Raw genomic sequence first — 57671 nt, 5'->3', positions numbered from 1 at the left:
CGACCGCCCGCGCCCGGCGCGACGCAACGGCGAAGGTGCGCAGGTCAAGTTCAAGCTCGACGCCGATGTCGTCGCAGCTCTCGATGCGGTGGGACGCCAGCACAACGTGACGATGTTCATGGTGCTGCATGCCGTGCTCACGGTGCTGCTGTCGCGCGTCACGGGCAGCAACGACATCCCGATCGGCACGCCCACGGCGGGCCGTGGTGACCGTGCGCTCGACCCGCTCGTCGGCATGTTCGTGAACACGCTGGTCCTGCGCACACAGGTCGACCCGGACCGGCCGTTCACCGAACTTCTCGGCGCGGTCAAGGCCGCTGACCTCGGTGCCTTCGCCAACGGCGACGTGCCGCTCGAGACCGTGGTCGAGGCGGTGCAGCCGGTTCGTTCGTCGTCGCACCAGCCGCTCTTCCAGGTCATGTTCGCGTTCCAGAACGTCGCCGAGGTGATCCTCGACGTCGAGGGTCTGCGGATCGAGCCCGAGCCCGTCGAACTGTCGGTCATCAAGTTCGACATCGACATCTCCCTCATGAAGGAGACGGACGAGCAGGGCCGGGCCCGGATGGACGCCTCGTTCGGCTACGCGACGGACATCTTCGACCGCTCGACGGCCGAGGAGATGGCCGCGGCGTTCCAGCGCATCGCCTACACCGTGGCCGCTGACCCGTCGATTCCGGTCGGCGCGATTCCGCTCGTGGACCCGGCCTCGCTGCAGGCACCCGTGCAGATCCCGCAGGAACTGTTCCCCGATCTGCTTCGCGGCGGCTCCATCCGGTCGGGCGACCGGTTCATCTCGCACCGTGAACTCGACGCCTGGTCCTCGCGACTGGCTCGCGAGCTCATCTCGTACGGCGCCGGCCCGGAGCAGTTCGTCGCCGTGTCGATCACGCGCTCGATCGAATCGGTCGTGTCGCTGTGGGCTGTGGTCAAGACCGGAGCGGGCTTCGTCCCGATCAACCCCGAGTTCCCGGCCGAACGAATCGCCTTCATCCTCAAGGACACTCGCGCCAAGATCGGCCTCACGACGAGCGCCTGGCGGCGTGCCCTGCCGGACACGCAGACCTGGCTCATGGTCGACAACCCGGCGACGGCGTCCCGTCGTTCCGGCGCACCGATCACCGACGCCGACCGAGTGCGGCCGCTGCGGCTCGACGACGTCGCCTACCTCATCTACACCTCGGGTTCGACCGGCCTTCCGAAGGCCGTCTCGGTCACGCATCGGGGTCTCTCCGAACTCACCGCTGAGGTCATCAAGACGCTGCAGATCACCCCGGATTCAGTGGTGCTTCATGCCCACTCGCCGAGCTTCGATGCGGCGATGCTGGAGATGCTGGGCACGTTCCACGCCGGCGCCTCGCTGGTGATCAACCCGCCGGACATCATCGGCGGCGAAGAAATGGAACGCATGCTGATCCGCAACCGGATCACGCACTACATGACGACGCCTGCGGTCCTCGCGACGCTCGACCCCGACCGTCTGCCGGATCTTCGCACCGCGGTCGTCGGTGGTGACGCGTGTCCGCCGGCGCTGGTTTCCCGTTGGGCGCCGCACGTCAACCTGATCAACAGCTATGGCCCGACCGAGGCCACGGTCATCACTGCGCAGACGGGCCCGATGGTGCCGGATCTTCCGGTGACCCTGGGCAAGCCCCTCCCGGGACTCCAGGTTCTGCTCCTCGACGAGCGTCTTCGCCCGGTCCCGACCGGAGTCCGCGGCGAGGTCTACATCGCCGGCCCTGGTGTGGCACGCGGGTACCACAACCGCCCCGACCTCACCTCGGACCGTTTCATCGCTAACCCGTACGGCGCGCCCGGCGACCGCATGTACCGGACCGGTGACCTCGCCTCGTTCAACCACGAGGGTGAACTGCGGTACTACGGACGCACCGACCGGCAGATGAAGATCCGCGGCCAGCGCATCGAGCCGGGTGAGATCGAAGCCTTCCTGTCGCAGCAGCCGTCTGTCGACCAGGCGGTCGTGTTGCCGCACCACGACCCGGCGACGGGCGCGCATCTGGTCGCCTACATCGTTCCGAAGCCGAACCAGAACGGCTACCTCGCAAAGGTGAAGGCGGCCGCTCAGGACACCCTGCCGCGTGCGATGGTTCCGGGCGCATATGTCGAGGTGTCCGAGTTCCCGATCACCCCGAACGGCAAGCTCGACACCAAGGCCCTGCCGGCTCCCGTCTTCACGACGAACCTGGACTTCTCCGAGCCGCAGACGCCGCTCGAAGTCGCATTGTCCACCGTGTTCGCGGACGTCCTCGGAATCGAACGAGTCGGGCTCGACGACGACTTCTTCACACTCGGCGGCACCTCGCTGCTGACGCTGACGCTGCGTGAAGAACTCGTCGCGAAGGCCGGGTTCCAGGTCTCCACGCGAGCGATTTTCGAAGCCTCGACGGTGCGTGCGCTGGCGCGGCACAAGTCGGTCCGGCGGGCCGGTGCGGTGGCGCCCGAGATGCTCGAAGCCGACTCCGTGCTGCCGAGCGACATCATCGGCGGGCACCTGCCACGTCCCCGCAAGGTGCGGAATGTGCTGCTCACCGGTGCGACCGGGTTCCTGGGTGCACACCTGCTGTCGGAATTGCTCAGCCGTCCGGGCACGGTCATCTGGTGCCTCGTCCGCGCCCCGCACGACGCGGCCGCGGCAGATCGGGTGCACGACGTCCTCAAGGCTCGTGGACTGTGGGAAGAGCGGTTCGCCCCGCGGATCGTCGCCATCGCCGCGGACCTCGGCAAGCCGAAGTTCGGACTGTCGGACAGCGACTACGAGCACCTCAGCTACGAGGTCGACCTCGTCTTCCACAACGGAGCGCGCGTCAACCACGTCGAGTCGTACGACACGCTGCGCGGTGTCAACGTCGCCGGCACGGTCGAGATTCTTCGGTTCGCGACGACCGCCAAGGTCAAGCCGGTCCACTACGTGTCGACCGCGTCGACCGTGATGCACAGCGGAGACACCGAGATCGCGGAGTCGACCACTCTGTCGTCCGCCGATGTGCCGCCTTCGGGTTACGTGTCAAGTAAGTGGGTTGCCGAGCAGCTGATCCTCGCGGCTGCGACCCGCGGCATTCACACCGCGATCTACCGTCCGACCCTCATCGTCGGTGACCGCGCGACCGGCTACACGAACACCTCGGATGCCTTCTGGGCGATGGTTCGTGCGGCAGCCGAACTCGGTGCCGCACCGGATTCCGGCGACGCCAAGGTGTCGATGCTGCCCGTGGACTACGTCGCGACGGCGATCATCGAGCTGGCCAGCCGCGGTCGTTCGGCGCGGTCCGGAACGGCATACCACCTGGTGAACTACGAGCCCGTGCTGGTCTCGTCGGTTCTCGAGGCGCTGCGCCGCAACGGGTACGACATCGAGTCCGCCGACGAGCAGGCTCTGCGAAGCCGCCTGCAGACGGAGGCAGTGGCCCGCAGCCGTCAGGGCGACGACAGTCTCACGGCAGCCGCGGTGCTCAGTGACGCAACCGACCACGACCCGGCGATCACGGCGACGCTGCTCGACACGAACGTGCGACGCACACTGGGCAATTCGTTGCTGCCGCCACGGATCGACGCGCGTGCACTCGACCGGTACATCGGCTACCTCAAGGAGATCGGCTTCCTGCCGGCACTCGAGGACGACGAGGCCGCGGCCGGCTAAGCCGCGGTCAGTTGGGCCGCGGTCAGTTAGGCCGCGGTCGGCACCTGGCTCGAGGTTCGGCGGAACAGCGCTGCGATCACGTCCCGGAAGCGGTCCGGGTTCGTCGTCAGCCAACTGTGGTTGCCGTCGACGAGCACGAACGGCGAGTCCTCCGCCGCGTCTCGTAGCGTCTGCATCGTCACCGTCGGGATAACGCTGTCGTGTCGACTCCACACCAGCGCGATCGGCAATCCGCGGCGGCGTAGTGCGCGAACCTCGGCGGTGAGATCGGCGTTTCGGGCGAGCCAGCCCGCGCGCCATACGGCACGCGGGTTGCGAGCGAAATTGGGGATGCCCTCGCGCAGGATCATCGGCAACGCGGTCCGGACGGTCCGCATCGGCATGACGTTCGACCGCAGGTGCAGACCCCAGTCCCACAGCGGCCGCTGCCCGATCCGGCACTCGGCGCCCCGACGGTCGTACCAGGTCGAACCGCCGATCGAATTCACGAGCACCACCCGCGAGACGAGGTCGGCGAACTCATATGCCAGGCGAATGGCCACGCCACCGCCCATCGAGTACCCGATGACGCTCACCTTGCCGGTTATGCCGACGCTCGTCGCAAACGCGGCCACCCAGTCGGCATAACCGCTGAGACTGAAGTCGGACGTCGGGAGTTCGGCGGATCCGAAGCCCGGCATCGACGGCGCGTAGACCCGGAATCCGGACGCTGCCAGCAACTCGAGTGCGGGGGTATAGAAGATGCCTCCAGCCAGTCCCCACCCATGCAGGAAAATCACCGTCTCCCCTGCGCCGCCGACCAGGTAACGAGCCGGACGACCGTCCACTTCTACTTCGCGCCACTGCATTTCAGGCAAAACCGGCGGAGTGTGCATCATCGAACCTCCTAGACATTTAGTTCAACGCCGGAGGTCGATCTGTAATTCCTGTCACACCCTCGATGTAGCGTCTGATTCATGGCTACCTGGCAGGAATTCCAACAGCAGGCACCCCACATCTCCGCGCTCTTCCGTCGGCGCCACACGGCGACCGGCAACCTGTGTTTCCTGGGCACCCTCATGAAGGACGGATCGCCGCGCATCAGCCCGATGGAACCGTGGATGTTCGAAGGGCAACTATGGCTTGTCGGCATGCCGGGCACGACGAAGTTCGCGGACCTCGCTCGCGACCCGCGATTCACGCTTCACACCGCGTCCGCGGACCCGAAGGTCACGGACGGCGACGCGAAGCTGTCCGGAACGATCCACCACGTGGACGATCCCGACCAACAGAAGCGCTGGTTGGAAGACATGTTCGAGCGAACCGGCCATGACTTCCGCGGTGAAGTTTTCGAACAGTTCCTCGCGGCCGACATCACGAGTGCGTCGTCCGTCGAGGTCGCCGACGACCACCTCGACATCACCGTCTGGAAGGAAGGTAAGCCGGAGTACGTCGTGCGCAAGCACTAATGTGTCGCGTACGCGCCGATATCGGCCGTTTCGCCACGTTCTTGCACACCTGCGGACAGCGAGTATTCGAATCCGACCTGGTATCCGTCGGGAATCTCCACCGGTGCGGACCCGGCAGCGCCAACGAGGATCGAGTCCGGCTTGGGCCGGAAGTCGCCTGCGACCACGTCGATGAATCCGGGGTCTCCGGTGAACGTGAGTTGCTGGGTCCACCCCTTGACCGATCCACCCTCGCGTTCGGACTCGTCACGCCATTGGACGATCGTCGTGGAGAACGCGTTCTTACCCAGGTTGTGGACTCCGCTCAGCCGGTCCAGGCTCACCTCGGTAGGTGGTTGGCCGGGCGTGGCGCTCGTCGCATAGAACACGTTGTTCCAGATCTCGGCCGTTTCGTCCCCGGTGCTGAGTTCGAAGATCGATCCGCTCCAGGCTTTGCTCTGGTCCATCCGGAACGCCACGGTGTTCGAATAGAAGTACAGGGTGCCCTTGCGATACGTCTCCACCGATCCGGAGTCACCGCCGTAGTGAATCGCGTACGAACCGTCTTCATTGCCCAGGGAGAAGAGGTTTCCGTACACCCAGGTCTGGTGATAGCTCGGCAGCTTCCCCACGACCGGGAATGAGTCCTGCGCCTCGACGAGGTCGAGCAGCCGCTGCCCGCCTTCGATCACGTTGTAGCGGACCACCGTCCCGGTAGACCGGTCCTTGAGACCTCCACCGAGCGAACCCGCACGGGTATTGCCGTAATGGTTGAACTGATAGACGGTGTCTTCTGCCTCGACGTACGACTGATGTTCGTGGTCCCGGTCGACGACGCTGTTGTTCGTGAACTCGTTTCCATCGACGAGAATGTGCCGCGACAGAACCTCCTCGGAATCGCCGGAAGCAACGAACAGGCCGTTCCCATTTCCGGTGATCACGCAGTTCCGGACAGTGATCCACTCACCGCGTTCAACGAAGATCCCGGCGGCGTTGTCGGGATACGAGGCCTGCGCACCCGAGAAGTCGCTAAAGGTGTTCCCCGGGTAGGCACCCGTGAGTTCCAGACCCGAGATGACGATGTACTGCGGCTTGGCACCCCATTCGCTGCCCTTTGGCGGCGACACCGTGATTAGACCACGATCCTGGGTCCGGCCATAAATGGACACCATGTCGGGACGCGTTGTGGCACCCGAGCCATCGATCACCGGGCGCTTTCCGGTTGCGTCCGGAATCCCGCAGACCGTGATAGGGGCGTCCTTCTTCCCCTTCCCAGCGATCAGGATCTTCTCCTTGTACGGGTCCGGCCGGGCGTAGATGTTGACGCGGTCGCCCGGGCCGAGATCGAGCCAGGGCACATCGCCGATCGCGGCGAGCGCCTTATCCGGTCCGACGTCGTAGGTCTTTCCCGTCGCCGGCGCCGCGCAGCTGCCATCCCAGACATCGGGAATATGTTGTTCGGCGACAGGGGAACTCGCTTTGGAGTCCGACGCTGCTGGTGTCGAGCCGCAGGCCACCGCAGTCGAAAGAGTCAGCGTCACCAAGGCCAGCCGCCCTACGCTCCCCACGACGTCCCCTCCACCGTGAAGTCACCGCGGGACGGATCTTTGAATGTCGGCGACCGGTTGATCTGGACATCCGGCCCGATCACGACGGCACCGTCCGCGCCGCCGATGATGCTGCTGTTCACGGTCCCGGGTTCCGCAGCGGGGGCCTCGGTACAGGTGTCGCATTGGTTCACGTCGCTGACGCCGCCGTTGGCCGCGATGATGCTAACGGTCAGGTCGAAGTGCGAGCCGCCTTCGGCGTACAGACCTGAACCGTGAACGTCGTCGCCGCAGCCGGAACCGGTGATTGTCAGGTTGCTCAGCGTTGCGATCGTGCCGAAATTGCCGCCTCCGTCGAGGTACAACCCCGCCCCTGCTTCGTGACAGACATTGGCGTAGAACAAGTCACCGACAACGGTTCCCTCCACGGAATCGTCGAGGAACAGACCGCTGCCCTTACTCGGCGCCTCGTTACTGACCCAACGATTGCCTTCGAATCGCGCCTTCGGGCGCGTCGCGGACGCCTCGCCATAGAAGATTCCGCCGCCGCCCCAGCCGTAACCCGCCTGGTCTCCGATGGTGTTCGAGCGGATCAGATTGGCTCGCACGACCATTCCGTCGCCCGTCAGATAGAGACCACCGCCGTGATCGCTGCGGGCATGGTTGTTCTCGACAAGGTTCCGCTCGAGGACCGCGCGCGGGCCTTGAACGGCGATGCCCGCGCCCCGAAGCGACGCGTTGTTCCGCACGATGTTGTCGGCGATGGTCAGCGAGGTGTTGTCGCCCGCAGAGATTCCGCCGCCGAAGGTGTGGCAATCGCAGGTGTTGAAATCAGCGCCGTCGTCGTTGCCCTCGATGAGATTGCGCGAAATGGTGACTGATCCTGAATGCGAGACCCAGATGCCGGAGCCATGACCGACGCCCCACTCATCGCGGTGCGCCTTTCCTCCGGTGATCGTGAAGCCGTCGATGGTGGTGTCGCCGGCCTCGGAGAAGCGCATCACCGAGTCGCGACCGCCGGCATCGATCACAGTTTCTTGATCAGCCGGATTCCGGGTCGTGAAGTCGCTGGAGAATCCACCTAGGAGGGTCAGCCCGCGACCTTCGACGACTACCGTTTCGGAGTACCGCCCGGCGGCCACCTGAACGGTGTCGCCGTTCTGGGCGGCGCTGATCGCAGCACCGATCGTCGAGTATGAGCCCTCACCGCCGACGCATCGGATCGTCCCACCGCACGGTTTCGGATCAAACCCGCCGCTGCGGTCGGGTGACCAGTCGAAGCCGGGAAGCTTGGCGCGAGAATCGGCGCTGCCCGGGCCGGTAGTGGTCGCCCTTCCCGGAAGCCCCGCCGAACATCCCGTCAGCAATATGCCGACCGCGATCACCGCAATCGGCCCGCGCGAGACGAGCGGGTAGAGCACGTTTACAGCCTAGGAACGTGCTCTACCCGAAATGTCGCTATTGAACAGATTGCCGCTTAGACCGTCACGACGTCGAGCTTGCCGTCGGCGTGCTGCGCGCGAATGACCTTCTTGTCGAACTTTCCCACGCTGGTCTTGGGCACCTCGGTGATGAAGGTCCAGTACTCCGGCAGCTGCCAGTGGGCGACCTTGCCGGTGAGCGATGCCTTGAGCGTCGCGGCGTCGGCCGCGGCACCTTCCCGCAGCACGACGGCAACCAGCGGCCGCTCGTCCCATTTCGGATCCGGGATGCCGATCACCGCAGCTTCGAGCACAGCGGGGTGCGCCATGACCGCGTTCTCGAGGTCGACCGACGAGATCCACTCGCCACCCGACTTGATGACGTCCTTCGAGCGGTCGACGAGGGTGAGATAGCCGTCCGGCGTGATCTTTCCGACGTCACCCGTGCGGAGCCAGCCATCGTGGAACTTCTCCGGATCGATGACTCCACCCTGCGGCGAGTAGTACGAACCAGTGATCCACTGACCCTTGACTTCGAGCTCGCCGAGGGATTCGCCGTCATTCGGGACGACCGCTCCGGTGTCGTCGACGAGGCGCGCCTGCACACCCACCGGGAATCGACCCTGGGTGTAGCGGTACTTCCACTCCTCGTCGCCGCTGACGCCGGCGGGCGCGTGGGCCACGCAGCCCAGCGGAGAGGTCTCGGTCATGCCCCAGGCATGCAGGATCCGGACGCCGTGCTTCTCCTGGAAGGCGTGCATCATCGCCGGCGGGACCGCGGAGCCACCGACCACGACTTCGCGCAGGTGAGAGATGTCCTGCGGGCTCGCTGCAAGTGCGGAAAGAACACCGATCCAGATGGTCGGGACGGCAGCAGCGAAGGTGGGCTTTTCCGCGGCCATGGCTTCGAGCAGCGGGCCCGGCTGGAGGAAGCGGTCGGGCATGAGGAGCGAGGCACCGGCCATCATCGCGGCATACGGGATGCCCCACGCGTTGGCGTGGAACATCGGCACGATCGCGAGGATGTTGTCGCGCCCGGAGATCTCCATGCCCGACGGCGTACACACCTGCATCGAGTGCAGAATGCTCGAACGGTGTGAGTAGACAACACCTTTCGGGTCGCCAGTGGTGCCGGACGTGTAGCACATCGCGGCGGCACTGCGCTCGTCGACGACCGGGAAGTCGAAGGTGTCGGACTGCGCGGCGAGAAGGTCGTTGTAGCCGTGAACCGTCACGCCGTCCGGCGCGGTGACGCTCGCCGGGTCGCCATTGGCGACGATGACGTGCTTGATCGAGGGCAGCGTCGGCAGGTACTGGTTGAACATCGGCACGAGCGTGCCGTCCACGATGACCACCCGGTCATCGGCATGGGCGACGACGAACTCGACCTGCGCCGGGAACAAACGAATGTTCAGCGCGTGCAGAACCGAACCCATGGCCGGGATCGCCGCGTAGGCGACCATGTGCTCGTTGTTGTTCCACATGAAGGTGGCGACGCGGTCGCCCTCCTGGACGCCGAGCGACTGCAGCGCGTTCGCCAACTGCGCGGCCTGCGTGCCCATTTCGCCGTAGGACATGGTCCGCACGCCGGTTCCGGTCCAGGTCGCCACGACCGCCTTCGAGTGGAACGTCGAGGCGTACTTCAGCAGCGTTGCCAGTGATAGCTGCTCGTCCTGCATCGTGCTGAGCATGTGGGAGGTCCTTCCCTGGTGGGGTCCTTACGTCACGCGTCGCGCGCGAACACGGTTGAAAGCTAGCACCGGATTCGGACACCAACATGAGAACGACTCGCGAATAAGACACCGCCGAAGTCGTCGCCTCCGGTCTCGATGCATACCATCGCCTCATGACCTGGGCCCGACTGCTCTTCATCACTCTGCTGGCCGCGACGCTCGGTCTGGCCACCGCGTGCTCCAAGCCCGATCTGCCGCCGGCCGCCGGACTGTTGAAGCAGAGCGCCGAAGCCACGGCAGCGGTCAACAGCACTCACCTCGTGATCAAGGTCAACGGCGATCCCGAAGGTGTCAAGGTACGGAACGTCGACGGCGACGTGGATCGTGCCGGCAACGCCCGCGGATCTCTCAAGGTGAGTCTCAGTGGCACGGTCATCGAGGGCGACTTCGTGATCGTCAAAGGGCAGGCGTACTTCCGCGGACCGACCGGCAAGTTCACCGAGTACACGACGGAGCGGACCAAGGAACTCTACGACGCCACCGCCATCCTCGATCCCAACCGCGGCCTCGCCCACCTCCTGACGGTCGCGACCGACACCGAATCCCAGGACATCGACAGCATCGACGGGCAGGACGCCTACAAGATCACCGGCAAGCTCACGAAGGAGCAGGTCACACCGCTCGTACCTGGTCTCAAGAAGGATCTGGATGTCGTCTTCTGGGTGCCGGTTAACGGCCCCCGGCATGTTCTTCGAGTCTGGTTCTCCACCCCCGACGCCGATCCGGTTCCGACGGTTGAAGTGAAGGTGTCGGACTTCGACAAGCAGTTCACCGTCGAGAAGCCGGCCCTGGGGTGAGGGCTCCCGCGAGGATCCTGAAGCATCGCGGCTGGGCGGTCGGATCGGCCGCGCTGTGCGTGATGATCGGGGCGCTCGACACCTACGTCGTCGTCAGCATCTTCGGCGACATCATGCGCGACGTCGGGATCGCGGCGAACCGGCTCGAACAGGCGACGCCGATCGTCACGGGGTACCTGCTGGGGTACATCGCGGCGATGCCACTGCTCGGGCAGGCATCGGACCGATTCGGCCGCAAGCCTCTTCTGCAATCCTGCCTGGCGCTGTTCATCGTCGGATCCGTGGTCACGGCGATGGCCACCGACATCACGACGATCACCACCGGCCGCGTCATTCAGGGCGTCGCCAGCGGCGCCCTGCTGCCCGTGACGATGGCTCTGGCGGCCGACCTGTGGGCCGAGAGAGGTCGCGCCACCGTTCTCGGTGCGGTGGGCGCCGCGCAAGAGCTCGGCAGCGTCTTCGGCCCGCCGTACGGTGTCGTCGTCGCCGGCTCGACCGTGTGGGCTTCGGCGTTCGCGATCACCGGCTGGCGTGGGGTGTTCTGGCTGAATGTCCCGCTGGCCTTGCTGTCGATGCTCGCGGTGTGGATCGGTGTGCCGAAGCGCGACAAGGGCATTCAGGACCACGTTCGCGTCGATGTGATCGGCGGCGTGCTGCTTGGTGTGGCGCTGGGGTGCATCGTCGTCGGGCTGAGCAACCCGAACCCGCGCGAATCGCTGCTCGCGCCGTGGGGAGTTCCCACCTTGGTCGCGGGGATCGCCGTATTGGGCGTGCTCGTGTGGTGGGAGCGCCGCAGCACGGTCACGTTGATGGACCCGACCGGCGTCGAGTTCCGGCCGTTCTCGGCCGCGCTCGTCGCCAGCTTGGCCGCTGGTGCCGCGCTCATGGTGACGCTCGTCGACGTCGAACTCGTTGCGCAGGGCGTGCTGCACCTCAACAAAACGGAGAGCGTCTTCGTCCTGCTTCGATTCCTCGTCGCGCTACCCATCGGTGCACTCGTCGGCGGCTGGCTTGCGCATCGCTGCGGCGAACGCCTTGTCGCCGCCGTCGGATTGCTCCTGACGGCGGCGGCGTTCGTATTGATGTCGCGTTGGCCGACAGATATCGAGGGAGCACACCGCTCACTTCACGGTTTGTCCCTGCCGGTCATGGACACTGACCTGGTCCTCGCGGGCGCGGGGCTGGGACTCGTGATCGCTCCCCTGTCCGCTTGCGTGCTGCGGGTCGTGCCGTCGACACAACACGGCATTGCCGCGGCCGCAGTGGTCGTGGCCCGCATGACAGGGATGTTGGTCGGGGTCGCTGCGCTGTCCGCATTCGGGCTTTACCGGTTCCATCGATTGACGGAAAACCTCAACACGCCGATCTCGATTGGCTTCGACAACGACGCCGACTACGAAGCGGCGTTATCGGTTTACGAGCGGGCCGTCACTGATGCGCTCATGACGAGCTACCGGGAGAATTTCACGATCGCCGCGGGAATCTGCCTGGTGGGCGCTACGGCCGCGCTCTTCATTGGGCGACGGAAGCCAGCCGACCCATTCGCTTCTGATAGGTGACCGCGTCGATTTCGCCGGCCATACGCTCGCGGATCAGGATGTCCTCGGCGGTCTGCAGGTTCTCTTTGTCCTGCTCCGTGGCGACGCAGCGGTTGCGCATCGCGGGGTGTGAAAGCTTGGCAACGGTACGGAAGACGTCGTCGCGGCGAGCCTTTTCGCGTCGCTTGATGACGTACGTGGCAGCAAGAGTCGATGCCGGAACGCCGACCATCGCCAGTGTCGTGATGTAGATCAGATCCATTTCTGGGCCCACCTTCTGGTTGCGTGTACCAGGCCCACCTGCGACCCCAACTCTCGCCGCTTGTGTACCCGGTGCCTAGCGCTTCGCATCTCGAAGACTCGGCCGAAGACCTATACAAATGACAACAGAGTGATCTCGATTTGTAATCCACCCGTGACGCAGGTCATACTTGTCGGTTGCTCAGCTGCCGCGGGGTTGCGAAGGCCGTTATCGGGCCGATATCTGCAGGTCACGGACTAGATCAGTGATCTCTGCGAATCCCCAAGGTGAACAAGTCGCGAACGCGCAGTGTGGTGGAGAGCACACTGCCCAATCGGCTCGAAGTCAGATATCTTGGTCCGTTTACGGTTGCAAGACGTGCGCCAGGGCGCCCAGGGCGGCCCCGCGGGCGCCGGCCATATCGAGGTCTGGAACCGTCGCCACGACTGCGGTCTTGGCCTGTTCCGTGCGCAACGTGGTGTTCGCGCGGACGGTGTCGATGAACCAGTTGCGGAAGTCGGGCTTCGTCTCGACGACACCGCCGCCGATGAAGTAGGCCGTCGGATCGGTGAAGTTCGCCGCGATCGTGAACAGTCGGCCGATCGCCTTCGCTTGCTGCTCGAAGATCTTGAGCGACATCTCGTCGCCCTCCTCGGCGAGAGTACGAACCTGCTTCGCGCGGTCCTTGGCGCCACTGACGCCGTGCAGCGGGTGGTCCGGATAGCGCGTCAGCCAGTACGGCAGCAGGTTGATCTGAATGCCCGTCAGGGACGCGATACTCTCCGCGTCCGACTCGAACCCACAATTACAGCGTGGGATCGGCTGACCCTCCTCCAGAATGTCGTGCGCAGGCACGAAGACGTGTCCAAGCTCGCCGGCCATGCCGTTGCGGCCCTTGATGATCCGCCCAGACTCCACGATGCCGCCACCGAGGCCAGTGCCGATGATCGCCGACACCGACGAGTTCTCATAACCCGTGGACCCGAAGTGCTCGCGATGCGCATACAGGGCCGCAGCGTTCGCGTCGTTGTTGTAGACGACCGGGCGCCCGATGCGCTTCTCGAGGGCAGTGCGGATGTCGAATCCGCGCCACTCGGGGGTGGAGAAGTTGGTCGAACCCATGGAGGAGATGACGCCTTCGGCACTGGCGGGGCCGGGAGTGTCCAGGCCGACAGCGCGGACGTCATCAAACGAAACGCCGGTGAGTTCGAGGACGTTGTCCAGGCATTGAGCGAGCGCATCAACCGCGGCTTCCGGTCCATCGAGCACATTGCTCGGCGACTCGACCATCCGATCGACGAGAAAGTTGCCATCCGGATCGAGAACTGTCCCGTTGTCCTTCGTGCCGCCATTGTCCAGCCCGACAACGAACCATGAGCTTGCCACGATCAGCTCCTCTACGCAGTGTCCGCCTTGGATTCTTGCGCGAGGCCGTCTTCGGTGACCGTCAGTTCACTGAATCGCTGCGCGAAATTAGCCGGCGGCAACAAGAGCCAGGCGGTGCATCCCACGGTGGTAAGCGGTCGAATCGATGTCGCCGGACATCCGGGCACGCAGGAGTCGGTTCTCAGCGGTCGCCAGGGCGTCGAAGTCGGGTGCCGTCAGCTCGACTTGCTGAAAGCACGCCGGGTGTGACAACTTAGCTACGCGCCGAATCTGACGCTGCTCGTGCCTACGCCGTATGAACGCGGCAATCGCCGCCGGCACAGGTACGGCGAGAACGGCGATTGCGCTCAGTGCAACTAGCTCCACTGCGCCCTCAACTCCAAAGGTGCCATCGGTGCGATGGCAGTTGTCAGCTTCCCGCACAGATGTTGGCTGAGTTCCAGCTATCGCTCAGAACGCCGCCTCCGGCGGGTGCGGTTCTCACCGCTTGACTCTCAATGATGCCAACAACGAAACGCGTGCGTTTCAGTTTCACCTCACGACTCGCCGGGATGTTTTGGTGAGCTGCGTGTCATTGCCCGCCACGCCGGATCAATCGGCCCCGTGTACGGCTTGTCCGGTTTGCCGGTCGTTTGGCAGCCTGCATACAGCTGGCTCTTAATTTGACGGTCCAAGATCACAGCGTCCCGCAGTATTCGTCCTGATCGAGGTGGTAAATGACCGACAATTCTGACGCTCAGACCGAAAAGCTGCAGCCACCACCGCCTCCGCCGGCGTCGCCATCGGTCGCCGAAATGCCCACGCCGTCGAAGTGGCACCGGTTCCGCAATGACCCCGTCAAGGTGCTGATCGCCGCCGCCTCGATCGGGCTGTTCGGCTTCGGCGCCCTTGCCTTCACGGCCGGGTATTGGGTCGGGCACGCGGACCGTGGCGACCGTGGAGTTATCCAGCGTTTCGAAGGACCCGGTATGCGGGGTCCTATGCAATTCCGGCACCAGTTCGTCAACCCGCCGGGTGAGCCGCAGAGTCCGGCTGCCACGACCACTCCTAGCCCCACCAGTTCCGCGACCTCCTGACGAGTAGGCCGGGGGCAATGTCTCCGATTTCGGGGCTTGTACGAAAGTGGTCTTTCGTACAGACCGTCGGGCGGGAGACTCTTACTTCGGAATCGATCGACACCCCACTTCCGCCGAGTCGATAGGCTGCTTGAGCAATCGAACTCGGCGGGAGTGGCATGGGTAAAGACGAATCGGCGCAACCGCTCTACGAGCTGTGGCGCCGCCAACGTCGCTTCCGGGCACGCTTCGTGTTCGCGACGATCATGTCGACGATCAACAAGGTCGCCGACGTCATGCCGGAACTGCTCATCGGCGCGGCAGTCGACGTCGTCGTGCGCGGTGACGCCTCGTTCATGGCGGGTCTGCTGCACATCGAATCGCGATACGCCCAGATCGGTTGGCTGGCCGTCTTCAACTGCGTGGTGTGGATCATCGAATCGGTATCCCAGTACATCGCCGATGTCGCCTGGCGTGGGCTCGCGCAGGGAATCGAACACGAACTTCGCCTCGAGGCTTACGACCACGTGCAGCGTCTGGACGTCAGTTGGCACGAATCCCGGCCACAGGGCACCACGTTGGCAACGCTCAATGACGACGTCAACCAACTGGAGCGCTTCCTCGACGTCGGCGCTCCCGCGATCCTGCAGGTCACGCTCAACGTTCTTCTCGTGGGCACCGTCTTCGCATTGACGTCGTGGGAGTTGACGGTCATCGCCTTCCTCCCGATTCCGATCATCATTTCGGGTTCGCTGCTCTTCCAGAAGCGTCTGGCACCGCTCTATGCGCGCGTCCGGGAGGCGGTCGCCGATCTGTCGGGAGTGCTGTCCGCCAATCTCGCCGGGATCGCGACGATCAAGGCCTTCACCGCCGAGAAACGCGAGCGGCAGCGCATCGAGTCCTTCTCGTCGTCCTACCGGCAGGCGAACCTCGACGCCATCCGATCCTCTGCGGCCTTCGTCCCGCTCGTCCGCATGGCCATCCTCGCCGGATTCACCGCGACGCTGCTCATCGGCGGTTTCCAGGCGCTCCACGGCGAGTTGGAAGTCGGTCTGTACTCCGTGCTGGTGTTCATGACCCAGCGGCTGCTGTGGCCCCTGACGTCAGTGGCCGAGGTCCTGGACCTCTACCAGCGCGGAAAGGCATCGACCGCGCGAATCTTGAAGCTGCTCGACGAACCCGTCACGGTGTCGGCCGGGACGGACCGTCTCAGTGTCCCGGTTCGGGGCCACCTCGAGTTGCGCGGAGTTCGTGCCGGATACCGCGATGCCCCCGATGTTCTGCACGGAGTCGACATCGAAGTGCCGGCCGGCGAAACCCACGCGATCGTCGGGCCGACCGGAGCGGGCAAGTCGTCGATTCTGCGGCTCGTCCTGCGCTTTGATGATCCGCGCTCGGGAGCCGTCCTTCTCGACGGCCGCGACGTTCGTGACCTCGACTGGGACTCACTCCGCGGATCGATGGGGTATGTCTCGCAGGACGTCTACCTCTTTGCCGGCACGATCTTCGAGAACATCGCCTACGGGCGCGAGGACGCATCACGCGACGAGGTGCGGGCTGCGGCGGTCGCAGCCCACGCAATCGAGTTCATCGACAAGCTGGCGGACGGTTTCGACACCGTCGTCGGCGAGCGGGGCGTGACGCTCTCGGGTGGCCAGCGACAGCGCTTGGCACTCGCGCGGGCGTTGCTTCGGGATCCCGCGATCCTCGTTCTCGACGAGGCGACGAGCGCGGTCGACAACGAAACCGAGGCCGCGATCCAGAAGTCGCTGCGGGAGGCGACGCGGAACCGGACGGCGATCGTCGTGGCGCACCGATTGTCGACGGTTCGGCACGCGCATCGCATCTGGGTCCTCGACTCCGGACGGGTCATCGAGGCCGGCAATCACGACGAACTCGTCGCTGCCGACGGACCGTACGCGGCGTTGTGGCGCGTACAAACGGGAGAAGCGTCCGCGAGCGTCATCTGACCCTCGCGGACGCCTCGTCCGTTGTCTAGCTGCCGGTTCCGGTGCCCAGGATCGACGACAGGATCCCTTGCAGAATCGTGAAGATCCCGGACAGACCTGTCGGCGTGGTCGTCGTGCCGGTTCCGGTCGACGCCGGCGTCGCGCCGGTGACCGTGAGAACGGCCGTCTTCGTCAGGCCGTCCTTGTCCTCTGGATTGTCGAAACAGTGCAGAGTCGTGTCGTACTTGCCCGGCTGCAGGTCGTCGATCTTCAGCGTCTGCTTCAAGACGCCTCCCCCGGACTGCGCAGTCTTGTAGGCCGTTTTCGTCGTCGAGGTCGCCGACTGCGACTTCACGTCGAGCTTGCACAAGACCGTCGATCCGCTGACCGATGACGTCGCGTCGACCGAGGCCGATACCGACGTGCCCTCCGTCTTGAACGCGACCGTTCCGCTCACCGCTGCCGATGCTGTACCAGCACCGAAAGCCGTAGCCAGTGCGGCCGCACCAATCATCGACGCGACCACGCGATTGCCCAGACGAGCTGTCCGGAACTCCACCGTCTTTACCTCCCCCTACCTGGAAAATTGCTTGATTTGAACGCTATGCGGCCTCGTCTACCGCGAAATGTGCAGCACCGCTGGCTCTTTCAACCGTTACGAGGGCGAGGCCCAGGTGTGACGTGCAAACGAAGAAGCGTCCGCGAGCGTCTGGTGACGCGCGCGGACGCTTCTCCTGGAGTTACTAGATCTTGTTGATGATCGTGGTCAGGAACTGCTTGACCGTCGACATGATTCCGGCGATTCCGGTCGGCGTCGTCGCTTTCGAGGTCGTGGCCGCAGCCGCAGGCTTTGCCCCGGCAATCTCCACGACATCCGTCTTGGTCAGGCTGTACTGGTCACCGTTACTGTCTGCGCAGTTCACCTTGACGTCGTACTTGCCAGGCTGCAGGTTGTCGATCCGAAGGCTCTCGCTGAGCACTCCCGAATCCCCCGACTTGTCCGTGCGGGACGTCGTCTTCGGCGTCGAACCTGCCGCCTGAGACTTCGCGTCGAGCTTGCACGTGACGTTCTCGCCGCTGCCGAAGTTCGAGACGGCATCGATCGCGGCCACGATCGACTTGCCCTCGGCCTTGAAGATGACTCCGCCGTCGACCGCAGCCGACGCAGAACCTGCACCGAAAGTCGCGGCCAGAGCAGCAGCACCGATCGCCGATGCCATCACTCGATTACCCAGATGAGCCGTGCGGAGCTCCACCGTCTTACCTCCCCGATGCGCGGCATTGTTGCCTCGAATGCAAGGTAGGTCGTGGCCAGCCCGGCGAAATACGTGGCACGAGCCCCGATTTCAACCGTTACGGGGGTGACGCCCGCGCGTGATCGCGGCCTACTCGTCGTCGCGAACGACCGGAACGAGGTCGGCCGTGCACCACTTGCATTTCGTCGCGTCGACGGCGACGAACTCTTTGCAGTACTCGCACTCGACCGTGCCCTGAGCTTTGAAGTTGCCCATCTTGTAGCGGATCAGAATTCGAACCAAAGCAAACAGCACGACCGCCAACAACAGGAAGCTGACGAGGTCGGTCAGGAAGGCGCCGTACTTGATCTCTGCGCCGTTGACCGTCAGGGAGAGATTCGAGAAATCCGGCTTTCCGAACAGCGCCGCGACGAACTGCATGATGACGTTGCTCGCCAGCGACTCGACGAGGGCCGCGAACGCGGTTCCGATGATGAATCCCAGCGCAAGGTCGAACATGTTTCCACCCAGCGCGAACGACTTGAAGTCTTTCCAGAACGTACGCATTGCCCCATTTCCCATCTTCGGTGACGAATTTTGGCGCGTATCATCGCACGTCAATCGCGAAAACGATCTCGGGCGAGCGTGTTTCGCGGAGTAACGTCTCCAATGTCCGAAAATCGGGACTCACCGCGGGACTGCTCATGGCTCTTCACCTCGTCCGGGAGCGGTCGACGCTCCGCGCTCTGCTCGTCGGCGTACTCGCCACGGTCTTGGTGTTCGCAACGGCGTGCAGCACGGACAAGTCCACCGAGCCGGAAGCACCGCCGAGCCAACACGTCATCAAGCGCCTTGATCCCGCCCTCGCTGCCAAGCTCGATGCCGCGATCGCGGACACGATCAAGAAGGCCAATATTCCCGGTGCGATCGTCGGGATCACCGGCCCGGACGGTACGTATGTTCACACCGCGGGTGTGGCGGACAAGGCCACCGGAGCGCCCATGAAGGCCGACTTCTACGGCCGGATCGGAAGCGTCACCAAGACCTTCACGGTCACCGGGATTCTCCAGCTCGTCGGCGACGGAAAGATCGGGCTCGACGACCCGATCTCGAAGTACATCTCCGGAGTTCCCGAGGGCGACAAGGTGACGATCCGCATGTTGGCGCGCATGCAGAGCGGACTACCCGATTACAGCGAGAACGACGAGTTCATCAAGCTGTTCCTGTCCGACCACAACCATGTGTTCACACCCCAACAACTGCTCGATTTCGCCTGGACCTCCCCCATGCAGTTCGCGCCCGGGACGAACTGGAAATACACCAACGTCAACCTGATCCTGCTCGGCATGGTCCTCGAGAAGGTCAGCGGACAGAAGATCCAGGACTACATCGGCGAGCACATCCTCAAGCCGCTCGGGTTGAAGCACACGATCTTCCCGACAAATGCCGACTTCCCGGACCCGCATGCGCAGGGCTACACCGTTCAGGACGAGAGCGGCAACGAGACGATCTCCACCAATTGGAACCCGTCGTGGGGCTGGGCCGCCGGTGCAATGATCTCCAACCTCGACGACCTCGAGATCTGGGCGCCGGCACTCGCGAAGGGCACGTTGCTCAAGCCGGAGGTTCAAGCGCAGCGCATGCAGATGGTGAGTGCGCTTCACCTGCCCGCACCCGACGGGTATGGACTGGGAATCTTCAACGTCGGCGGGTGGATCGGGCACAACGGTTCGCTGCCCGGATACGAGACTGTCGTGACCTATCTGCCCGAGAAGGACATCACGATGATCATGCTCATCAACACCGACGAGCAGTATGGAGAGCTCGAACCGAGCACGGCCCTCGCGCAGGCTGTCACGCAGGTGCTGACCCCGGATCACGTCTACAACCTGGCGGCGGCGGCGCAGAACTGAGGCGCGGAAAAATCGGAGGCGCTCGAAAGGGTGCGGCTGATAGCGTCTCGCCCCATGGACATCGAGGCCGACAGAAGCTGACCCACGCCTTCGACCGAAAGCCACCTTTTCGATGTCTACCAAGCCCGTCATCACGTTTCGCGATCTCACCTTCGAATGGCCGGACGGGACGATCGCACTCTCCCAGGTCAACGGCACCATCAACCCCGGTCGGACCGGGCTCATCGGTCGCAACGGCGCCGGAAAGTCCACCCTCCTTCGGCTGATCTCCGGTGAGTTGCAGCCGACGGCCGGCCACGTCGATGTCAGCGGTGAAGTCGGCTATCTGCCGCAGACGTTGACCCTGCGACCCGACGCGACCATCGCCGAACTACTCGGTATCGACCCCATCCTGGCCGCGCTGAAGGCCATCGAATCCGGCGACGTCGACCCTCGCCACTTCGAGCTGGTCCACGACAACTGGGACATCGAGTCACGGGCCGACGAGGCGCTGCATCGCATCGGATTCTCTGCCGCAGACCTCGGTCGCCGGGTTGTCGAGGTCTCCGGAGGCGAGAGCATGCTCATCGCGATCACCGGACTCCGTATCCGCCGAACGCCGATCACGCTGCTCGACGAGCCGACCAACAACCTCGACCTAGCGACCCGTGCTCGGTTGGCCGAGTCCGTCGACCACTGGCCGGGCGCGCTTGTCGTCGTCAGCCACGACCTCGAACTTCTCGAGCACATGGATAACACCACCGAGCTCTACGGCGGCTCACTCACCACTTTCGGTGGCCCCTACAGCGCGTGGCGCGAGTACCAAGAACAGGAGCAACGGGCAGCCGTACAAGCCGCCCGATCGGCGCAGCAAGCGCTCAAGACGGAAAAGCGTCAGCGCATCGAGGCGGAGACCAAGCTCGCGCGGCGGGAACGGACAGCGAGGAAGGCACAGCGCGACGGCGGCATTCCCAAGGTCCTCGCCGGCAATCTCGCCAACTGGGCGCAGGTGTCGGCGGGATCATTGCGGTCCACCCTCGACGACAAAGTTCAGAACGCCCAGGCAGCGGTCGACGCCGCGGACGCGAACGTCCGGGAGGAGGAGCACATCCGTCTTGACCTGCCTGATCCGGACGTCCCTGCCGGACGCCGTCTCGCAAAATTCAGCGACGAAGACCTCACCATCGTGATTCAGGGTCCCGAGCGGGTTGCTCTCATCGGCGCAAATGGATCCGGAAAGTCGACGTTGGTGGAGCAGCTCGTCCATGGTTCCCCGGCGACGAACGGGCACCCGCGCGGCCGTCTGCTCACCGAGCACATCGGCTACCTCCCGCAGCGTCTGGATGGACTCGCCGATGAAGCCAGCGCAATCGAGAACGTGCAAGCGGTCGCCCCAGGTATCCCCGTCGGCACGATCCGCAACCAACTCGCCCGGCTTCTGATTCGAGGTGACAGTGTCGATCGGCCGGTGCACACACTGTCCGGCGGCGAGCGGTTTCGCGTCGCGCTGGCCCGCCTCCTCTTGGCGGACCCGCCAGCTCAGCTCCTGGTCCTCGACGAGCCGACGAACAACCTCGATATCGAGAGCGTCGAACAGCTCGCCGAGGCTCTCGATTCCTACCGTGGCGCCTTGCTCATCGTGAGCCACGACGTCTCATTCCTCGAGCGGGTACGCGTCGACACGGTCGTCGAACTCGATGGACACGGCCGAATGCGGCAGCGCCCGGGTTTGAGCAGTTGACTCAGCCGGCGAAAACGTCCTCCACGTATCGATCCGACTGCACCAATCCGACCATCCAGTCGCGAGCGGCCGCTTCATCGGCGCCGGTCCGCGCTCGATAGATGTCCAAGAATGCCTGCCGAACGCCCGGAGCCATCCGAGCACCGTCGCCGCACACGTAGACGTACGCGTTCTTCTCCGGGTCTCCGATCAGATTCCACACGTCGTCTGCGTCGGCGGCAATCCGGTCCTGGACGAAACGAATACCGCCCGGCGCCGTGTGCGAGAACGCCGGACGCATGTCGACGATCCCTTCCTCGACGCCTCTCTCGAATTGCTTGCGGAAGATGTAGTCGACGTCCGGGTCATTGACTCCGAAGAAGCACATCGCCTGCGTGTACGTGTCGCCCGCCATCTTGGCGGCGAACCGATCCATGAGGAAGCCGCAGAACGGAGCAACGCCGGTCCCCGCGCTCACGAGGATGACATTTCGCGCCGGATCACTGCCGGACCGGAATGCCTCCCGTGCCCGGTCGACCCGGGCCCGAATCTGCGTTCCCGGTGCGATCTCGGCGAGGTGGTTGGACGCCACGCCCTTGTACATCCCACGACCGGATCTCGCGGGCGCCTGCAAGACACTGACGATCAGGGCGACGATCTGCGGCGACAGTCGTGACGACGACGAGATCGAGTAATGCCGCGGCGTCATGGGGTCGAGCAGTTCGAGAAGATCCGGTCCGCGGAGCGTGCATGCGGGGAACTCGACCAGACACTCGAGCGGGCTGATCGCCGACGGTGTTGAACTGTCGGCCAGTTCCTCGAGACGCTGTCGCTCCGGCGGACATGGGTTGGACGCCGCAAGTCGGCGCAGCTGAGTGGGCGTCGCGGCTTTGCGAAGCTCTACAAAGTGTGTGAGCAGCTCGCGAGCGGTCACTTCCCGGTTCACCGCAATCAATCGGCGGGAGCTGCGCCGCGGGTTGATCGACAGGCGCATGTCCGGGTCGATTCCGCCCGCCTCGAGGATGAGATTGACCAGCTCCGGAGGGTTGTCGGCGAGAACCGTCAGGTGATCGCCCGTCTGGTATTCGACGCCCTCCGGAAGCGCGATCCGGATGTGCCGCTTGCCTGGTCCCAAATCGTTCGGCGCGACCAGCTCGTTGTTTTCGAGCACTGTCATGGGTTGGACTTCGAACCTCGCATCGATCTCGTCGGTGATCGAACCGCTGATCTTCCGCACCTCGTACAGCGACTCTTCCGGCGCCGCCGCCTTCGGTGCACTGTTCGGATCTCCGAATCGCTGTACCAACGCTGCCCGCAGGGCGACTGAGAATTCGTCGATTGTCCCCGCGAAGTCACCGGCGACGTCGGCGGCGGTCCTGGGCAGCAGCCGCTCGGCGCCCATCTCGGCCAGGCGCGCGTCGATACGTTTCGGCACGGCTTGGTACGTCTCGGACCAGTTCCGGTCGCCGACACCCAAGACGGCGTAGAGCGGTGTCCCCTCCAGCGTGGCGTCGGTCGAGCCCAGCCAGTTGTAGAAGTTGCGAGCATCGTCGGTGGGCTGGCCGTTGTACGACGACGCAACGATGACCGTAACGTCGGCGGCGGGGAGAGCCGCGACGGCGTCATCAAGCGGTGCGACGGTGGCCGTGCAACCCCAATCGGCCGCGTCTTCGACGAGGTGTTTCGCCAATGCTTGGCACGTGCCGAGGTTCGAACCGTGCAGTACCGCGAGGGTGGTACCGGCCTTGACCATGCCAAGCGCGCTAGCGGCCGGCGGCGCGGCGGTAGCAGTAGGTGCCACGCTCGGGGCAGCCTGGTGGCGTTCCGCAGGCGTACGACGGATGAGATCGAGCTTGAAACCGTTGGGTTTGCGCTCGGTGGGAGTCGCGTAATTCAGAACGTAGTGGCCTGAGTCGACGAGCCGGTACCGATGAACAATCCGTGCGATCGTCATCGTCGCCTCGTGCAGCGCGAACTGGCGTCCGATGCAGGCCCGCGGGCCGGTACCAAAGGGCCGGAAGAGACCCTCCGGTCGGGCCGCGACATTCTCAGGCAAGAATCGGTCCGGATCGAACTGTTCGACGTTGTCTCCCCACTCGGGCTGGCGGTGCAACCCACCGGTCAGGACCGTGAAGGACTCGCCCTGGTGGATCGGGTACCTGCCGCCGATGACGGTGTCCTCGAGGGCCATCCGGTCAAAGAACGGAACCGGCGGGGACAACCTCAGGGTTTCGTCGATGCATTGCCGGAGGTACGTCAGTTTGCCCATGTCGTCGTAGGACGGCAGGTAGTCATCCTCGGTCCCGAAAACGCTATCGACCTCAGCCTGAACCCGGTGGAGCACGTACGGATTCTTGACAAGGCTGTACAGCGTGGTCGGCATGAGGATCGACGTCGTGATCTGGCCGGCCACCAAGAACGTGAACGACTCGTTCCGGATCGTCTGAATGTCGAGCGCCATCTGGCCGTCGGGACCGGGCGCGATCATCAGGTTCATCAGGTCGTCGAGATCGCCGGGTTGCGGATTCTGATGACGGACGACCATTTGGTCGACGAAGGCGAAGAGCTTGGCGCGCGCAGCTTCGTAGGTCTCCGGGTTGCCGAGCGGTGGCATGTTAAGGCTTGCGATGAGGAAGGCCATGGGGATTTCGGAGAACCCGGGCTGGCTGAAGGAATCGAACCGCGCACCGAACCCGGCGAGTGCTACCGAGTCCATCGCCAACTTCGTCAGGTCCAAGGACACATCGACCGGGTGATTTCCGATGGCGGCGTCCCAGTGCCTGGTCATCTCCACATTGATGTCGAGCAGCGCCGGGTGATAGCTACGCAGTCCGTTGTAACTGAACCCGGAGATCAGGACGTCGTGTGCCTTCTGCCAGTTCGGTTCGCCACGGAATGCGGTGAACAAACCGTCGCCCGCGAGTGGGCGTACCCGCATGAGTCGGCTGGTCACTTCCTTGTTGAAGCGGGACTCGTCGCACAGTTCGTTGACCATCTCGCGCGAGCACACCATAACCATGCGATTGCCGTTGACATCGGCTTGGAAGATCGGACCATACCGTTCGGCGAGGAGGTCCAGGGGCATTGCGTACGGTCGTCCTGCGAGCTCCGTGAACATCGGCAGATCCCCACTCACCATGGGGATGTCGTCGAGCTGCGGAGGGGCAGACACCTTGAGGAGCGTGTCCATATTTCGCACCCTAAACCCGCCATCGCGGCTCGGGGCGACAACCGGCATTTCCAGCTCTGATCTGCACAAATGGGCAAAATTCAATAGAAAATGCAACTACCGGCCGAAGGCGTTGAGGAACCGGTCGCGAAAGGACTCCATGGGCCACACCGGAGCGTCCGCGCTCGGCCGCAGTCCGGGCTGCCAGCCCCACCCGGCGGTCCGGTCCAACACCGCCCGGTCGCGGGTAACGATGGTGATCGGGACGTCCAAGCCCTTGTCGTCGCCGATCAGGTAGGTGGGCGGCTGGTGGTCGCCGAGGAAGATGAGCACCAGATTGTCGTCGCCGTAGGTCTGCACATAGGAGACGAGGGTGGACAACGAGTACGCGATGGTGCGGCGGTAGCCGTCGCGCATTCGAGGACCGTCGAGCATGACCACCTGCGCGGAGTCCGCCTGCCCGGCATCGGGTTGGTCGAAGACCGACCCGTCGCCGATGTCATTCCAGTCGCGCAGGTTGGGGATCTCGTGCCACGGCCAGTGGCTCGACACCAGTGGAATCTCCGCCATCAGCGGCCCTCGCCCGGCGCGCTCGCGTTCGGTGTGTTGGAAGAAGGAAAGCGTGTACTGGTCTGGTGTCTGGAAGCCGAAGTACGTCCGGGATCGGGTGCCCAGTCCGTCCTCGTACAGCTGGTCGAAGCGGTAGAAAGATTCGGCCGACCACGGGCCGCGGGTGGACGGCTGGACCGCGACGGTTCGCCAGCCGGCGCCGTGGAACCCGCTGGTGAGCGTGAGTCGGTCGCTTCCGACGAGCTTGTCGAAGCTGTACTGGTTTGCCACCCGCAACCCGGACTGCAGCGTCGCGTGGGCCAGCCAGCTGTCGCCGCCGGACGTGGGCGAGGTGAGGAAGGCGCTCCGCGAGGCGAACCCGGCCTCGTCGAGCTGGCGGGTTCCCTCGTCGAGAACCGGGTCGACCGTCGGCGCGAACTCCGGGTCCTCGAGCGCGATGCGCCCATAGCTTTCGACGTAAACGAGAACAACATCCTTGCCATGCAGCGCGGCAAGCAACCCCACGCCCGACGGGTCGCGGGACGCGGCCATCTGGGCGTCGAAGCTTCGCTGGTTCTCGAGGCTCGTCCACACCTGCCGGCTGGCTTGGTAGGCAAGCGTCGCGACGCCCCGGGACGCGACCGGCGCTGAGAGCACGAAGCACACGAGCCAGACGACGGCCAGGGCCCCGACGGCGCGACCCGTGGTGCGCCGGTGGTCAGTCGCAACGCGCGCGAGCCGCACGACGGACAACGTCAAGACCACGACGAGAGCGACGGCCAGGAGGACGGCTCCGGTTGCGACGGCCAGGGTGCCGAGCTCGCCGATCGACGCCTTGAGCAGGGACACGCCGTGCCCGAGTTGAGGCCAGTCGAAGACCGGGTCGAACGGCTTGCCCAGGACAGCAAGGAAGCCCATCTGCAAAATCCGCAGCAAAGTCAGGAGGCCAAGCAGCGCGCCGACGACGAGAGCGGTGATCCGGCGAGGCCGCGCCGGAAGCACGAGCAAGAGAGCTGCGCCAAGTAGCCCTTCCACGGGAATCCGCAGCAGGGAAAGAGGGGTGACCTGCCGAATCGCGGGTGGCGCGACGAGTGCGAGGTACACCAATAGGGCGGCGAGGCCGGTGACGACCCACCCGAGTACTCGATTGCGGCCGGCCACGGGGCCACACCTCACCACGAATCGATCCAAACACAATTCGGCTCACCGTGAACCGCACTCCGTTTGGCTCCTACTGCGTCGGGGACCTGTGTGTCGCGACGCGGCGCTGTATGAACTTTGCGAGATCTCTACTGGCGGTGTCCATCGCGATCGCGAGGATGCGCCGCTGGAGGAAGCCCGGTAGCGGAATCTTCAGTGCCAGTTCGAGATCGAAAACGACGTGCGTACCCGAAGCCGTCGGTGTCAGTCGGTACGACCCGACTTGTTTTGCCTGTTGCGAGCTTTCGACGAGCGACCAGTGCATGGCGCGGTCGCCGTCCCACTGGTAGCGCGTCTTCTGATTGTCCGTGACGCCGACGACACTGACCTGTGCGCGGACGAGATCGGGCAGGCCGTCCGCGTGGCGCGTAAGGACAGACGCCGACTTGTGTGGACTCGACCACGACGGCAAGTCTTCGATGTCAGCAAGCGCGTCGATTATCGCGGCCGGCGTTGCCTTGATATCAAATTCACGAGTTCCTTTGACGGCCATGATGTTTCACCGCCACGCAAAATCGAGCGAGAATTCAATGACGACTGCGACCATTTTGAGGCCCCTTACATCCAAAACCTGGGCTCAGCATCGCAAGTCGGCCGCCGTCGTCTCTGGAGTCCGTAGGCACCGGTAGATGGGTCTTTGTTCCTACTTTTGGCACAATCCGCCAAACGCACTAGCGGCTTTCGAGGTCCGCCTTCAACCGAGCCAGAGTCGTAGCGATGTTTCGTCGCTGAAAGTCAGCAAAAGTACGGGAACCAGTGAGAATCGGATCTGCGGCCGCGGCCAGGAGGTCCGGCCACGGGCGTTCGTCATGCCAGGTTTCAGTGACTCGCGTGCCGCCCTCGACCGCCTCAAATCGGTACTCCCAGGACGCGATACCAGGCCGCCTCCCCGGATGCCGAAGCCACGGCAGTCCGAGGCCCAGCCCTTCGGTCCGGAATATGAATACGCTGCCCGGCTCCGCCGTAGTGACTCTCGCTCGGCCGACCCACCTGAGGATTGGGCCGCGCTTGTTGGAGCCGTCGAACGTATCGCCGACGACAAGGGACTTCGTCGCGACCTTCGCGCCCGTGTTCTCGGGGCTCCAGCGTCCCATCTGTGCGACGTCGGAAACGGCTCGGTAGGCCGTCATAGGATCGACGCCGTTGACGACGACCGAATCCGAAACGGTCAAATCACGCATTGGCTCATCATATGCGCACCAAATACTTGAAGTATTCGACGACCGGCGATCGTCAACCCAGACTCATGAGCGTTATGCCGCATCAACGCGCTCACGGTAGCTTCGGAACTGTGCCGAACCTCGAACTCACCTTCACCGAGAGCGAGATGGAACTACTTCGCACCGCTGCAAATGCTTCGGGACAGTCGCTCGAGGCTTTCGTTCATGATGCCGTGCTTAGGAGCGCGAACGACAACGGCTTCCGCGCCCGCGTTGAAGCGACGTCACGGCTCGTTGCGGAAAAGTCTGGCGAACTCAACCGCCGATTGCGGTAGGTACGAAAAAGGCGGCCCTCACTGGGAGGAACCGCCTTTGACCTGCACTTACTTTGTCGGGCTGACAGGATTTGAACCTGCGACCACTTGACCCCCAGCTACTCGGACGCCCTGCCGCTACATGCCATCAGGTGCCGTGAGCTGCAACGGCGTGCCGATCGCGAAGCCCAGATTGCCGTCTACTGCCGCCCTGTGCCGTGCTCTGCCGCTGATCGCCCTAGTTCATTTCCTAGTTCTTCGGACCAGACGACTGCACGTATCAGGTACGGGCAAAGCTCAAACCAAGCGAAGGTACGGCCAAGCCTTCATTGCGGAGTGGTTCCCACTGAGTACCTCGCTCGCGTTCTAGGCTCCAAAGCAACCCAGAGGAGTGCAAGTGACATTCGGCCTGCCAAGTGGCGACGCCCCAGCAACGCTGTTTCACTACACGACGGCGGCAGGCTTGCTCGGAATTCTCACTCCTAGGCGATTCGGCTCGACAACCGAAACGCAGCTTGCACGCGCTGGGAAGTCCTCTCGGGGAAAGTCATTCTCTCTGTTCGCGACGGACGCTCGATACCTGAACGACTCAAGCGAAATCGTGTTTGCCGCGGAGGCACTCGCAGATGCAATTGAGGAGATCGCAACACCGGATGACCGGCGTGGCATCCCGACGCTTGTGAGTTTGCTTCGTGAGAGAGTTTTCTCCACTTGGAGTGCCGCCAGTCATCGGCCCAAGAACCGATCGACGTACGTCACGTGCTTCTGCGAGAAGGGTGACCTTCTCAGTCAGTGGCGTGGGTACGGGAGCAACGGTGGCGGCTACTCCATCGAGTTTGAGACGACCGCCTTACGCTCCCTGTTTGGAGTGGTGTCTTCCAAAGATCAAGAAGCCGCCAAACTGTCGTCACTTCATCGGGTGTCGTACGGCATCGACAAGGCGGCAATTGCAAAAGGAGCGTCGGAAATCCTCGCAGATCAGAGAGCTTCGCCGATGACGGACTGTGTCTCCTTTCTTGCACAGTTCAAGAGCGAGGCATTTCGTGAGGAGCAGGAGTGGCGGGTAATCGCCAATGGCTTTGGTGGCATCCTCAAGCGCGAGTTCAGATCCGGTGCACAGGACACCATCATTCCGTATGTGACCCTTCATCACCGGCCGTCGAGCACGACGGAGGGGCGCGAGCTGCAGCCCGCCGCGATCAGATCAGTCACCGTCGGCCCGGGCCAGCACCAAACACTGCGCGTCGATGCCGTCCGCGAACTGCTGGATTATCGCGGTTTCGTCAACGCAGAGGTCAAAGTTTCCCGAACAACGTATCGCGGCTGATCGCCTGCAATTCTGGCTGGATTGTGCCGACACTTTGCCTCGCGACTAAGAAGGTGCCTCGGGCTCGGTCAGCGCAGCAGGTGTCGGCACCCGGCCAGGCCCCAAGTTTCGTCGCCGACTCAACACGCCCGAGCGCGGGAGCGCCCACCCCTCTTGGAAATGTTTCAGTTCCGCCATACCGCGCCAATCCAACACATAGGCGGGCCGCGCCTAAACCTAGGATCGCTAGCGAAGCTTGGAGGCGTGCGAATGACAGTGCTCGATTGGGTCCACGAGTTGACCACATCGCCGGTGTCCGGTGCTGTCATCGCGCTGGGCGGTGTCTATCTCACGAGACGGACTACCAAGTCCGAGGGTGCGGCGAATCGAGCAGACAAACGGACGGACCAGTTGCGCGAGGAGGTAGCGGGCATCCTCGCCGAGCGACCGAAGATGCTCGATTCGCGGCAAAGGCTGTACAGCGCCCAGGTGGCCAGTCGGTTGTACAGCGAAGGCAAGCTGACGGCGCCCGAGGTGCCCACGCCCGTCCTGGCCGTCCGTGACGCGCACATAGAACTGTGCGACGAGGTGCGGCACAAGGTCATCCGGGCAAAGTTGCTCACGCGCGACCCGGCCATCGAAGCGGCACTGGAGCAGATCGACGAAGCCGCCCAAGGGTGGGGCAAGGTGATTGGCGCGGCGTCCACCGACGCCAAGGGGTTCGATCGCTATACGGAGCTTCAGAATGCCGTTGGAAATGCCTTCGACGCACTGGAATCTTCTACCCGCGCAGTCACGACCGCCGATGGCAAGGGTTCGGCCAAGCGGTAAGACCGATGGCTGTCAGCCTTCGAACGCTTCCTCGTCGATCGTCTTCAGCTCGAACGTCTCGCGGACCTGAACCCCGACGTTGTAGCGGATGAGCAGCCGGCCCAACTCCACTCCGTCGATCAGCTTCAACCGCAGCGGAACACCCTCTGCGTAGGCTCGGGCACCCTGCGAGAAAGTCGCGGTGGTGACGAATACTCCCCGGCTGGTCTGTGCGCCTTGGAGGGCACCGACAAACGCCTGCATCTCGGGCCGCATAACCGACTTGTCTTTTGCGTAGCGTTTGGCCTGAACGCCGACGAGATCAAGCCCGAGTGCGTCCTGACGAACCAGTCCGTCCAAGCCGCCATCTCCCGGCTTGCCAGTGTGCTCCATCAACGCCTCGCGGCCCCCGTATCCCATCGCCCGAAGCAACTTCAGCGACAACGTTTCGAGGAACGTTGGTGATTGGGCCAGGATGCGGTCTAGCAATTCTTCGGCGAGCGAGTCGTAGGAGTCCTCGACAATCGCCCCGATCGACTCACTCGGGGACAACTCCTGCGATACGACGACTACCGGGTCCTTTGGATTCTTGCTGTTCTTGCGAGTGGTAAACGCGATGTACTCGGGAAACTCGATGAGGACAGTCGTATCGACCCGTGCCGGGTGGGTGGCGAGCACCTTCTGTCCACGTTCAGTCAGCTTGTACCTGGCTCGCTGCGGCCGTTCGAGAAGCCCGGCCTGAGCCATATGGGTGACTGCCCACGCCACGCGGTTGTCGTAGGTCGATTGTTTGCCGCTGGGCAGCATCTCCAGCCGGTCGGTGTCAGTGACTCCCAGTGCAGCCGCTACAGTTTCGCGAACCTCGGATAGTGATCGGGCTTCATCGCTGTCAAGTGCAGCCAAGACCGGGCGCATGAGTGTTTGGAAGTCGGGAACCGCCACGGATCAGACCCTAGCGGCGCTATACCTCGGATTAGTCCTGCTTCAGCTATCCGTTAGCTTTCCGCTGTCAAACGGAACAAATGGGCAGGCGAACGGCCCGGACATTAGGAAACCCGATGGTCCCCCCAGAAAATCCGATGGTCTTTTGCCTGCGGCGGACAGGGACGCTCCCGTCGAGTACCCCTGTCCACCGCCGGCAGCCCGGTCCTATCCGTTGAACCACCCCGGCCCGGATTCCCTTGTAAATGGAAGCCGAAGGTGGCGGGCCGGACTACCAGCGGTGAGGCGGAGCGGTTAGTACAACTCCGAGGGTTAATCCGAGTACCCGCGCCGCCTCACCACGTTCATTTTTGCAGGTCAGCCACACTCACGGCTGACCGCCAAACCCCTGTTCCGGGTCGTAATACAGTTCGGGGCCATGCGGTCGCCAGCCCAAGTGGATCGCAAGCTGATACACAGCCAACGCGTCGGCACCCTTGCGGGCTTTCCACATACCGCCCACCGACTTGTGGGCCGGCTCGAACAGTCGCCCAATCTTCCGGTTCTCACTGGTCATCGCCGCTACACCAATACCGCGGTAAGCGGGCCGGGCGCGGGCTCGCGAGGTGCCGGCGCGCGGCCCCATCGGCGGACCCACTCGGGCGGCACCACATGCGGTACGAACGCCGTGGCCCACGCGGCCAGGTGGTCGCGGTCGTCTGCGGACAGGAATCCCCACCGCTCGAGGTAACCCGACGCAGGCACCCGCGGATCGGCCTTGCACAGCTCGCGGAAGGACACGAGAACGTCGGAGACCGCGAACCCCTCGCGGGGAGCGAGTGAGAAGGTGCCGGGTCCGAAGACGCTCGCGACCCGACGCCACTCGCCAAGGGTGCCCGGCTCCCCGCAGCCTTCGTCGGTGCAGGCCGAGCACAGCGGGAACCCGTCGATCAGCGGCCCGGTTCCCCACTCGAGCACCGCACCGATTCCGCATTCCGCGCAGGCGAGCCCGCAGGGGTGGGCGCACGCGGCCGGCGGATCGTCGGGCAGGAAGGTCGCGAGCATGTCGATACGAATGCCGGCAAGGCCGCCGATATGAGCCCACGGGGCAACGGGAACCATCCCGTTCGCGCGGAAGAACCGGCCCGGGTCGGCCAGGTAGAGCGGGCGGAGGACCGCGGCGAACCAGGTGATCGTCTCGTCATCGAACCGGGCCGCGAATTCGGGGCTGAACAGGGCGGAGAAGGTGTCTCGGGTCGCCGGCCACGTCAAGGGGTGGCAGTCGGCGCTGGTGGCGAACCGTCGCCCGTATACCGGGAAGGGCTCACCCGATCGGGACAGGACCGGCTGGTCCCGGGGATCGGCGATCACCAGCGAGGGGCCGGAAGGGTCGGCGGGTCCGCCACAGTAGGGGCAGGCGGGTGAAGTTGGGGAATCCATACCCACATTCTGGTACTTACGTACCAAATAGGGGCAAAAGAAACCTGGCAGGGCTCACAGGTGCGTCCGTCGATCAGACGGTTAATCCAAGCGATGGCGCTACGCAGATATCAAGCAGCTCAGAAACGGTCGAGGCTTTGTAAACCACGCCCAAGTCGATCATCTCCTCGGCAGCAATGCCGGGAATATGCAGCGCCTGAATTACCGGCGCACCCCGGTGGTAGACGGCTGCGACCACGCCGAGGAACACGAGGGTTGGCGATGTGTTCACAGCGAAGTTCCCGTGCTTGTCCGGCGCGGCTGACGGGAGGTAAAGGAAAACTGGACTACCGCTCGACCCCGGAAAGACCGACGCATCAATAAGGAACGTCGGCTTCCCCTCATAGTCCACATTGAGTGCCGAGGCGCTGTGGCCGCGGCGAACGATTGGCAGCTTCGAATGCGAGTCGTACAAACCATTCGGATACCCAACGAAGATCACAGGCTCTATAGGCTCAAAGTCTTCGAGCCGTTGGGGTGTCGCGGCGATCGCGCTGGGGACGGCGCGGAAGAAGACCGGGGTTCCGCGCTGCACCAGTGCATCCACGATCTTGCCGATCCGCATCGCGGCGACGTCGATGTCCGGATCAGGGTGGCCGGTGAAGGCCGTCGAGGGTACGTCAACGCTGACACCGACACCGAGGGCCGGTCCGCCGGCATCACCACCGACAAAGTGCAGGGTTACCTCGTCCGCACCTTCGATGACGTGCTTGTTGGTGACGACGGCGAGGCGTCTGTCCCCTCCCGGCATCTCCTTCGCGTACACGAAGCCTGTTCCGCTGCCGGTGTCGCCGTTGGGGTAGGTCGTCGTGATGCGGATCGTCGTGAACAGCAGCTGCTCGATGACGGTGTTCACCTGCATGGAGGGCACGCTCCTGGTTGCGCTGTGGATGCTGACGAGCCTAGCGGGCGGCGCGCTGGGCGAAACTGGAGGCATGGGAGCGAAGCCCGGCAGGCCGCCGTCATGGGGAACTCGCGGACCGGCGCATGATTTGGAAGACGCCACCACAAGCGAACTGACCGAGGAAATAGAGCACGGATTCCGTGTGTCGCTGCAATGCGATGCAACGTGCAAGGCCACGGGCAGGCAATGCGGGAACCCGGCGCGGCCCTGGACCACGGTCTGCCGAGTGCACGGCGGGAAGAATCCGAGGGTCATTGCCAAGGCGAATGAGGTCCGGCAAGCGGCGTACTTGCGGTGGCGCAGGATGACCGAACAGCAGCGGATCGACTCGCCGCCGCTGTTCCCGCTGCCGGACCCTGATCGCCGGCTACGGCGAGGGCGGAGAAACCCGTACACGGTCCGGCGCGAGCGTGAAGCCGAGAGAACGGCGATGATCGCGGGGGCGGTCGCATACAACCAGATCAGACCCTCGAGGTTTCGGATCGGTGAGCTGCCCACCGATGCGGGCATGGGGTGGCCTCCCATGCGGTAGCGATCGTGTGGGTGTGTATCCCATTGAAGTGGGGTCTAAAAGGTTCTCGACCAGCGCGTTTTCGATAAAAATTCAACCCCTCGCGTGAACTTGACACTGAGAAGATCACCGAGAGGGCCGGGCGAAAATGGCCTCCGGGTTGCCGGCGATCTCGGAAATTTCCGGCCTCCTGGCCCCCGCCCCCACCTCGAGTGCCCCTAACCGGCTTTGAGGGCTTCAAGCGCCGATAGAGCGGCGAAAATGGCCGCCTTGGGCATGGCACAGATGTAGGCGTTGCACCCGCAGCATCGGGCGATCGCGGGTCCGTTGGTCCACCGCAGGTAGACAGTCGGGTTGGGGCCGCAATTCTTGCAAGGGCGGTCGCCTGGCAGCGGACACGGAACGTCGATTTCGTGGATGACAGCGGCGTACTCGCGGCCCGTGCTGTGGCATTGCGGGCAACCGCCGCACGGGGGCTTGTCGCAGGCGCGGCCAGTGCCGGCGCACGCGCGGCATTCGATCGTCTCGAACATGGTTTCCTCACTCACTTTCTTCGCCCCTTCAAGATCAAAAATGGGTCGATTTTCACTGTGCGTATTTGTCCGACCAAACAACTTTTGGACTCCGGTCGGACCTCTCCAGAATGATCTTGGTCGGATATCTCCTCCGACCAACTTTTATGGCCGATGACCTGTGGTTTTCTAGTGGTTTGGACGGTCTTCGGAGCCCAGAGGGAAGACACGGCGTGTCGAAAATCCCGGGCGTGTCGAAAGTCGTCGGACGAGTTATCCGACCAAGATCGTTTTTCGGGTTTTCCGAGCCACTCCGACCAAGATCAAATTCACGGTCATTCGGAGGTCTCCGGGTCTACCAAGGCCATCGCTTTGCGCGGGGTGTCGCGGCGCGAAATCGCCTGATCCCATCGCCGGATTTTGCCTTCGGCTTCGAGTTCGGTCAGAGCGTCATAGAAGGTCGATTTTGTGAATCCCGAGGCTTCGGCTTCCTTCTGCACGTCGGACACGAACAGCACCTTCGTTTTGGCGTGAGTCCGAACCGCTCGGGCGTGCCCGATGATGAGCGACCGGCAAGATTCCTTCTTGCCACCACCTCGAGGTCTACCCCCGGCCCCGGCTGCGTTGATGTTCGTGCCCGTGACCGATCCCCATCGCGGGGCGACACCTTCGATCGGAGTCCCGTCGTCGTCATGGGCCACGACTTCGGAGAACATCGTGTACCGATGGCCTTCGAGCGCCGTCCGGCTGAGACTGTTCTTGATCTGGCCGAACAGAAACACCCGGTCGATACTCTGTTCGTCCTCTTGCGGTTCCTCGGTGCAGAGCAGCACCGAACGGGGCAGCGCGTGAGTCGCGGTCGCGCCCATGACGCGCGTGAGGTTATCGACGTTCTTGTAGTCCTTGTTTTGGTGGACGATCCCCACGATGGCAACGCCTGCGTCCGCTGCAATGGTTGCCAGCGGTTCGAGGGCTTCGCGTACTTCTTCCTTGTCGGTGCTCAACCCCTTCGCCACGGTCGATAGGAGCGGATCGAGGATCACCATTCCTACTTCTGGATGCTGGCGAAGCAATGCCCGAACCAACCCCGCGTGCTGGGGAAACTTGAGTGCCCCCAGCTTGCCGGCTTCCGTGGTGATCGCCACCGTATGGACTCGACTCATGTCCGCGCCGCACAGGATCATGCGTGGGGTGATCGTCTCGGCTATGTCCTCTTCGGTGCTGACGATGATGACACCGCGCGGTGTGCCTTCCCACATGCCCGGCAGCTCACCAACTGTCAGCTTCGCCGCGGCCCACTGCATGACCGATGACTTGCCGTAGCTGGACTTGCCGACCATGAGGGTTAGGTGTCGAGCTGGGATGAGCCGAGCAGACTTCCCGGCCAATTGAGCTAGCCCGTCGCGCGGAACGTCCCAGACCCACCGCGTGGCCTTCGGCGTCACATCGCAGGAAACCAGGGTGATCCGGTCGCCGGTCTCGGGGTCGATCAGCTCGTCATGGGTGCTCGGTTCTGGCTTCCCCAACCGCCGAACCTTCTCCCGAAGCTGTTCGAGCACGCCGGGGTCTTCGGCGAACCACTCTGCGACCTGCGTGTTCTCCTCACCGCTGATGAAATCGTTGATGTCGCTCGCTACTTCGCCGGCGCTCTGCCCAACGGTCCATGCGTAGAGATCGGCGAACGAGTATGAGCCCTCGTCTAGGTACTCATCGGCAGTGGTGAACAGGTGGATCGCGCCGGGCCGGTCGAAGTAGGCACAGGCTGAATACTCCGATGATCGACCAGGGCGACCGAAGAGATGACCCTTGGCATTCTCGTCACAGTCCTCCCAGTCGGGGGGTAGGACCTCTAGCCACAGGTCCGGTCGTTCAGTCGCGCACCGATTCAGCTCGGTCAGCGGCTTACCCGGGTTCTTCCACCCTGGGGGCTCTCCCGCGGGCCGATCGTCATCGCTCCCGCGCACCTTTTTCGGCCCCTTGACGCGCTCCACCAGGTGCGCCGGCAGCTCTGCGATCTCGGTATCCGGCCCCGGCATCCATTCGTAGCGATCCCCGCTCGGGTGGATCGAGGGCGGCACGACGACATAGCCGCCGCGCTTCTTGATGTCGATGCCCTTGCAGCCGCCCACGCGGCCCACTGCTGGTCCGGCGTGGTGATACCAAATATGAGCACCACCCCCGCCCGTCTTGGCCATGAGCGTGTCTGTCAGTTGCCCGAGGTCCGCAGCATTGCCACCGTTGCGGGGGTCAACGTCGAGCACGATCACACCCTCTGGCGGGCGAATCCCGATGTTCGCGTCCGGGTTCCCTGTCCACCAGGTGGTGACAACCTCGAGGTCCGCGCTCGCGTCGTGGAACCCGTTGGCTGTCGCCGGCGTCTTGGAGCACCAGCACTTCTTAGGCCACACCAAGCACCGATCCCCGCCGCATGGCGGGTTCAACGGAAAGACCTCAAACCCGGCTCTGGCCAATTCGAGCGCAGCGCATCCCAGTTCGCTCAGAAAATGGCCTCCACCAGCGGGTTCGCCGCCTTCGGATGGCTCTGCAGTAGGGGTGTCGGGCATAATGGGAGCTGATCTCCTCACAAGGTCGTATGGAACCCCCGGTGCCCTTTGGGCGGGCGTTAAGCCGGGGGTTTCGCCTTGTCTGCGCATCTAGGGGTTCTAGAAGGCTGTGAGGGGCGCTGAGGAGATCAGGGGCGTATGTCAGCGCAGACAGGCAGGTTTAGGGCTAGCGGCGATAGCTCGACGCCACAAGGGCGTCTAGGTCGCGTCGGTCGATCCTGGTCACCCGAGGTGATACCTGCATCGCCGGCAGGCGGCCCGAATGAATCCACGCATGGACCGTGGTCGGGTTCACCCGTAGTTCCTCGGCTGCCTCTTGTGGAGTCAGCCAGTCGGTCTTACTCATGCTGTCCATCCTACCCCTTGCATTCGTCGTATTCGATTGTGCCGCAAAATCTTTGGTTGACAGCTGTATAGGGACTGGCCTCGCTTACCGGCCCGATAACATTGCCCCAGCTCTACCCTCGCGGTCGTGACGCTCGGCCCACCCGAAGAAGCCGGCCAGGTCGTCGGCGTCCGTCTCGCTCATGAACAGGTCGATCCGCTCAATCCCGGCCCGCCGCCAGGCGACCGGCACCGCGAACACAGAGTGGCCGGCGGTTCTCTGGCGTTCCATCTCTGCGGTAACCTCCGCCTCGCGCTTGCCGTAGACCAACGCGATTTCTCGAGGTGTCATGCGTTCGCGGTAAGGCGAATCGGTCTTGACCGGCACATTGCGCGGCGGCATAGGCAGACTGTTGGCTTGTCGGCGTCCCATCACGATCGCTCCCGCCGGGTTTCCACGTTATAGGTCGGTTTCATGCCGTCTTATCCCCTTGTCCACTTGACACCCGATCAAGTGCCACGCTTCTGACCTGCGGTTCTATACCCCGAACTAGGAGAAAACTAGGGCCACGACGGAGCTGCAACGGGGCCGGGATCACGCTCCCGCTAGTCGCTACAGGGCCGCGACGATCGAGATCGACAACGCGGCGACCATCGTGGCGATAATGATCGGCCAGGACCACTCGGCGATGGTCATGACAACGATGACGATTGAGATCGACCACACGGAAACGACGATCACCACGGTTCCGATCCGATCGAGCTAGTTTCATCGCCGACCTGTCCGAGGTCGCCGCATCGCCGCCCGCCCCTCTGAGCAACTTTCGTGATCCGTCATACTGCGTTTCCACTGTCACGACGCGCCCGTCAGGTGCTTCGCCAAGTCGGCACCGAGGACGTACTGTCGCGTCCCATCCCCACCGAATACACGGACCGGGAACCGGCCGTCCTTGATCTGTCGATACGCGGTCCGGTCGGCCATACGGAGCACTCGCGCAGCCTCGGGCACCCGCAACTTCGCCGGCAAGTTCTCTAGGTCGGCGGCCGTCAGAGCCGCCATTTCATCGTCCATAACGCCAATGATCGCCGCATCGCGTCGCATTGCGCCACATGCTGACTGTCGCATAGTATTGCAACGTGCGACACCTATTGATCGAGAGTGTTCGGTACGACGTCCCCGAAGACCTCCTAGAGGCGATGCAGGACAATCCGACCGAGCCCCCGGAACGACAAGACCTATCCGGCACCTTCGCCGCGAGCTTCCGGTTCCACGGCTGGCACACCGTCCGGTTCTCCTTCACCTTGGGACCGGGCACCGAACCCCATGCAACCAGCGTGGAGGTCATCGCCCGGCCCGGCGAGTGGGTCTCCGCAGAAGACCTCCGCGCGCTATCCCTGCCACGGTTGCTCGAACGGGCCGTATCGGACATGACCGGCCAGATTGCCGCCCATGCCGACCCTGCGGTCCCGCGACGCCATGACGTGACCCGCGGCCTACTCGAACAGGTCGCCGCAATCTTCGACGAGGCCGGCGGGAACCGGTCGCAAACCCGAGACCTCATCGAACAACGACTGAGCCGAAGTCGAAGTCAGGCTTACAGGCTTATCGCCCGCGCCGAACAGGCCGGGTACATCACCACCACAACAGAGGGAGAAACCGACAAGTGAGGAAAGTTGCCAACAACCCCGGCATCTACCGGAAATGCACGAAGACGTGCCCGGAGAAGGGATGCAAGGTCCATTCGGGCTATGTCGTGTACATCGACATGGGAGCCAACGCGGACGGCAAGCGCATCCAGTACACCAAGGCACCCTTCAAGACCCTGCAAGACGCCAAGGACCACCGGGTCGAAGTCCTTCTCAAGCACGGCATGGGGGCATTCGTCTACGACCGCAAACGGACTGTTGCGGAGTACTTGGACGAGTGGTTGCCCACGCTCGCGGCGACCGGACGCCGGCCGGCGACGGTGGCGAACTACACCACGTTGGCGAAGACCTACCTTCGCCCGTACCTCGGTCACCTCAAGCTGACCGAGCTGGAAGCCGGCCACGTCCGCAAGGCATACGCCGATATCCGGGCCGCGAAACCGAAGCTCTCCCCAACGACCATCAAGCGGGTAAACGCGGTTCTCTGCGCTGCTCTGACACAGGCGATGGAGGACAAGCTGGTCGAACGCAACGTGGCCCAGAAACTCCGCCTGGCCAGTGCCGACAACCCGAAGATCATTCCGTGGACCCCGGCGGAGTTTGCCGCCTTCATGGACCCGATCAAGGCGAAGCGGCTCTATCCGCTGCTCTACGTCGCCGGTATCCACGGTCTTCGCCGGGGTGAGCTGTGCGGCCTGCGTTGGTCGGACGTGAATCTCGAGGACGGTTACCTCAAGGTCAATCAGCAGGCTGTGCAGGTGGGCCGCGAGATCGTCGTGGGTCCGCCGAAGACGGACGCGGGTGCCGGTCGCATCGTCGATCTGGACGCCGACACGGTGACCCTCTTGAAGCGGCACCGTATCGCCCAGCGGGCTGACCGGATGGCACATGGATCGGCCTGGCAGGACTCCGATAACCGCGTCTTCACTGCCGAAGCTGGGGCACCGTGGCAGCCGGAGCGGGTGTCGAAGACCTTCTCCCGGTACGTCAGGGCTTCGAACGTGCCGACCCTGCATTTCCACGGACTGCGCCATTTCTCGGCGTCGATTCAGCTAGAGGCAGGGGTTCCTCTGGAAGTCATCAGCAAAAGGCACGGTCACTCGAGCGTTGCGATCACCGCGGATGTATACGGTCACCTGTCCCGCAACCTCGGTGCGGAGTCGGCAGAGAAGACCGCGGCCCTACTGCGGAAGGTCGCCGGGGAGTCGTCCCTAGTTCTTTCCTAGTTTTCGTGCCCCAAAACGGAGTTCGGCCCCGGGATGTTGGAACCATCCCGGGGCCGAATTCTGTTGTCACTCTTTGGTTTTCACCAAGTTGACCATGGTCGGGCTGACAGGATTTGAACCTGCGACCACTTGACCCCCAGTCAAGTGCGCTACCAAGCTGCGCCACAGCCCGCCGCATCCGCGCGGGATGCGTGACGAATCTACCGCACCCCCGGGCGGATGTGCCAATCCCCCGACTGCGAGTGTCGGGTCCCAAACCGAGACGGGTATGCGATGCCGACGAAACAGTGGATTATCCGTTTTCCGTTAGGCTTTAACCTCGTGACCAACGCTGCCATCTCTTCGAAGGTGAAGCTTGGCGCATTGCTCTCGGTCACGGCGGTTGCTCTCACCACGCACGCCTCGGCACAGCAAATGGATCCGCACGCTCCGGGCACGGTCACCGAGATCACCGGACTTCCACTCGGTCGCATCGTCGGCAGCACCGTCACCGCTCGAATTTCGTATTGGTCGACCGGCCCCGATGGCCCGATGCTCAGCTCGAGTGCGCTTTTCGTGCCCGCTGGCCAGCCCCCGCGCGGCGGGTGGCCTATCGTCGCCCGCGCGCATGGAACGACTGGCATCGGCGACGACTGTGCACCGAGCCGCACCGGCCTGGACGACTTCGTCTCCAGCCAAGTCGACCAATGGCTCGCGCTCGGATTTGCCGTCGTCCTCACCGACTACGTCGGCCTCGGAACCCCCGGCATACATCCTTACCTCGACGGTCCGTCCGAAGCGTCGAGCGTCCTCGATGCGGTGCGCGCCGCCCGCAAGGTCGATGTGAACTTGTCGAACCGATTCGCGGCGATCGGTGAATCCCAGGGCGGCCACGCGACCCTCTTCGTCGCCAACCTGGCTGCCTCGTATGCCCCGGAGTTGGATTTCCGCGGCGCCGTTGCCATCGTCCCGCCGTCGAACTTCGATCAACTGCTACCGATCACTGCGACTCTGACTCCCCCGCAGTCTCACGAAGGCCTCATGCGACGCCTCGGCTTTGTCCTCACCGGACTGCGCGCCGCACGGCCGGATCTGAACGTCAACTCCTACATGACGCCGCTTGGCGTCCAGGTGCTCGATGCCCTCGAAATTGCCTGCAACGGCGCACGAATGGATGAACTCACCCGGTTCAGCGTCAACGATCTGATCGCGAAGCCGCTCGCCGGCACTCCGCTCGCGGCCGCCTTGGAGAAGACGCTGGAGATCCCGACGTCCGGCTACCACCGGCCGATCATGCTGGCGCACGCGCTGGGCGATGAACTCATCCCGACGACCGCGACCGACAAGCTCATCTCCGACCTGCGGGCCGGCGGCGCGAACGTGACCGACAAGGCGTACCCCACCGGTCACGTCGACTCAGTCTTCGCCTCCGAGCCGGACACCGTGAACTTCACGCGCCAACTCTTCGAGAACAACGACTAGCGCGAGCGCTTCTCGCGGACCCGAACCGAGATACGGATCGGGCTGCCGTCGAATCCGAAGTCTTCGCGCAGCTTCCGCTCGAGGAATCGGCGGTAGCCGGCCTCGAGGAACCCCGTCGTGAACAGCACGAACGTCGGCGGCCGGATCCCCGCCTGCGTCGCGAACAGCACGCGTGGCAGCTTTCCACCGCGGATCGGCGGCGGCGTCGCCATGACAATTTCCTTGAGCCACTGGTTCAAGCGGCCCGTCGGAATTCGTTTGTCCCACGACTGCAGCGACGTCTCCATCGCCGGCACGAGCTTCTGAACGGAACGTCCGGTCTTGGCCGAGATGTTCACGCGCGCCGCCCACGGCACCCGCTCGAGTTCGCGGTCGATCTCTCGGCCCAGCTCGTATCGGCGGTCCTCGTCGACGAGGTCCCACTTGTTGAACGCGAGCACGAGCGCGCGGCCCGCATCAGCGACCATGGTGAGAACGCGCTGGTCCTGCTCAGTCATCGGGATCGAGGCGTCGATGAGCAGGATCGCCAGCTCGGCGGTCTCGATCGCTGACTTCGTTCGCAGCGACGCGTAGAACTCGGTGCCGCTCGCCTGCGCCACCCGCTTGCGCAGGCCGGCGGTGTCGACGAAGCGCCACACCTTCCCACCCAACTCGACGAGCGAGTCGACCGGGTCAACCGTGGTACCTGCGACATCGTGCACAACAGAGCGCTCGTCGCCGGCCAGCTTGTTGAGCAGGCTCGACTTTCCGACGTTCGGCTTCCCGACGAGAGCCACGCGTCGCGGACCGCCGCTCATGACGTCACCGCGGGGCGTTTCGGGCAGCGTCGCGAGGATCTTGTCGAGCAAGTCGCCGGTACCGCGTCCGTGGGTCGCACTGACCGGAAGCGGTTCGCCGAGGCCGAGCGACCACAGCGCGCCGACTTCCATCTCGGTCCGCGCGTCGTCGACCTTGTTGGCCACCAGCAGAACCGGCGTCTTCGACCGACGAAGAATCTTCACCGCTGCCTCATCGGTCGCCGTCACGCCGACAACCGCGTCGACGACCAGCAGAATCGCATCGGCGGTTCGCATGGCGTGCTCTGCCTGGCGCGCAATGGACTGCTGCAGCCCCTTGGCGTCGGGCTCCCACCCTCCGGTGTCCTGCACCTGGAAGCGACGGCCCGACCACTCGGCGTCGTAGGTGACGCGGTCGCGGGTCACTCCGGGGATGTCTTCGACCACCGCCTCACGCCGGCCGATGATGCGGTTGACGAGCGTCGACTTACCGACATTCGGACGGCCGACCACCGCGAGAACCGGCGTGCGAACGTGCGAAGTCTCGTCGTCGAGAAGCTCCTCCCCTTCGCCCACCTCCCACTCGGACTCGTCGGCCCACGTTCCGTCGCCGTCGAGATTTTCCTCGGTCACGCCTTGATTCCTGTCCGTTCACATACAACCCGGTAGAGCTCCTCGACGACTTCGTCGCGCCCGAGGACACTGCTGTCGACTGCGATCGCATCGTCGGCCTGCCGCAGTGGCGATGCCTTCCGCGACGAGTCGAGGCCATCACGACGCTGCACGTCCGCAAGGACGGCGTCGAAGTCATCGCCGCGGCCCTCGGCGATGTTCTGCTGGTTCCGGCGCAGCGCACGCGCTTCCGCCGTCGCCGTGAGGTAGATCTTCACGTCAGCGTCGGTGAGGACGACCGTTCCGATGTCGCGTCCCTCGACGACGATCCGGTCGTGCTCGGCGGCGATCGACCGCTGGCGGTCGACGAGCCGAGCGCGCACCTCGGGCACTGCCGAGACAGCCGAAACGGCCTTGGTCACTGCGTTACCGCGGATCTCGTCGCGAACATCCTCGCCACCGAGGGTGATCATCTCCTGCGACGGGTTGGTGCCGATGCCGAGGTGCACTCCCGCGACCGCCGCGTTGATCGAATCCGGGTCGTCCAGATCGGCGCCCGCACGCAGGGCGGCGAGAGTCGCGACGCGATACATCGCACCCGTGTCGAGATAGGCGGCCGACAGCCGAGCCGCGAGCAAGCGCGAAACGCTCGACTTACCGGTGCCCGACGGGCCATCCATTGCGACCACGAGTTTGTCCATCGTTCCCCCGCTCACGTCACCAACGCCGGTCACAGCCCGACCGCTTCGTACAGTTTCCCAACTTCCGGACGGTTGAGGGCGCGCAACGAGCCCGGCCGTTGGTCTCCCAGCGCTACCGGCCCGATCTGCGTGCGAACGAGACGCGTGACCGGGTAGCCGACCGCCTCGAACATCCGGCGCACGATGTGATTCCGCCCTTCGTGCAGGATGACGCGCACGAGCGACTTGCCCTCGCCGAGATCGACGACCGTGACGCGGTCAGCCTTGGCCGGCCCGTCCTCGAGCTCGACGCCCTGCTTGAGTTCCTTGATCGCAGCGCGCGAGATCTCGCCGTCGATCGTCGCCATGTACGTCTTCGCAATCTCGTACGACGGGTGCATCAGACGGTGCGCCAAATCGCCGTCGTTCGTGACCAACAGCAGGCCTTCGGTGTCAGCGTCGAGCCGTCCGACATGGAACAGGCGCTGACCCGCGGCCACCCGCTCGGCCACGATGTCACCGACGCACGGACGACCGAATTCGTCGCTCATCGTGGAGTGCACACCGCGCGGCTTGTTGAGCGCGAGGTGGACGAGGTCCTCGGCAACGACGATCCGGGTTCCGTCGACGCGAACAATCGCCGTCTTCGGGTTCACCCGCAGGCCCTGCTCCCTGACGATCAGTCCGTCGACCTCGACGCGTCCTTCGGCGATCATGTCCTCGGCAACGCGCCGCGATGCGACGCCTGCCTGGGCGAGCACCTTCTGGAGGCGAATGCCTTCGCCAGGTTCGAGCTTCTTCGGCTCAGCGGTCGGTCCGCTCTGGACCGCAGCCGGCTTCGCGTTGCTCAGTCGCGGAAGCGGGCGCTTCGGCTGTTGCCCAGCGCGGGTCGGTCGACCCTGTCCTTGTCCGCGATGCGGTTTCTTCACAGCTATTTCCTGTCCAAACTTTCATTCAGTTCGTCGATCGCGTCCGTACCGGGAAGTAGCGGTGCGATCGGCGGCAACTCCGACAACGACGCCAGCCCCAGACGTTCGAGGAACAACTCCGTCGTCCCGTACGTCGTCGCATGGGTTTGAGTGTCGGTACCAGCCTCCGAGATCAGGCCGCGTGCGAGCAACGTGCGCATGACGCCGTCGACATTCACGCCGCGAACTGCGCTCACACGTGCACGGGTAACTGGCTGACGATACGCCACAACCGCGAGAGTTTCCAAAGCCGCTCGGGTGAGCTTGGCCCGACTGGCGTCCTGAAGCATGCGCTCCACGTACGGCGCGTACGTCGCACGAGTGAGATAACGCCATCCATCACCTACGTGCCGGAGTTCGACACCACTGTCGATACGGTCGAGGTCAGCTGCGATTTCGGCGAGCGCGGCCTCGACCAAAGCCGTCGGCGATTCGACCGCCGTCGCGAGCTGTTCGGCTGGCACCGGACTGTCGACGACCAGCAGCATCGCCTCGAGCGCGGACCGCAGTTCGCGCCCGGAAAGTCCCTCTGCAACCTCGCTCATGCAGCGCCTTCAGGTGACAGCAAAACGACGAGCTCCTCGAGCGGTTCCGGTTGTTCGAACTCGACAAGCTTGTCACGAAAGAGATTGAGCAGACCCATGAAGCTCGCGACGACGTCGAGTTGCGTTTCACAATCCCGGACGAGCTCCGCGAAACTTGCGCGCTGCTGTTGCTGCAGCATCTCCATGATTCGCCGAGCGTGCGCACGGACCGAAACCTTGGGGTGATGGAGGTGCCCGATGTCGACTCGTGGAACCGGACGCGGACGCATCGCGGCAGCGGCTATTTCGGCGAATTCCTGTGGCGTGACGCCGAGCCTCACCTCCGGCATGAGGTTGAGATAGCGCTCCTCGAGGCCCACCGAACACGGGTATCTGTGCATGGCCGCGGCTTCGAGTTCGCGCATGATCCCGGCGACAAGCTTGAATGCCCGGTACTGCAGCAGGCGCGCGAAGAGCAGGTCTCGCGCCTCGAGCAGCTCCAGGTCTTCCGGATCCGTCACCTCGGCCGACGGCAACAACCGCACGGCCTTGAGGTCGAGAAGCGTGGCGGCGACGAGAAGAAAGTGCGTCGCCTGCTCGAGCGAGAGGTCCTTCCCCGCCGACTTCATATGCGCGATGAAGTCGTCAGTCACCCGATGAAGCGCCACTTCGGTGACGTCCATGCGGTGCTGGCTGATGAGCGCCAGCAGCAGATCGAACGGTCCCTCGAAATTCTGCAGCCGAACGTGAAATCCGCCGCTGGGCTGCGCTGAATCGACTGCGGGTTCGGTCACCTCGCGCCGGCGAGGACCTGTCCGCGGACGGCCGTACGCTCGATCACTTCACGCGCCAGCTGGAGGTATGCGATCGCACCCGGGTGGCTCGGCGCCCATGTGATGATCGGCTCGCCGGCCACGCTCGTCTCCGGGAAGCGCACTGTTCGTCCGATCACCGTGTCGAAGACCTTGTCGGTGAACACCTCGACGACGCGGGTCATGACCTCGCGAGCGTGCAGCGTCCGGGAGTCGAACATGGTGACGAGAATGCCGCCGAGAGTGAGCTTCGGGTTGAGCCGACTCTGGACCTTGTTGATGGTGTCGTTCAGCAGGGCAAGACCGCGAAGGCTGAAGTATTCGCATTCCATCGGGATGACCACCGTGTCCGCGCAGGCCAACGCGTTCACCGTCAGCAGCCCGAGCGACGGCTGGCAGTCGATGAGGATGTAGTCGTACTCGCCGAGAACCGGGGACAGCGCGCGGGCCAGTGTCTGCTCCCGACCGACCTCGTTGACGAGTTGGATTTCGGCGGCGGACAGGTCGATATTGCTCGGCAGCAGGTCCAGGTTCTCGACCTTGGTCTGCATGCGCACGTTCTCGACCGACACCGCCGACTCGACGAGGAGGTTGTGCACAGTCAGGTTCAACTCGTGGTGTGCGACTCCGAGGCCCGCGGACAGCGCACCCTGCGGGTCCAGATCGACGAGCAGGACACGGCGGCCGTAGCCCGCGAGCGCGGCACCGAGATTGATGGTCGACGTCGTCTTTCCGACGCCGCCCTTCTGGTTGCACATCGCGATGATCTTGGCCGGTCCGTGGTGGTCAACCGGGCGTGGTTCAGGAATCTCCCGAATCGGGCGACCGGTCGGACCGAGCGGCTCACCGGGAGCATCGTCAAGCAGCATTCCGCCTTGGTTCGCTGAAAACACGGTGCGACTCCCCTCGTCTGTGAGCCCGGCCAGGTGGACCTGAAGGTTCGACTAGACGTTACTTCGTCGTTATTCAAACAACGTGGCGCGACACACCATAACCGCAGATCAGAGGCCTAAACCTCTGCTTGAGGGTTAGCCCGGCAACTACCGCGCGCGAGGGTGCGCGCCAGCCCAGATTTCGCGTAGAGAACTGATCGTCACCATCGTGTAGATCTGCGTTGTCGTGACCGAGGCATGGCCGAGCAGTTCCTGCACGACGCGCACATCGGCACCTCCGTCGAGCAGGTGCGTGGCGAATGAGTGCCGCAACGTGTGCGGCGAGACGTTCGACGTGATTCCGGCGCGCTCGGCGGCCAACTGCAGCACCTGCCAGGCACTCTGGCGAGACAGACGACCGCCTCGAACATTGAGGAACATCGCCGGATTGGAGCGATTCACCAGGTCTGGTCGACCGCGCACCAGATAGGCATCGAGCGCCGAGAGCGCGGGACGACCAACCGGCACCAACCGGTGCTTACCGCCCTTACCGCGAAGCAGCACCGATCGATCCTGAATATCGATGTCGTCGACGTCGAGCCCGACCGCTTCGGAGATGCGTGCGCCGGTCGAATACAGAAGTTCCAGAAGCGCCCGATCTCGCAGCGACCGCGGACCGTCCGCCGGACCGCTCCCCCCAGCGGCGTCGAGGAGCTGTTCGACGTCGTTGAGCGGCAACGACTTCGGCAGTCGACGCGAGGGGGTGGGAGGCTTCACTGCGTGCGCGACGTTAGTGTGCGTGTAGCCCTCCGCCGCCGCGAATTTGTGCAGTCCACGGACCGCAACCACAGTGCGCGCCGCCGAACTCGCACTCAACGCGGACCGCTCGAGCTCGGGATTGCCCTGCCGGAGCGCGATGAGGAAGTCGCTGATGTCGGCTTCCTTCACCGCGTCCAGTGATGGGATTCCTCGCCCTTCTAGGAACTCCTGGTACCGATCCAGATCGCGACGATACGACGACACCGTGTTGCGGGCGGCCCCTCGCTCGAGGCTCAGGTAGTCGAGGTACGCGCGTATCTGGTCACCGAGCACCGTTAGTCCTTGCCCGCCTTGCGCTTGGCGAACGCGAGCGATCGACCGGGCCACGGCGCACCCGCCGACCTCGCCGCTCCGTAGCCATCGCGCGATGCGGCGGCCGCGAGAATTCCTGCCGCGGCGACCGAGTTCTCGATGAGACCTGACAACACCGCCGACACCGCCAGGTTCAGCGGCATCTTCAGCACGACCATGTCCGCTTCTTCGTGTTCGGGCTCTGGTCGGCTCACCTCGGACAGACCGGTCGCGAAGTAGATCCGGATGGTCTCGTCCGAGAACCCCGGTGACAGCACCAAATCCGTCAGGAGGAACCAGGTCTTCGCCGCGAGGCCGGTTTCTTCGGCGAGCTCGCGCTTCGCCGCTTCCAGCGGGTCCTCTCCCCACTTGTCGAGGATGCCCGCCGGCAGCTCCAGGAGGCGACGACCGACCGGTTGCCGGTACTGGTCCACCAACACCACATTGCCGTCCATATCGACGGCGACGACGGCCACGGCCCCGTAATGCTCGACGATCGAGCGCGTCGCGACATCGCCGCCCGGCATCACCACATCGTCTTCGCGGACCGCGATGATGGGGCTCTCGTAGGCAGTTCGCGACGCCACGACCTCGAAGATGTGCCGCTCGTTCGTCGGTTCGGTCATGCGTCGGCCGCTTCGTGTTCCGGCAGGTCCACGGGAAGCCGTTCGGCCGCCTTGTACTTCAGTGCTGCGTTGATGAACGCACTGAACAGCGGATGCGGACGCGTCGGCCGGCTCTTGAGCTCCGGGTGCGCCTGCGTGGCCACCATGAACGGGTGCACATCGGCCGGATACTCGACGAACTCGACGAGATGACCATCGGGCGAGGTACCGCTGAACTGAAGACCACTCTCGGCGATCTTCTTGCGGTAGGCGTTGTTGACTTCGTAGCGGTGACGGTGCCGCTCGGAAACCTTCTCCGCACCATAAGCCTGCGCGACCAGCGAACCCTTCGTCAGAACGGCGGGGTACGCGCCGAGGCGCATCGTCCCACCGAGGTCAGCCTCGCCGGCGACGATCGCTTCCTGGTCCGCCATCGTCGAGATGACCGGGTGCTTGGTGTCAGTTTCGAACTCGGCCGAGTTGGCGTCCTCGAGGCCCACCGAACGAGCCGCTTCGATGACGACGCACTGCAGACCGAGGCACAGTCCCAGCAGCGGGATACCGCGCTTGCGGGCGTACGCGACCGTGCCGATCTTGCCCTCGATGCCGCGGATACCGAAGCCGCCCGGGATCAGGATGCCGTCGACGTCCTCGAGCGCAGCCGATGCGCCGGCCAACGTCGCACACTCATCGGACGGCACCCAGCGGATCTTGACCTTCGCCCAATGCGCGAATCCACCCGCACGCAGCGCTTCGGTGACCGAGAGATACGCGTCCGGCAGGTCGATGTACTTGCCGACGATGGCGATCTCGACCTCTTCGCGCGACTCGTGGACTCGGCGGAGCAGGTCACCCCAGACACTCCAGTCGACATCGCGGAACGGAAGTCCGAGCTTGCGCACGACGTTCGCGTCCAGCCCCTCACGGTGGAGCACCTTCGGGATGTCGTAGATCGACGGCGCGTCCGGCGTCGAAATGCAGCCCTCGACGTCAACGTCGCACATCAGCGCGATCTTCTGCTTGAGACCCTCGGGAACCTCACGGTCGCTGCGCAGGATGAGCGCGTCGGGCTGGATACCGATGCTGCGCAGGGCAGCCACCGAGTGCTGCGTCGGCTTGGTCTTCAGCTCGCCAGATGGCGCGAGGTACGGCACGAGCGAAACGTGCAGGAAGAACACGTTCTCCCGACCGACATCGTGACGAACCTGGCGTGCGGCCTCGAGGAACGGCTGCGACTCGATGTCACCGACGGTGCCACCGATCTCGGTGATGACGACGTCCGGCGTCTCGCCATCCTCGTCCGGGAGTGCCATGTCCGTGATGCGGCGCTTGATCTCGTCGGTGATGTGCGGAATGACCTGCACCGTGTCACCGAGGTACTCACCGCGGCGCTCGCGCGCGATGACCGTCGAATACACCTGTCCGGTAGTCACATTCGCCGAGCGTGACAGGTCCACGTCGAGGAAGCGCTCGTAATGGCCGACATCGAGGTCGGTCTCCGCACCGTCTTCGGTGACGAACACTTCGCCGTGCTGGAACGGGTTCATCGTGCCCGGGTCCACGTTCAGGTACGGGTCGAGCTTCTGCATCGTGACCCGCAACCCACGTGCGGTCAGAAGCGTTCCGAGGCTCGACGCAGTAAGACCTTTGCCCAACGACGACGCGACACCACCACTGACGAAAATGTGCTTGGTGACTGTCCGCGAATGAAGCCGCGAGTGTTTCTGCAAATGCACTCCCCGTGTCTCGAAGCAGGCCGGAATGGCCGCGATCCCACGGGACTTCAGCGTAACACTGACCCCCCGGTGGAGAACGAATCCGGGCAAGCTTGCCACGAACCTCTGACAAGAACCGCAAGTCACACGAAGAAGCCCTCCGAGCATTGCTTCGCTCGGAGGGCTTCTTACGCTGATGCTTTCGCTATCGGTTCATCATGCCCTGGACCCACAGCGCGATCTTGTTCCACAGCGCAATAGCCCAGGTGAGGATCTCGGCGCCGGCGTTCGACACCAGGACCGCCACCACGACGGCCACGAGCGCGGCCAGGATGAGCAGTGCCACCGCACCGCCGGAGACACGGCTGCGGTACAGCGTGGCGATGGCTTTCGCGTCGACGAGCTTGCTGCCCATCTTCATGCGGGTCAGGAATGCCGACGGGTTGCTGTCGCGACGGTCGCGGTCGAAGAACTCATCGAGCGACGCCGGAGCGCCTACGGTGACGATCAGCGACGCACCGTGGTGGTTCGCGACCAGCAGGGCGAGGTCGGTCGGGCTGCCCAGCGCCGGGAACGTCACCGCACCGATGCCGAGGTCCTGGATGCGCTCGAGGCCCTTTGCGTGGCCATCCTGGTCAGCCGGGAGGATGACTTCGGCGCCCGACTTCAGCGTCTGGTTCGACATCAAATCCGGGTCACCGACGATGAGGTCGGGCTTGTAGCCGGCCTTCGACAGTGCGTCGGCACCCGCGCCGACACCGACGAGCACCGGTGCGTACTCCTTGATGAACGGACGAATGCTCTTGAGGTCCGAGAGGTGGTCCGGGCCGTCCGACACGATGACGATGTGACGGTCGCGAAGATCGAGCGCGATGTTCGGGACACCGACGCCATCGATCAGCAGCGCGCTCTCGGTACGAATGAACTCAATGGTGTTGCCGGCGAATGCTTCGAGGTGATCCGCGATTCCATTTCGCGCCTCGATCATCCGGTCGGAGACCGTGAATTCCGTTAGCTCTTTACCGCTGACAAGAAGTTTCTCGCCGACGAAGATATCGCCGTCGTCAACGCGAACCTTTGCGCCTTCCTTGACCTTCTTGAAGATCGCCTCGTCGGCATCGACGAGGATGACGCCGTTCGCGACGAGAACCTCGGGTCCGAGGTTCGGGTAACGGCCTGAGATCGAAGCCGAGGCGTTGACCACAACGGCCGCGCCTGCCTCGACTAGGGCATCAGCAGTGATTCTGTCCAGATCAAGCTCGTCGAGAAAGACCACGTCGCCAGGGCTTACCCGCCGAAGCAAGCGAGCCGTGTTGCGGTCCACCCGAGCGATTCCGCTGATACCGGGCAGCGTGTCAGAGTTACGGGAGAGCAACGCCAGCATCTTCATGGATTAAGAATCAACCCTCAATCTCAAGGAAAGGTGGAGGCGCGCCGGAAATTTCGTGCAACCCATTCTTTTGCACCCACAAGGTGAGTGGGAGAAATGCAGAGGCGCGCTCAGGAACGTACGGCGGCGGCCGCCGCAAGCAATTCCTCGGCGTGTGCGCGACCCGTTTCCGTGTCTCCCAGACCCGCCAACATCCGCGCCAATTCGACGACCCGCTCGCTGTCGGAGAGCCGGTGAACTCCGCTGTCCGCAACTCCGGGACCGTCGTCGTTCTTGTCCACGACGATGTGCGTGTCGGCAAAGGCCGCCACCTGCGGGAGGTGCGTGACGACGATGACCTGATGGGTTCGCGCGAGCCGTGCGAGTCGTTTCCCGATCTCGACCGCAGCCCGACCGCCGACACCGGCATCGACCTCGTCGAACACCATCGTGGTCCCGTGCGAGGAACGTGCCAGAACGACTTCCAACGCCAACATCACGCGCGACAATTCACCACCCGACGCGCTCTTGGCGATCGGCAACGGTCGACCGCCAGCGCCGGCCAGACGGAATTCCACCTCGTCGGCACCCTCGGCCCCGAATTCCGCTAATGCGCGGACGTCGACATCGAACTTCGACTTGCCCATTGCGAGGCCCGCGAGCTCGGTCGTGACGAGTTCGGACAACTCTTTTGCGGCCTTTTGCCGCGCCTTGGTCAGCTTGGCCGCCGTTTTCTGGAGTTGCACCTCGGATTCCTGAACCTGCTTGGTCAGTGAAGAGATCGCCTCAGCCGAGGTATCGATATTCGCCAGCCGCTTGCGAGCCTCGTCCGCCCAGGCGAGAACACCGTCGATGTCCGCGGCGTACTTGCGCGTCAACAGCTTGAGTTCGGACTGGCGGGTCAGCATCGAGTCGAGTGCACCCGGATCGGACGGCAGGGCGCTGAGATAGTCGCTGAGCTCTGCCGCGATATCTGCGGCAACCGCAACCGCCTCGTCCAGACGGGGTGCAAGCTCGGAGAGCATTGTGTCTGTGCTGCTCTGCAGCCGACCCCGAACAGTGCCGAGCAGGTCCAACGCACCCTCTGCCCCACCGTGCGTGTCACCGACGAGCGCGAGATGCGCCGTCTCTGCGGATTCCCGAAGGACGTCGAGATCCGACAGTCGTCGAATATCGGCCATCAAGGAATCGTCTTCGCCGGGAGTCGGCGCGATCGTGTCGATCTCCTTGAGCGCATGCTCGAGCCGATCGGCCTCTTGCGCTAATTCCCGGGATCGCTGCGTCCGCTCCGACAACTCGGTGCGGGCGGACAGCCACGCAGCGCGCTGGGAGCGGTAGGACTTCACGGTTGCCAGCACGGAGTCGCCGGCGAATTCGTCAAGCGCACGCCGTTGCTGCTCCGGGCGTTGCAGCCGCAGCTGATCGTTCTGACCGTGCACGGTCAGAACCGCGGACGTGAATTCGGACAGCACGCTCGCCGGTACGGAACGCCCGCCCAGATGAGCGCGAGACCGCCCGTCGCTGTTGACCGTCCGGGCAGCGATCACCGAGCCGTCCTCGTCTCGCTCGGCACCACACGCCGCCAACATCTCGACCACGGACGCCTCTGCGGACTCAGTTATTCCGTCGGTGGTGAAGCGACCCTCGACGACGGCTCGTTGGGCCCCTACCCGTACACGTCCGGCGTCAGCACGCGCACCAGACAGGAGATGGAGGCTGGTGACGACCATGGTCTTACCAGCTCCGGTCTCGCCGGTCAGAACGGTGAGTCCGGGTGAGAAGTGAACAGTTGCGGACGAGATTGCCCCGAGGCAATCGATCCGAATTTCGCCGAGCACGGTTAAGGCTTCCTTCCCCGCCAACCGGTGACGGGCAGATCGAACTTGGTCACCATCCGGTCGGCAAAAGGTGCCGAGTCGAGCCGGATCCAACGTATGGGAGATGCCCCTCGCACAGCCTCCACCCGACCCCCACGCGGGAGTGCGAGAGTGCGCCGTCCATCGAGGAACACCAGCGCGTCATGCCCAGAGGCAACCGTCTCCACGGCGATGACCGATTCCGGCCGCGTGACCATCGGGCGCGCGAACAGGGCGTGTGCATTGCTGGGTACGACCAGCAATGCGTCGAGTTCCGGCCACACGACCGGGCCGCCGGCTGAGAAGGCGTACGCGGTCGAACCCGTGGGAGTCGAGATCAGCACACCGTCGCAACCGAACGACGAGACCGGCCGACCGTCGACCTCCATGACGACTTCCAGGACGCCAAGGCGGGATTCGTTTTCGATGCTTGCCTCGTTGAGTGCCCAGCCACGGCCGATCAATTCGTCGTCGAGGCTGATGGAGACGTCGAGGGTCATACGGTTCTCGATGCGGTAGTCCCGCTCGACGACCTGCCGAAGAGCGGCGTCGAGATGCTCGGCCTCCGCCTCGGTCAGAAACCCGATCCGGCCGAGATTGATGCCCAGAACTGGGATCGCCGCGGTGTGGGCCAATGCCGCGGCCCGAAGGACAGTACCGTCCCCGCCGAGCGCAAGAACGATCTCGCACCCGTGCGCCGAATTCGACTCCTCGTCAACGACGCGGGCGTCGGTGATGCCGGTGCTCGGCTGCTCCGCGCGCAGGAGACGCAGAGCGACCCCGGCTTCCCGGAATACCTCCGCGATTCGATGCGCCGCGGCGGGAGTCTCCGACCGTCCCGGGTGAACGACGAGGAGAATCTCGCGATCGGTCACTGAGGACCCTCCTTCACGGCACGCTCGATCATCGCCGAAACCTCGTCGGCATCCGCCGACTGGCCGTCAGCCTTCAACCAGACGAAGTATTCAACATTTCCCGACGGACCTGGCAACGGACTCGCCACGACACCACGAGTCCGCAGTCCAAGCTGTGCCGCCTGGCGGCAGACACCTTGCACGGCCTCCGCGCGAAGCGCCGGGTCACGAACCACGCCGCCGGCGCCGACGCGTTCCTTGCCGACCTCGAACTGCGGCTTCACCATGGGCACCAACTCTCCGCCCGGCTCGACGCACGACGCGAGAGCCGGCAAGACCAGCCCAAGGGAAATGAACGACAGATCGGCCACCACCAACTCGACCGGGCCGCCGATGACGTCCGGAGTCAGGGTCCGGACATTGGTGCGGTCGTGCACGTGGACCCGATCATCGTTTTGGAGTCGCCAGATTAATTGGCCATATCCGACGTCGACTGCGACGACTTCCCGCGCACCCTTAGTGAGCAGCACATCGGTGAATCCGCCGGTCGATGCTCCGGCATCAAGACATCGCCGACCGTCAACGCTCAGCTCCGGGGCAAACGCCTCGAGCGCGCCCAGCAACTTGTGTGCGCCCCGCGAAGCCCAGTCCGGCTCATCGGATACCTCACGAAGCAGCACCGGAGTGTTCGCCTCGATGGCGGTGGCAGGCTTACTTGCCACCGAACCGCTCACGAGTACGCGACCCTCTTTGATGTACTCAACGGCTTGTTCGCGCGACCGCGCCAAACCACGTCGAACCAACTCAGCGTCGAGGCGAGCACGGCGAACCATCAACGCACCTCGTCGGCGGCCAGTCGGTCACTGAGAATCCGGTGCGCCTGCTCCGCAACGTCCGCTTGTCGCTCGATACCGGCGACATCGCTGGACGGGGTGACGAGAACATCCAGTAGTGGCTCGATCTCCGCTCGTAGCCTCTCGGGACCATCGTGCGGAACAGCCAGGTGACTGCCGGGGCGCGGTGGAGTGCTCATCGCCTCAACGCTAACTCACAAAGGCCACTGAGCCACGATCGAAGACGAGTACGCATCCGCGCCGCGGATTGCGCCGAAGTCCGGCACAACCCACGCATGGAACGCCGCCGCAGCGAGAGCGCACTGGGCATCGACGGTCGCGTCCACCGACACCACGAGCTCGCCATCCACGACCGCGATGGACACTCCGTCCTTCGGCTCGATACGACTGCGTGACGGGTCTTCGTTCAGAACCGCCATCGACAGACCCACGTACGTCGGACGCTCCGCCGGCACCGCGCGGAACAGCGACTCCGCAGTCGCTACTCCCGTCAGCACGAGCAGCGACGGCAGGTTGGTCGAATGTCCGCCGGCAATGTCCGTGTCGAGACGATCGCCGATCACGAGAGCTTCCCGGTTACCGCCGTGACGGGACAGGGCATCCTCGATCAGCGGCGCGTACGGCTTCCCCGCAACGACCGGAGTCTCACCCGTCGAGGTCTTCAGCGCGGCAACCATCGAACCGTTGCCGGGTGCCAATCCCCGCGGAAGTGGAAGCGTCGCATCGGTATTCGACGCAACCCAGAATGCCCCACCGCGGATCGCGTAGGTCGCCTCCGCCAGGATCGGCCAAGCCGTCTCGGGGTTGTGCCCCTGAGCGACCGCAACCGCGCCTTCGCTCGTGCGAATCGGCGTCAGACCGACCTCGGTGATGCAATCGACGAACGACTCGGTGCCGACCACGAGAACCTTGCTACCTGGCTCGAGCTTGGACGCCAGAATTCGCGCAGCAGCCTGCGCGCTAGTGACCACGTCATCGTCGCCGGCTGCGTAGCCCATTCCGCGCAGCGTCGCTGCGACGTCCGAAGCCGAACGGCTCGCATTGTTGGTGACGTACAACTGGCGCTGGTCGCCATCGCCGACGGCAGCGACCGCAGACGCGATGGGTTCATGACCCACGTAGAGAGTGCCGTCGAGATCGAAGAGCAAGACCTCGAAATTGTCCCGAAGTCGAACGCTCGTCATTCGATGTCTCCTCCAAGTTCTGCGGCTCGATCTTCCGCGTCGGTGTCGCCGTCGGTGTCAGCTGCGGACGCATTGAGGAACCACTTCAGTGCGTCTTCCTTCCGGCCGGCGGCGACGAGTGCGTCCGCGTATGCGTAGAAATAGCGGGCAGCGGCCAACCCGGAGCGGCCCGGGTCCAGGTCCGCGTGCTGCAACGACACCACGGCCTGATCGAACTGGCCGAGATCCATGCGGGCACCAGCGGCGACCATGCGCAGCTCAGCTGCCTCTTCGCCGGTGAGAGTCTGTGCCTCATCACTGCGCGACAATTCGATCGCGCGCTCCGGACGACCGAGACCACGCTCGCAGTCCGCAAGAACGGCCAGAAGTCCGCGACCCGCGCCCATTCGGCGAGCAGCACGGAGTTCGCTCAGCGCTTCGGCCCACTCACCAGCGTGGTACGCGGCGATGCCTGCAGCCTCGCGAACGACGCCGATGCGGCCAGCCCTACGCTGTGCAGCGCGAGCATGCTCAAGCGCCAGGACCGGGTCTTCGTCAACCAGCGTGCCCGCCATGACGAGGTGTCGCGCGACGCGTTCAGCGTTGTTGCGGTCCAGCGTCATCAGGTCACGCCGAATGATGGGGTCGAGCGACTCGGCCTTCACGTCTTCCGGCAACTCCGGCTCTTCGGGACGTTCAACTCGATGGCGAGAATCACCAGTATTCGCTGGGCGGGTGTCGTTGCGCCGATCGGGGCGCGGACCACCCTGCCGGTCGAAACGGCCGCGGCCGGCGTTGTCCGTCCGCTTGACGCCCTGCCCCGTACGGCGGGGCTTCTCACCGCCAGCACGTGCGGCGGAACCCGAATTGTCGCGGCGCGAAGGCCTTTCCTCGGGCATTTGTTTCCTCCGACGGCTCAAAACTGCAAGTGGACGCCAAAAGAGGGACCCGTTTATGGGTCCCTCTTTGGTGAAGGGTGTCCGGCGGTGTCCTACTCTCCCACACCATGTCTAGTGCAGTACCATCGGCGCAGTGAGGCTTAGCTTCCGGGTTCGGGATGGGACCGGGCGTTTCCCTCACGCTATTGCCGCCGTAACTCTATGAAACTATCACCATCGCTACATATTTAGCGGGGTGGTGTGTTGTTTCAGATACCGGACAGTGGACGTGAATATCAATTCGCTACAGGCTTTTCTACAAAAGCAGACAACCCTGAGGTTTTAGTCTTTGTAGTGTTTTTGGGGTAAG

General features: G+C 64.1%; 54 protein-coding genes, 1 tRNA gene and 1 rRNA gene (1 of these 56 running past the window's edge). 15 read left to right on the top strand and 41 right to left on the bottom strand.

All coding sequences use genetic code 11. The features are described 5' to 3' along the window. Positions 1 to 3655, top strand: partial view of a non-ribosomal peptide synthetase gene (locus F600_RS28680; protein ID WP_018161700.1) — the 3' portion only. It extends 3854 nt beyond the left edge of the window; 3655 of the gene's 7509 nt are visible here — the last part of the coding sequence; its start codon lies off the left edge, out of view; its stop codon occupies positions 3653 to 3655. A 26-nt stretch (positions 3656 to 3681) separates the two neighbouring features. On the opposite strand, the gene F600_RS28675 is transcribed toward F600_RS28680, so the two are convergent. After that, complete coding sequence (locus F600_RS28675) at positions 3682 to 4533, bottom strand: alpha/beta fold hydrolase (RefSeq protein ID WP_211220081.1); 852 nt, start codon at positions 4531 to 4533, stop codon at positions 3682 to 3684. Positions 4534 to 4611: 78 nt separating this feature from the next. On the opposite strand from F600_RS28675, the gene F600_RS0116315 reads away from it, so the two are divergent. Beyond that, a complete protein-coding gene (locus tag F600_RS0116315) occupies positions 4612 to 5103 on the top strand; it encodes a pyridoxamine 5'-phosphate oxidase family protein (protein WP_018161698.1) in 492 nt (163 codons plus the stop codon). Here the strand turns inward: F600_RS0116315 and F600_RS28670 are convergent. Genes F600_RS28670 through F600_RS0116300 form a run of 3 tightly spaced genes read right to left on the bottom strand, consistent with a single transcriptional unit; the run spans position 5100 to position 9741 of the window. Beyond that, positions 5100 to 6650 (bottom strand): right-handed parallel beta-helix repeat-containing protein, encoded by a 1551-nt coding sequence (locus F600_RS28670; RefSeq protein WP_156024646.1) that lies wholly within the window; start codon positions 6648 to 6650, stop codon positions 5100 to 5102. The two genes, F600_RS0116315 and F600_RS28670, sit on opposite strands and share 4 nt — an antisense overlap. Next, positions 6638 to 8050: a right-handed parallel beta-helix repeat-containing protein gene (locus tag F600_RS0116305; protein WP_018161696.1), complete on the bottom strand. Its 1413-nt coding sequence runs from the start codon at positions 8048 to 8050 to the stop codon at positions 6638 to 6640. The genes F600_RS28670 and F600_RS0116305 overlap by 13 nt, the downstream gene beginning before the upstream one ends. Before the next feature lie 56 nt (positions 8051 to 8106). After that, entirely contained in the window at positions 8107 to 9741 is a 1635-nt protein-coding gene (locus tag F600_RS0116300; protein ID WP_018161695.1) for a long-chain fatty acid--CoA ligase, read from the bottom strand. A gap of 155 nt (positions 9742 to 9896) precedes the next feature. Here F600_RS0116300 and F600_RS28665 point away from each other — a divergent pair, with 155 nt between their 5' ends. After that, positions 9897 to 10580, top strand: coding sequence for an LppX_LprAFG lipoprotein (locus F600_RS28665; RefSeq protein WP_018161694.1), 684 nt, complete (start codon positions 9897 to 9899; stop codon positions 10578 to 10580). Continuing rightward, positions 10577 to 12139 (top strand): MFS transporter, encoded by a 1563-nt coding sequence (locus F600_RS0116290; protein WP_018161693.1) that lies wholly within the window; start codon positions 10577 to 10579, stop codon positions 12137 to 12139. Before F600_RS28665 ends, F600_RS0116290 begins: the two co-directional genes overlap by 4 nt. Here F600_RS0116290 and F600_RS0116285 read toward each other — a convergent pair. The 3 genes from F600_RS0116285 to F600_RS0116270 all read right to left on the bottom strand — a co-directional run bounded on the left by F600_RS0116285 (position 12093) and on the right by F600_RS0116270 (position 14111). Further along, the gene (locus F600_RS0116285; RefSeq protein ID WP_018161692.1) at positions 12093 to 12380 is read right to left on the bottom strand and encodes a hypothetical protein; all 288 of its coding nucleotides are present in this window, start codon (positions 12378 to 12380) and stop codon (positions 12093 to 12095) included. The two genes, F600_RS0116290 and F600_RS0116285, sit on opposite strands and share 47 nt — an antisense overlap. 342 nt (positions 12381 to 12722) lie before the next feature. Continuing rightward, complete coding sequence (locus F600_RS0116280) at positions 12723 to 13745, bottom strand: ROK family protein (protein ID WP_018161691.1); 1023 nt, start codon at positions 13743 to 13745, stop codon at positions 12723 to 12725. Between the two features lie 87 nt (positions 13746 to 13832). Further along, on the bottom strand, positions 13833 to 14111 hold the full coding sequence (locus tag F600_RS0116270; RefSeq protein ID WP_018161689.1) for a hypothetical protein: 279 nt from the start codon (positions 14109 to 14111) through the stop codon (positions 13833 to 13835). Positions 14112 to 14461: 350 nt separating this feature from the next. Between F600_RS0116270 and F600_RS0116265 the strand changes: the two genes are divergently transcribed. Both F600_RS0116265 and F600_RS0116260 read left to right on the top strand, forming a co-directional pair. Then, entirely contained in the window at positions 14462 to 14821 is a 360-nt protein-coding gene (locus F600_RS0116265; protein ID WP_018161688.1) for a hypothetical protein, read from the top strand. A gap of 158 nt (positions 14822 to 14979) precedes the next feature. Continuing rightward, positions 14980 to 16770 (top strand): ABC transporter ATP-binding protein, encoded by a 1791-nt coding sequence (locus F600_RS0116260; protein WP_018161687.1) that lies wholly within the window; start codon positions 14980 to 14982, stop codon positions 16768 to 16770. A gap of 25 nt (positions 16771 to 16795) precedes the next feature. On the opposite strand, the gene F600_RS0116255 is transcribed toward F600_RS0116260, so the two are convergent. The 3 genes from F600_RS0116255 to mscL form a co-directional block, all read right to left on the bottom strand. After that, positions 16796 to 17308, bottom strand: a complete 513-nt coding sequence (locus tag F600_RS0116255) for a hypothetical protein (RefSeq protein ID WP_018161686.1) — start codon at positions 17306 to 17308, stop codon at positions 16796 to 16798. Positions 17309 to 17492: 184 nt separating this feature from the next. Then, a complete protein-coding gene (locus tag F600_RS0116250) occupies positions 17493 to 18005 on the bottom strand; it encodes a hypothetical protein (RefSeq protein ID WP_156024644.1) in 513 nt (170 codons plus the stop codon). A gap of 129 nt (positions 18006 to 18134) precedes the next feature. Continuing rightward, a complete protein-coding gene (gene mscL / locus F600_RS0116245) occupies positions 18135 to 18551 on the bottom strand; it encodes a large conductance mechanosensitive channel protein MscL (protein ID WP_018161684.1) in 417 nt (138 codons plus the stop codon). A 137-nt stretch (positions 18552 to 18688) separates the two neighbouring features. On the opposite strand from mscL, the gene F600_RS0116240 reads away from it, so the two are divergent. Together F600_RS0116240 and F600_RS0116235 are read left to right on the top strand one after the other, a co-directional pair. Then, positions 18689 to 19897, top strand: a complete 1209-nt coding sequence (locus tag F600_RS0116240; RefSeq protein ID WP_051090862.1) for a serine hydrolase domain-containing protein — start codon at positions 18689 to 18691, stop codon at positions 19895 to 19897. A 112-nt stretch (positions 19898 to 20009) separates the two neighbouring features. Further along, positions 20010 to 21617: an ABC-F family ATP-binding cassette domain-containing protein gene (locus F600_RS0116235; RefSeq protein WP_018161682.1), complete on the top strand. Its 1608-nt coding sequence runs from the start codon at positions 20010 to 20012 to the stop codon at positions 21615 to 21617. A gap of 1 nt (position 21618) precedes the next feature. Here F600_RS0116235 and F600_RS0116230 read toward each other — a convergent pair whose 3' ends face one another. The 4 genes from F600_RS0116230 to F600_RS0116215 form a co-directional block, all read right to left on the bottom strand. Continuing rightward, positions 21619 to 24786 carry a cytochrome P450 gene (locus F600_RS0116230; protein ID WP_018161681.1) on the bottom strand — a complete coding sequence of 1056 codons (3168 nt, stop codon included), beginning with the start codon at positions 24784 to 24786 and terminating at the stop codon, positions 21619 to 21621. 96 nt (positions 24787 to 24882) lie between these two features. Next, positions 24883 to 26475 (bottom strand): alkaline phosphatase family protein, encoded by a 1593-nt coding sequence (locus tag F600_RS0116225; protein ID WP_018161680.1) that lies wholly within the window; start codon positions 26473 to 26475, stop codon positions 24883 to 24885. Positions 26476 to 26545: 70 nt separating this feature from the next. Then, positions 26546 to 27007 carry an SRPBCC family protein gene (locus F600_RS0116220; RefSeq protein WP_018161679.1) on the bottom strand — a complete coding sequence of 154 codons (462 nt, stop codon included), beginning with the start codon at positions 27005 to 27007 and terminating at the stop codon, positions 26546 to 26548. Between the two features lie 178 nt (positions 27008 to 27185). Next, positions 27186 to 27695 (bottom strand): SRPBCC family protein, encoded by a 510-nt coding sequence (locus tag F600_RS0116215; protein ID WP_018161678.1) that lies wholly within the window; start codon positions 27693 to 27695, stop codon positions 27186 to 27188. Between the two features lie 110 nt (positions 27696 to 27805). On the opposite strand from F600_RS0116215, the gene F600_RS0116210 reads away from it, so the two are divergent. From F600_RS0116210 to F600_RS0116200, 3 genes are all read left to right on the top strand, one after another. After that, complete coding sequence (locus tag F600_RS0116210; RefSeq protein WP_026306600.1) at positions 27806 to 28009, top strand: type II toxin -antitoxin system TacA 1-like antitoxin; 204 nt, start codon at positions 27806 to 27808, stop codon at positions 28007 to 28009. 376 nt (positions 28010 to 28385) lie between these two features. Continuing rightward, positions 28386 to 29315, top strand: a complete 930-nt coding sequence (locus F600_RS0116205) for a DUF2971 domain-containing protein (protein WP_018161676.1) — start codon at positions 28386 to 28388, stop codon at positions 29313 to 29315. A gap of 249 nt (positions 29316 to 29564) precedes the next feature. Further along, a complete protein-coding gene (locus F600_RS0116200) occupies positions 29565 to 30125 on the top strand; it encodes a hypothetical protein (RefSeq protein WP_018161675.1) in 561 nt (186 codons plus the stop codon). 12 nt (positions 30126 to 30137) lie between these two features. On the opposite strand, the gene F600_RS0116195 is transcribed toward F600_RS0116200, so the two are convergent. The 4 genes from F600_RS0116195 to F600_RS31915 all read right to left on the bottom strand — a co-directional run bounded on the left by F600_RS0116195 (position 30138) and on the right by F600_RS31915 (position 33366). Further along, positions 30138 to 31046, bottom strand: coding sequence for a restriction endonuclease (locus tag F600_RS0116195; protein ID WP_018161674.1), 909 nt, complete (start codon positions 31044 to 31046; stop codon positions 30138 to 30140). 367 nt (positions 31047 to 31413) lie between these two features. Beyond that, positions 31414 to 31602 (bottom strand): hypothetical protein, encoded by a 189-nt coding sequence (locus F600_RS0116190; protein ID WP_018161673.1) that lies wholly within the window; start codon positions 31600 to 31602, stop codon positions 31414 to 31416. A gap of 5 nt (positions 31603 to 31607) precedes the next feature. After that, entirely contained in the window at positions 31608 to 32465 is an 858-nt protein-coding gene (locus tag F600_RS30570) for a hypothetical protein (protein WP_156024643.1), read from the bottom strand. A 73-nt stretch (positions 32466 to 32538) separates the two neighbouring features. After that, the gene (locus tag F600_RS31915; RefSeq protein ID WP_018161671.1) at positions 32539 to 33366 is read right to left on the bottom strand and encodes a trypsin-like serine peptidase; all 828 of its coding nucleotides are present in this window, start codon (positions 33364 to 33366) and stop codon (positions 32539 to 32541) included. Between the two features lie 346 nt (positions 33367 to 33712). Between F600_RS31915 and F600_RS31910 the strand changes: the two genes are divergently transcribed. Beyond that, positions 33713 to 33940, top strand: a complete 228-nt coding sequence (locus tag F600_RS31910) for a hypothetical protein (protein ID WP_162141439.1) — start codon at positions 33713 to 33715, stop codon at positions 33938 to 33940. Between the two features lie 197 nt (positions 33941 to 34137). Here the strand turns inward: F600_RS31910 and F600_RS0116165 are convergent, their stop codons facing one another. The 5 genes from F600_RS0116165 to F600_RS0116140 all read right to left on the bottom strand — a co-directional run bounded on the left by F600_RS0116165 (position 34138) and on the right by F600_RS0116140 (position 38421). Next, complete coding sequence (locus F600_RS0116165; protein WP_026306597.1) at positions 34138 to 34467, bottom strand: hypothetical protein; 330 nt, start codon at positions 34465 to 34467, stop codon at positions 34138 to 34140. A 299-nt stretch (positions 34468 to 34766) separates the two neighbouring features. Further along, the gene (locus F600_RS30565; protein WP_245541556.1) at positions 34767 to 36995 is read right to left on the bottom strand and encodes a bifunctional DNA primase/polymerase; all 2229 of its coding nucleotides are present in this window, start codon (positions 36993 to 36995) and stop codon (positions 34767 to 34769) included. Between the two features lie 166 nt (positions 36996 to 37161). After that, a complete protein-coding gene (locus tag F600_RS0116155; RefSeq protein WP_211220079.1) occupies positions 37162 to 37341 on the bottom strand; it encodes a helix-turn-helix domain-containing protein in 180 nt (59 codons plus the stop codon). An 84-nt stretch (positions 37342 to 37425) separates the two neighbouring features. Beyond that, the gene (locus F600_RS0116150; RefSeq protein ID WP_156024642.1) at positions 37426 to 37722 is read right to left on the bottom strand and encodes a hypothetical protein; all 297 of its coding nucleotides are present in this window, start codon (positions 37720 to 37722) and stop codon (positions 37426 to 37428) included. Between the two features lie 450 nt (positions 37723 to 38172). Next, positions 38173 to 38421 carry a helix-turn-helix transcriptional regulator gene (locus F600_RS0116140; RefSeq protein ID WP_018161664.1) on the bottom strand — a complete coding sequence of 83 codons (249 nt, stop codon included), beginning with the start codon at positions 38419 to 38421 and terminating at the stop codon, positions 38173 to 38175. Positions 38422 to 38456: 35 nt separating this feature from the next. Between F600_RS0116140 and F600_RS0116135 the strand changes: the two genes are divergently transcribed. Together F600_RS0116135 and F600_RS0116130 are read left to right on the top strand one after the other, a co-directional pair. Further along, positions 38457 to 38987 (top strand): hypothetical protein, encoded by a 531-nt coding sequence (locus F600_RS0116135; protein ID WP_018161663.1) that lies wholly within the window; start codon positions 38457 to 38459, stop codon positions 38985 to 38987. After that, positions 38984 to 40192 carry a tyrosine-type recombinase/integrase gene (locus F600_RS0116130; protein ID WP_018161662.1) on the top strand — a complete coding sequence of 403 codons (1209 nt, stop codon included), beginning with the start codon at positions 38984 to 38986 and terminating at the stop codon, positions 40190 to 40192. The genes F600_RS0116135 and F600_RS0116130 overlap by 4 nt, the downstream gene beginning before the upstream one ends. Positions 40193 to 40287: 95 nt before the next feature. Here F600_RS0116130 and F600_RS0116125 read toward each other — a convergent pair. Continuing rightward, positions 40288 to 40364 (bottom strand) — tRNA-Pro (locus tag F600_RS0116125). A gap of 149 nt (positions 40365 to 40513) precedes the next feature. On the opposite strand from F600_RS0116125, the gene F600_RS0116120 reads away from it, so the two are divergent. Further along, complete coding sequence (locus tag F600_RS0116120) at positions 40514 to 41653, top strand: lipase family protein (protein WP_018161661.1); 1140 nt, start codon at positions 40514 to 40516, stop codon at positions 41651 to 41653. Here F600_RS0116120 and der read toward each other — a convergent pair. The 17 genes from der to rrf all read right to left on the bottom strand — a co-directional run bounded on the left by der (position 41650) and on the right by rrf (position 57518). After that, positions 41650 to 43062, bottom strand: coding sequence for a ribosome biogenesis GTPase Der (der, locus tag F600_RS0116115; protein WP_018161660.1), 1413 nt, complete (start codon positions 43060 to 43062; stop codon positions 41650 to 41652). The two genes, F600_RS0116120 and der, sit on opposite strands and share 4 nt — an antisense overlap. Continuing rightward, entirely contained in the window at positions 43059 to 43742 is a 684-nt protein-coding gene (gene cmk / locus F600_RS0116110) for a (d)CMP kinase (RefSeq protein ID WP_040631901.1), read from the bottom strand. The genes der and cmk overlap by 4 nt, the downstream gene beginning before the upstream one ends. A 29-nt stretch (positions 43743 to 43771) precedes the next feature. Then, entirely contained in the window at positions 43772 to 44650 is an 879-nt protein-coding gene (locus tag F600_RS0116105; RefSeq protein ID WP_018161658.1) for a pseudouridine synthase, read from the bottom strand. Positions 44651 to 44652: 2 nt separating this feature from the next. After that, the gene (gene scpB, locus F600_RS0116100) at positions 44653 to 45234 is read right to left on the bottom strand and encodes an SMC-Scp complex subunit ScpB (RefSeq protein WP_018161657.1); all 582 of its coding nucleotides are present in this window, start codon (positions 45232 to 45234) and stop codon (positions 44653 to 44655) included. Then, complete coding sequence (locus F600_RS0116095) at positions 45231 to 46007, bottom strand: segregation and condensation protein A (RefSeq protein WP_018161656.1); 777 nt, start codon at positions 46005 to 46007, stop codon at positions 45231 to 45233. The genes scpB and F600_RS0116095 overlap by 4 nt, the downstream gene beginning before the upstream one ends. After that, the gene (locus tag F600_RS0116090) at positions 46004 to 46894 is read right to left on the bottom strand and encodes a ParA family protein (protein WP_018161655.1); all 891 of its coding nucleotides are present in this window, start codon (positions 46892 to 46894) and stop codon (positions 46004 to 46006) included. The genes F600_RS0116095 and F600_RS0116090 overlap by 4 nt, the downstream gene beginning before the upstream one ends. 171 nt (positions 46895 to 47065) lie before the next feature. After that, the gene (xerD, locus tag F600_RS0116085) at positions 47066 to 47989 is read right to left on the bottom strand and encodes a site-specific tyrosine recombinase XerD (RefSeq protein ID WP_018161654.1); all 924 of its coding nucleotides are present in this window, start codon (positions 47987 to 47989) and stop codon (positions 47066 to 47068) included. 2 nt (positions 47990 to 47991) lie between these two features. Beyond that, entirely contained in the window at positions 47992 to 48633 is a 642-nt protein-coding gene (locus tag F600_RS0116080) for an NUDIX domain-containing protein (protein ID WP_018161653.1), read from the bottom strand. Beyond that, complete coding sequence (locus F600_RS0116075; RefSeq protein ID WP_018161652.1) at positions 48630 to 50348, bottom strand: CTP synthase; 1719 nt, start codon at positions 50346 to 50348, stop codon at positions 48630 to 48632. The genes F600_RS0116080 and F600_RS0116075 overlap by 4 nt, the downstream gene beginning before the upstream one ends. A gap of 184 nt (positions 50349 to 50532) precedes the next feature. Continuing rightward, positions 50533 to 51717: a putative cytokinetic ring protein SteA gene (gene steA / locus F600_RS0116070; protein ID WP_018161651.1), complete on the bottom strand. Its 1185-nt coding sequence runs from the start codon at positions 51715 to 51717 to the stop codon at positions 50533 to 50535. A 110-nt stretch (positions 51718 to 51827) separates the two neighbouring features. After that, positions 51828 to 53534, bottom strand: a complete 1707-nt coding sequence (recN, locus tag F600_RS0116065; protein ID WP_018161650.1) for a DNA repair protein RecN — start codon at positions 53532 to 53534, stop codon at positions 51828 to 51830. Between the two features lie 2 nt (positions 53535 to 53536). Continuing rightward, the gene (locus tag F600_RS0116060) at positions 53537 to 54427 is read right to left on the bottom strand and encodes an NAD kinase (RefSeq protein ID WP_018161649.1); all 891 of its coding nucleotides are present in this window, start codon (positions 54425 to 54427) and stop codon (positions 53537 to 53539) included. Then, positions 54424 to 55239: a TlyA family RNA methyltransferase gene (locus F600_RS0116055; protein ID WP_018161648.1), complete on the bottom strand. Its 816-nt coding sequence runs from the start codon at positions 55237 to 55239 to the stop codon at positions 54424 to 54426. Before F600_RS0116055 ends, F600_RS0116060 begins: the two co-directional genes overlap by 4 nt. After that, positions 55239 to 55439 carry a hypothetical protein gene (locus F600_RS0116050; RefSeq protein WP_018161647.1) on the bottom strand — a complete coding sequence of 67 codons (201 nt, stop codon included), beginning with the start codon at positions 55437 to 55439 and terminating at the stop codon, positions 55239 to 55241. The genes F600_RS0116055 and F600_RS0116050 overlap by 1 nt, the downstream gene beginning before the upstream one ends. A gap of 15 nt (positions 55440 to 55454) precedes the next feature. Continuing rightward, positions 55455 to 56444, bottom strand: coding sequence for an HAD-IIA family hydrolase (locus F600_RS0116045; protein WP_018161646.1), 990 nt, complete (start codon positions 56442 to 56444; stop codon positions 55455 to 55457). After that, positions 56441 to 57322: a hypothetical protein gene (locus F600_RS0116040; protein WP_018161645.1), complete on the bottom strand. Its 882-nt coding sequence runs from the start codon at positions 57320 to 57322 to the stop codon at positions 56441 to 56443. Before F600_RS0116040 ends, F600_RS0116045 begins: the two co-directional genes overlap by 4 nt. 79 nt (positions 57323 to 57401) lie before the next feature. Beyond that, positions 57402 to 57518 (bottom strand): 5S ribosomal RNA (rrf, locus tag F600_RS0116035). Between the last annotated feature and the right edge of the window lie 153 nt (positions 57519 to 57671).

It is taken from the genome of Smaragdicoccus niigatensis DSM 44881 = NBRC 103563 (genome assembly GCF_000380645.1).
Taxonomy (GTDB): domain Bacteria; phylum Actinomycetota; class Actinomycetes; order Mycobacteriales; family Mycobacteriaceae; genus Smaragdicoccus; species Smaragdicoccus niigatensis.
Note: the sequence above shows the minus strand (reverse complement) of the source record. Positions and strands in the feature narration are given on the sequence as shown.

Excerpts from the sequence above, each read along its gene's own strand:
- F600_RS28675 (WP_211220081.1), bottom strand. The coding sequence starts at position 4,533 with ATGATGCACACTCCGCCGGTTTTGCCTGAAATGCAGTGGCGCGAAGTA.
- F600_RS0116315 (WP_018161698.1), top strand. The coding sequence starts at position 4,612 with ATGGCTACCTGGCAGGAATTCCAACAGCAGGCACCCCACATCTCCGCG.
- F600_RS0116300 (WP_018161695.1), bottom strand. The coding sequence starts at position 9,741 with ATGCTCAGCACGATGCAGGACGAGCAGCTATCACTGGCAACGCTGCTG.
- F600_RS28665 (WP_018161694.1), top strand. The coding sequence starts at position 9,897 with ATGACCTGGGCCCGACTGCTCTTCATCACTCTGCTGGCCGCGACGCTC.
- F600_RS0116285 (WP_018161692.1), bottom strand. The coding sequence starts at position 12,380 with ATGGATCTGATCTACATCACGACACTGGCGATGGTCGGCGTTCCGGCA.
- F600_RS0116265 (WP_018161688.1), top strand. The coding sequence starts at position 14,462 with ATGACCGACAATTCTGACGCTCAGACCGAAAAGCTGCAGCCACCACCG.
- F600_RS0116260 (WP_018161687.1), top strand. The coding sequence starts at position 14,980 with ATGGGTAAAGACGAATCGGCGCAACCGCTCTACGAGCTGTGGCGCCGC.
- mscL (WP_018161684.1), bottom strand. The coding sequence starts at position 18,551 with ATGCGTACGTTCTGGAAAGACTTCAAGTCGTTCGCGCTGGGTGGAAAC.
- F600_RS0116240 (WP_051090862.1), top strand. The coding sequence starts at position 18,689 with ATGGCTCTTCACCTCGTCCGGGAGCGGTCGACGCTCCGCGCTCTGCTC.
- F600_RS0116235 (WP_018161682.1), top strand. The coding sequence starts at position 20,010 with ATGTCTACCAAGCCCGTCATCACGTTTCGCGATCTCACCTTCGAATGG.
- F600_RS0116230 (WP_018161681.1), bottom strand. The coding sequence starts at position 24,786 with ATGGACACGCTCCTCAAGGTGTCTGCCCCTCCGCAGCTCGACGACATC.
- F600_RS0116220 (WP_018161679.1), bottom strand. The coding sequence starts at position 27,007 with ATGGCCGTCAAAGGAACTCGTGAATTTGATATCAAGGCAACGCCGGCC.
- F600_RS0116215 (WP_018161678.1), bottom strand. The coding sequence starts at position 27,695 with ATGCGTGATTTGACCGTTTCGGATTCGGTCGTCGTCAACGGCGTCGAT.
- F600_RS0116200 (WP_018161675.1), top strand. The coding sequence starts at position 29,565 with ATGACAGTGCTCGATTGGGTCCACGAGTTGACCACATCGCCGGTGTCC.
- F600_RS0116190 (WP_018161673.1), bottom strand. The coding sequence starts at position 31,602 with ATGACCAGTGAGAACCGGAAGATTGGGCGACTGTTCGAGCCGGCCCAC.
- F600_RS30570 (WP_156024643.1), bottom strand. The coding sequence starts at position 32,465 with ATGGATTCCCCAACTTCACCCGCCTGCCCCTACTGTGGCGGACCCGCC.
- F600_RS31915 (WP_018161671.1), bottom strand. The coding sequence starts at position 33,366 with ATGCAGGTGAACACCGTCATCGAGCAGCTGCTGTTCACGACGATCCGC.
- F600_RS31910 (WP_162141439.1), top strand. The coding sequence starts at position 33,713 with ATGACCGAACAGCAGCGGATCGACTCGCCGCCGCTGTTCCCGCTGCCG.
- F600_RS30565 (WP_245541556.1), bottom strand. The coding sequence starts at position 36,995 with ATGCCCGACACCCCTACTGCAGAGCCATCCGAAGGCGGCGAACCCGCT.
- F600_RS0116155 (WP_211220079.1), bottom strand. The coding sequence starts at position 37,341 with ATGAGTAAGACCGACTGGCTGACTCCACAAGAGGCAGCCGAGGAACTA.
- F600_RS0116150 (WP_156024642.1), bottom strand. The coding sequence starts at position 37,722 with ATGCCGCCGCGCAATGTGCCGGTCAAGACCGATTCGCCTTACCGCGAA.
- F600_RS0116140 (WP_018161664.1), bottom strand. The coding sequence starts at position 38,421 with ATGCGACGCGATGCGGCGATCATTGGCGTTATGGACGATGAAATGGCG.
- cmk (WP_040631901.1), bottom strand. The coding sequence starts at position 43,742 with ATGGACAAACTCGTGGTCGCAATGGATGGCCCGTCGGGCACCGGTAAG.
- scpB (WP_018161657.1), bottom strand. The coding sequence starts at position 45,234 with ATGAGCGAGGTTGCAGAGGGACTTTCCGGGCGCGAACTGCGGTCCGCG.
- F600_RS0116090 (WP_018161655.1), bottom strand. The coding sequence starts at position 46,894 with ATGCTGCTTGACGATGCTCCCGGTGAGCCGCTCGGTCCGACCGGTCGC.
- F600_RS0116080 (WP_018161653.1), bottom strand. The coding sequence starts at position 48,633 with ATGACCGAACCGACGAACGAGCGGCACATCTTCGAGGTCGTGGCGTCG.
- steA (WP_018161651.1), bottom strand. The coding sequence starts at position 51,717 with ATGAAGATGCTGGCGTTGCTCTCCCGTAACTCTGACACGCTGCCCGGT.
- F600_RS0116055 (WP_018161648.1), bottom strand. The coding sequence starts at position 55,239 with ATGGTTCGCCGTGCTCGCCTCGACGCTGAGTTGGTTCGACGTGGTTTG.
- F600_RS0116050 (WP_018161647.1), bottom strand. The coding sequence starts at position 55,439 with ATGAGCACTCCACCGCGCCCCGGCAGTCACCTGGCTGTTCCGCACGAT.
- F600_RS0116045 (WP_018161646.1), bottom strand. The coding sequence starts at position 56,444 with ATGACGAGCGTTCGACTTCGGGACAATTTCGAGGTCTTGCTCTTCGAT.
- F600_RS0116040 (WP_018161645.1), bottom strand. The coding sequence starts at position 57,322 with ATGCCCGAGGAAAGGCCTTCGCGCCGCGACAATTCGGGTTCCGCCGCA.